This is a genomic window from Saccharopolyspora sp. NPDC047091, assembly GCF_040643635.1.
Classification (GTDB): domain Bacteria; phylum Actinomycetota; class Actinomycetes; order Mycobacteriales; family Pseudonocardiaceae; genus Saccharopolyspora_C.
On the sequence record NZ_JBEYUS010000036.1, the window covers coordinates 1 to 56073 of the forward strand.

Sequence of the window (56073 nt, forward strand, 5' to 3'; positions counted from 1 at the left end):
GGAGCCACTTGGGAAAAAGATCCCGCAGCGAGAATCCCGCTGAGGTTCCGCCACCCCACCTCGGAGCAAGACGAGCCGAGAGCCGGAAAGAGGTTCAGCGCTTGGCGGGGCTGGGGTAGGGGAGCAGCGCCATCTCGCGCGCGTTCTTGATCGCGTTGGCGACTTCGCGCTGCTCCTGCACGGTCAACCCGGTCACGCGGCGGGAGCGGATCTTGCCGCGGTCGGAGAGGAACTTGCGCAGCAGCGCGGTGTCCTTCCAGTCCACGGTGACGACGCGTTCTTTGCGCAGCAGGTTCTGCTTGCGGCGGGGCGGCTTGCGTTCGACGGGCACGGGGATCACCAACTCGACTTGGTCACGCCGGGCAGTTCGCCGTTGTGCGCGAGCTGGCGCAGGCGCACGCGGGAGAGCCCGAACTTGCGGAAGTAGCCGCGCGGCCTGCCGTCGACGGTGTCGCGGTTGCGCACGCGGGTGGCGCTGGCGTCGCGGGGCTGCCGGGACAGCTCGGCGACGGCGTCGGCGCGCTCCTCGGGGGAGCTGCCGGGGGCGGAGATGATCCGCTTGAGCTCGGCGCGGCGTTCGGCGTGCCGGGCGACGAGCACCTTGCGCTGCTCGTTGCGGGCGATCTTGGACTTCTTGGCCACCGGGTCTTCTCCTCAGCGCTCTTCGCGGAACTCGACGTGCTTCTTGATCACCGGGTCGTACTTGCGCAGCCGCAGCCGGTCGGGGTTGTTGCGGCGGTTCTTCCTGGTGACGTAGGTGAAGCCGGTGCCCGCGGTGGACCGCATCTTGATCACGGGACGGATGTCGTTGCTCGCCATCAGATGCGCTCCCCGCGGGATCGGATGTCGGCGACGACGGACTCGATGCCGCGCTTGTCGATGGTCTTGATGCCCTTCGTGGACACCCGCAGGCGGATCCAGCGGTTCTCCGAGGGCAGCCAGTAGCGGCGCTGCTGCACGTTGGGCAGCCAGCGGCGGCTGGTGCGCACGTGCGAGTGCGACACCTGCTTGCCGTAGCCGGGTTCTCGCCCGGTCACTTGGCAGCGGATGGACACGAGGGCCTCCTGATAACGACAGTCATTTTCAACAAGGGTAGCGTGTCGGTTCGGCAGATGAAAACCGTTCCTGATTGGGGCTGCGAGTGGGCACCGAAACCGAACCGTCCGAAGCCGCCCGGGTGCCGCTGGTCGTGGTCGCCGGGCTGGACGGCGAGCACGTCGCCGACACCGCCGGAGCCGTCCGCGCGACCGATCCGCACGGCACCGCCGTCGTCCACCACGACCTGCGCGAAGTCACCTCCGGCGTGGTCCGCAGGTACCTGCGCCACGGCGACTCCGAGCAGCTCACCGTGCTCGAACTCGCCCACGGCTGCGTCTCCTGCACGCTGCGCGAGGACTTCCTGCCGCTGCTGCGCAGGCTCGCCGCCGCCCCCGACGTGCGGCGCATCGTGGTGCGCCTCGACTCCTCCCTCGAACCCGAGGCGATCTGCTGGGCCATCGAGCACGTCGTCGTCGACACCGCTCCCGTCGCCGAGGACGTCGAGGTCGAAGCCGTCCTCACCGCCGTCGACCTGCCCAGCTGGCTCGCCGACGTCAGCGGCGACGAACCCCTCTACGAACGCGGCCTCGCGGGCAGCCCCGACGACGAGCGCACCGTCGCCCAGGTCGGCGTCGGCCAGGTCGAGTTCGCCGACGCCGTCGTCCTCGCCGGGGATGCCGACCGCTGGCAGGCCGTGCGCACCGGGGCCGTCCTCGACCGGCTCACCCCCGCCGCGCCGCGCGCCGCGCTCACCGGCCTCGACGTGCCCGCGCTGCTCGCCCGCATCCCCGCGGGCGCCCGCCGCGGCGAGGTCGACGGCGCGCACGGACCGCTGCTGCGCGGCCAGCCGCCGCTCGACGAGGACGCGGGCGTGTCCGTCGTCCTGTTCGAACAGCGCCGTCCGTTCCACCCGGAACGGCTGCACGACGCGCTCGACGTGCTGCTCGACGGCGTCGTGCGCACCCGCGGCCGCGCCTGGGTCGCCAGCCAGCCGGACACCGCGCTCTGGCTCGAATCCGCAGGCGGCGGGCTGCGCGTCGGGCACGCCGGGCCGTGGCTCGTCACCCAGACCCCCGAGCAGTGGGCGCAGGTCGACCCCGAGCGCCAGGTGAAGGCCTCGCTGAACTGGGACGACTACTACGGCGACCGGATGCAGGAGCTCGTCGTCATCGCGCACGAAGCGGACCCGGGGGCCATCCGCGGCGCCCTGCACGAAGCACTGCTCACCGACGAGGAACTCGCGCTCGGCGAGACCGCGTGGCGCGAACTGCCCGACCCCTTCGGCGAATGGCACGAGGACCCGTGCGCCGACGACGAACCCCAGCAGGCGCCCGCATCCCGCGAAGGCGACCAGCGCGGGGCATGACCACCCCCGCCCGCCGGGTAACCCCGGCGGGCGACCGGAACGACCAGCACAGGAGGAGATCCGTGAAACCGAACATCCACCCCGAGTACGGCCCCGTCGTGTTCCAGGACCGCTCCACCGGCACCCGGTTCCTGACCCGCTCCACCGCCACCTCCGAGGACACCGTCACCTGGGAGGACGGTCGGAGCTACCCGCTGATCGTCGTCGACATCACCGCCGACTCGCACCCGTTCTGGACCGGCAACCAGCGGGTGCTCGACAGCGAAGGCCGCGTGGAGAAGTTCCGCCGCCGCTACGGCGACCGCCGCCGCTGAAGCCCAGCAGCACCGCACCGAGGAGGAAGCACCCGCATGGCCGTTCCCAAGCGCAAGATGTCCCGCAGCAACACCCGGCACCGCCGCTCCCAGTGGAAGGCGACCGCGCCCGAACTGGTGCCGGTGGTCATCGACGGGGAGAAGAAGCTGGTGCCCCGCAACCTGATCCCGTACTTCCAGCAGAAGTGACCGCACCCGGCCCGCCCCGAGCGGCGGGCCGGCCTGCGGAGACCCGAGGGCTTCCTCGCCCGGAGTGCGGCAGCGCCGCCTCGGCGGGGGAGCCCTCGCGCGCGTGCGGCGGGGCCGTCTCCGCGGGACCGGTCCTCGTCCCCACCCGGAAGCCCTCGCGCGTGCGCGGCGTGGGTCACATCGGAGCCGGTGGTCCCGGCGCGCCGGTGCGGGTTCTCAGGTTCGTCTCAGAACTTCGCGCAACACTGTCCGCATGCGCATCCTCGTCGTCGACGACGACCGAGCCGTGCGCGAGTCCCTGCGCCGCTCGTTGCAGTTCAACGGCTACCAGGTGGAGCTCGCCGCGGACGGTCAACAGGCCCTGGACCAGCTGGCCGACCAGCGGCCCGACGCGATGGTGCTCGACGTCATGATGCCCCGCCTGGACGGCCTGGAGGTGGCGCGCAGGTTGCGCAGCACCGGCGACGACCTGCCGATCCTGGTGCTCACCGCGCGGGACGCCGTGTCCGACCGGGTCGCCGGGCTGGACGCGGGCGCCGACGACTACCTGCCGAAACCGTTCGCGCTGGAAGAACTGCTCGCCCGGGTGCGCGCGCTGCTGCGCCGCGCCTCCCCGGCCACCGATGAGGGCGACGAACTGCCGCCCGCGCTGAGCTTCGCCGACCTCCAGCTCGACCCCGGGACCCGCGAGGTGCGCCGCGGCGACCGGCCGATCAGCCTCACCCGCACCGAGTTCGCGCTGCTCGAACTGCTCATGGCACACCCGAAGCAGGTCCTCACCCGCAGCAGGCTGCTGGAGGACGTGTGGGGCTACGACTTCCCGACCTCCGGCAACGCCCTCGAGGTCTACATCGGATACCTGCGCCGCAAGACCGAGACCGAAGGTGAATCCCGCTTGATCCACACCGTGCGCGGCGTCGGCTACGTGCTCCGGGAGACCCCGCCGTGACGACACCCGCCCCACCGCCGCCCGGCACCGACCTCGGCGGCCCGGGCGATCGCGGCCGGTTGCAGCGGATCTCGCTGCGCAACCGCGTGACGCTGCTCGCCGCGCTGTCCGTGGCGGGTGCCGTCGCCCTGGTGTCGCTCGGCGCGTTCTTCACCGTGCGCGACAGCCTCTACGAGCAGCTCGACGACAGCCTGCTGCGGCGCGCCGTCGAAGCCGAAGCCGGGCCGCTCATCGCGGAACCCGCGCGGCTGCAAGGGGTTCCGGTCGCGTTCTTCTCGGCGGCGAACCTCGAGATCAGCGTGCTCTACCCGAACGGGGAGGAGCTCGCGCCGAGCCAACGGCCGCCGTCCGGGCCGCTGGAACTGGCCGTGGCGCAGCGGAAGCTGCCCCGCTCCATCCGCACCGACGAGGCCAGCAACAGCCGCGTCGTCGCCGTGCCCGTCGACAACGGCGCGCTCGTCATGGCGCAATCGCTGGCCCCCACGAAGGCGACGCTCGCGCAGCTGAGCCTGGTGCTCGTCGTGATCGGCGGCGCGGGCATCCTGCTCGCCGCCGCCGCGGGCACCGCCGTGGCCAGCGCCGGGCTGCGGCCGGTGCAGCGGCTCAACGCCGCCACCGAACGCGTCGCGCTCACCGGTGACCTGCGGCCGATCCCGGTTTCCGGGGACGACGAGCTGGCCCGGCTCACCACCTCGTTCAACGGGATGCTCGGTGCGCTCGCCGAATCGCAGGAGCGGCAGCGGCGGCTCGTCGCCGACGCGGGCCACGAGCTGCGCACCCCGCTGACCTCGTTGCGCACCAACCTGGAACTGCTGATGGCCGCCGCCCAGCCGGGCGCTCCCGCGCTGTCCGACCAGGACCGCGAGGAGATGTTCGAGGACGTGCGCGGGCAGATCACCGAGCTCTCCGCGCTCGTCGGGGACCTGGTGGAACTGGCCAGGGAGGACGCGCCGCAGGCCGTGCACGAACCCGTCGAGCTCGTCGACGTGGTGGAGCGCGCGCTGAACCGGGCGCGCAGGCGCGCGGGCCCCGTCGAGTTCGACGTGCGGCTGCAGCCCTGGTCGATGATGGGCGACGCGACCGCGCTGGAGCGGGCCGTGCTGAACCTCCTGGACAACGCGGCCAAGTGGAGCCGCGACGGGGACACCGTGCGGGTCCAGCTCTACGACGACGGCGCCGGATCGGTGGTGCTGGAGGTCGCCGACGGCGGGCCGGGCATCGCGGAGGCGGACCGGCCGCACGTGTTCGAGCGGTTCTACCGGTCGTCGCTGGCGCGCACCCTGCCCGGCTCCGGGCTCGGGTTGTCCATCGTCAAGCAGGTCGCGGAACGGCACGGCGGCCGCGTGTGGGCGGGTGCCGCGCCGGAGGGCGGCGCGCTGCTGCGGATGATCCTGCCGGGGCACGTGGGCTGACCGGGGACGTCGGCCTGCTCCGCGGGTGGGCGGGTTCTGCGCGTGGGCGTGATCCGCGGGCGGGCCGGGTCCACCGGCGGATCTGATCCGCGGGTGAGCCGGTCCCGCGGGTGGGCCGGTCCCGCGGGCGGGCGAGGTCCGCGAGTGGACCGGATCCGCACGTCGGCCTGAGCCGCACATCGGCGTGATCCGCGGGCGGGCCGGGTCCGCGGGTCGGCCGAACGCGCGTGGCCGTTGGTCCGGTCGGTGGCGGTGCTGCGCGGATCGGGCGGACGCACCGTCCCCCGTTCCGCGGCGGGTGGTGCCGCCGTGTGACCCTCGTACCTCCCGGACGTGCTCATCCGGTGCACACGTGTCCGAAAATCCAACAGCATCGAACACCTTTGGTGGTCACTTTCGATCGATACCCGGATTTTTCGCGTGCGTCATCACGGGTAGTGTTGGTTCATGTTGACTTGACGCGTCAAGTTCAGCAGCATCCTCATGAACAGGACGCGCACCGACGCAGTGCCCGCCCGGGGATCAGCGCTCCGGGCCGGGCTGGATGGGACGGGTGGAGTGCTCGCACGCCAACGCCAGGAAGTGATCCTCGACGAGGTGCGGCGCACCGGAGCCGTGCAGGTCAGCGAGCTCGTGCTGCGCCTCGGCGTCTCCGACATGACCATCCGCCGCGACCTCGACGCGCTCGCCCGCCAAGGGCTCGTCGAGAAGGTCTACGGCGGCGCCACCTCCACCCTCGGCCGCAGCACCGACGAACCCGGCTTCGAAGCCAAGTCGGTCCGCCAGCTCGCGGAGAAGGAGGCCATCGCGCGGGAGGCCGCCGCGCTCGTCCGGCCCGGCACCGCCATCGGCCTGTCCGCGGGCACCACCACTTGGACCATGGCCCGGCACCTCGACGACATCCCCGACCTCACCGTCGTCACCAACTCGGTCCGCGTCGCCGATGTGCTGCAGCAGCGCGGGCGCACCGACCGCACCGTCGTGCTCACCGGTGGCGTCCGCACCCCCTCCGACGCGCTCGTCGGCCCCGTCGCCGTGCAGTCGCTGCGGTCCCTGCACCTGGACCTCGTCTTCCTCGGCGTGCACGGCATGGCGCCCCGTGCCGGGTTCACCACCCCCAACCTCAACGAGAGCGAGACCAACCGGGCGCTCGCCGAAGCCGCCAGCAGGCTCGTCGTCGTCGCCGACCACGCCAAGTGGTCCACCGTCGGCATCTCCACCATCGTCGACTTCGCCGAGGTCGACGTGCTCATCACCGACGACGGGCTGCCCGACGACGCCCGGCAGCTGCTCGCCGAGCAAGTGCACGAACTGGTGATCGCCGAAGCGGTGCTCACCGCCGATTCCGAACCCGACAAGTCCGGCCCCGACCGGGCCGGCAGCGATCAGGAGGCCGCGCGGTGAAGCGCACCGTCCGGGAACTGGCCGACGGCAGGCAGATCCACTACTTCGACACCGACCCGGCGCGGCAGCGCACGGCCGTGGACACCCGCGACCTGCCGCCGCGGCCCCCCGTCTCCGAGATGCGGCGCGACCCGCTGACCGGCGAATGGGTCGCGATGGCCGCGCACCGCCAGACCCGCACCTACAAGCCGCCGGCCGACCAGTGCCCGCTGTGCCCGAGCACGCCCGGGCGGCCCACCGAGATCCCCGAGGCCGACTACGAAGTCGCCGTCTTCGAGAACCAGTTCCCGTCCTTCGCGGCCGCCGAACCCGATCCGTCCACCGTGGACGGACTGCCGATGGTGCCGACCGCGCCGGCGCGCGGGCGCTGCGAAGTCGTGTGCTTCACCTCCGACCACGGCACGTCCTTCGGGCAGCTCAGCCCTGCGCAGGTCCGCACCGTCGTCGAGGCCTGGGCCGACCGCACCGCCGCACTCTCCGCCACTCCCGGCGTCGAGCAGGTCTTCTGCTTCGAGAACCGGGGCGAGGAGATCGGGGTGACGCTCCACCACCCGCACGGCCAGATCTACGGGTACCCGTTCGTCACGCCCAAGACCGAGCGGATGCTGCGCACCGCCGAGGACTACCTCGCCGAGCACGGCAGGCCCGTCCTCGGCGACGTGCTCGCCGCCGAACGCGCTTCCGGGCGCCGCGTCGTCGTCGACTCCGAGCACTGGACCGCGTACGTGCCCGCCGCCGCCCGCTGGCCCGTCGAGGTGCACGTGGTGCCGCACCGCCAGGTGCCCGACCTCGTCGCGCTGACCGACGCGGAGCGCGACGACTTCGCCACCACCTACCTGGAGGTGCTGCGACGGCTCGACGGGCTCTACGACCGGCCGCTGCCCTACATCGCCGCCTGGCACCAGGCCCCGGTGCGCACCGGGCGCGACCTGTCCTGGCTGCACCTGGAGCTGTTCTCCGTGCTGCGTTCCGCGGACAAGCTCAAGTACCTCGCCGGGTCCGAGTCGGGCATGGCGGTGTGGGTGAACGACGTGACGCCGGAGCAGATCGCCGACCGGCTCAAGGCGCTCTGACCGATCGCCGGTGGCTACGGCGGGTGATCGGAGGCCGGTTCTCCGATCTCCCGTTCGTGGGCTGTGACGTTCGGCACTGGCGCGGTTTCGTTCGGTACTCCACAGGCGGGTCTCAGGCGGTTCTCAGCTGAATGCCCCAAAGTGGGGAACATGAGCGACCAGCCCCAGCGAGGCTCGGGCGACCCGTCCGAAGACCCGCGACAGCAGGCAGACAGCAGCGGAACCGCCCACCTTCCGCAGGAGACCGGCGACACCCCGCCTGCCGGGGCGTTCGAGCAGCAGTCCGGCACCCAGCAGCAGTCCGGCACCCAGCAGCAGTCCGGCACCCAGCAGCAGCCGCACCCCGCGAACGAGGCGCACGCGCCCCGGCCCGACCAGGCCACCGATCCCGCGGCCACCCGGCAGCAGCCCGCGCCGTACGGCGCCTACGAGCAGCCCGGCATGGGCGGCGCTCCCGGCGGCCAGTACCCGCAGATCGGCGCACCGCACCAGCAGCAGGGCTGGTACCAGCAGCCGATGGGCGCGGTCCCCGTGCAGGAGCACCGCCCCGCCAAGCGCAACGGGCTCGTCGCCACCGCCCTCGTCGGGGCGCTCGCGATCGGCCTCGTCGGCGGCGGTGTCGGTGGCTTCGTGGGCTACCGCCTCGGTTCCTCCGGCGCCGAATCGCAGAGCACGAGCCTCGACCAGCAGCAGCCCGCGCGCAGCGCCAGCGTCGCGCCGAAGGGCTCGGTCCAGGGCGTCGCCGAGAAGGTGCTGCCCAGCGTGGTGCAGCTGCAGATGCAGACCGCGCAGGGGTCCGGCGAGGGCTCCGGGATCGTGCTGAGCCAGGACGGCTACATCCTCACCAATGCCCACGTCGCCGAAGGCGCCGGGCAGGGCAGGCTCACGGCGATGTTCCACGACAACCGGACCGCCTCGGTGCGGGTCGTCGGATCCGACCCGAAGTCCGACCTCGCCGTGGTGAAGGCCGACATCACCGGTCTGACCCCCGCCGAGCTCGGCCGCTCCGACGACCTGCCGGTCGGCGCCCCGGTGGTGGCGATCGGTTCGCCGTTCGGGCTCTCCGGCACCGTCACCAGCGGCATCATCAGCGCCAAGGACCGCCCGGTGCGCGCGGGCGGGCAGAGCGGCGCCCAGGACAGCGTGCTCAACGCGCTGCAGACCGACGCGGCGATCAACCCCGGCAACTCGGGCGGCCCGCTGGTCGACATGGACGGCCGCGTCGTCGGCATCAACTCGGCGATCTACAGCCCGGGGTCCGGGGAGCAGGAGCAGGGCGGCTCGGTCGGCCTCGGCTTCGCCATCCCGATCGACCAGGCGCAGCGGACGGCGAAGGAGCTGAAGGACACCGGCTCGGCCACCCAGACCACGCTCGGCGTGAGCATCCAGAGCGCGCCGCAGGGCGGTGCCGTGGTGCGCCAAGTGGTGCCGAACGGTCCCGCGCAGCAGGCCGGCATCCAGAACGACGAGCTGATCACCAAGTTCGACGGGCGCTTCATCGAGGACGCGGACGCCCTCGTCGCCTCCGTTCGCTCGCACCAGCCCGGGCAGAAGGTCCAGGTGACCGTGAGCGGCCCGAACGGTGCCGAGCGCACGGTGGACGTCGTGCTCGCCGGCCAGTAGAGGTCCCCACGACCCGGCCGCACCCGCGGCCATCCCCGCACGGCCCGGCCCGGGCCGCGGTGACAAGGAGAACGCGACAGATGTCCGAACGGAACGGCCACGTCATCCCGCACCGGAACCAGCAGCACCGCGCCCGGCTCGTCGAGCCCGGTGAGTCACTGGATCTCCCTCCGGAACTCCTTGCCACTACGGTGAACGGCATGGAACGCAGCGCGCAGCGGCTGGGACGCGCCCTGGTGGTCGTGGTCGACGACCGGGCCGCGCAGGGCGAGCAGGAGGACAGCATCGGTCCGCTGGTGACCGAACTGCTGGAGGAAGCCGGTTTCATCGTGGACGGGACCGTCGCGGTGGCCGGGGAGACGGTGGACATCCGCAACGCGCTGAACACGGCGGTGATCGGCGGCGTCGACGTGGTGATCACGGTCGGCGGCACCGGGGTCTCGCCCCGGGACGTCACGCCGGATGCCACGTCCGGGGTGCTGGACATGCCGGTGCCCGGCATCGCCGAGGCGTTGCGGGCGTCGGGTCTGGCCGCGGGAGCGGTCGACGCCGGGGTATCCCGCGGGCTCGCCGGGGTCTCCGGCAGCACGCTGGTGGTCAACCTGGCCGGGTCCCGGGCCGCGGTGCGGGACGGGATGGCCACGCTGTCGCCGTTGGTGACGCACGTGATCGAACAGCTGTCGGGCCTCGAACAGGCCTGACCCGGTAGCGGAACGACGGTGGCGGCACCCCGCGGGGTGCCGCCACCGTTTCGTTCGCGCTGCGGCCGTCGCCGGGGCGGCCGCAACGTCGTCCTCCAGCGCCGCCGGCTCAGGAAGACGAGGTTCCGCCGGGCTGCGCCGGGCCGTCGCCGTCGGGCTTGTGCGCCGTCTCGCCGGGCTGGCCGGTCGAACCCGGGCCGGTCGAACCCGGGCCGGTGGAGCCGGGGCCGGTCGAGCCCGAGCTGGTGGAGCCGCCGCCGGTCGAGCCGGAGTCGCCGGTGGACTGCTGCTTGTTGAGCACGCCCTCCACCTTGCTGCTCACGTTCTCGATCTGGTCGTGGTACTTGCCGCCGGTCGCCTTGTCCAGCTTCGTCTTGGCGGCGTCCAGACCCTTGGTGGCGTTCGGTCCCGCCTTCTCGGCGAGCTCGCCCGCCTTGTCCTTGGCCTGGTTGGCCAGGTCCTTCGCCTTGTCCAGGAAACTCATCCGTTGCCTCCAGGTGGCCGTGCCGCTGCGGGTGGCCGGGAGCGGGTGGCCGTGCCGGTCACGGCCGCGAAACCGGTGGGCACCGGCTGGTCCCGGCCGTCACCGGGAAGTCCCCGGGTGCTCGGTCATGGTCGCACCACGATCTTGGTGGAGGAAGCGGCCCACGGCATCCGGAGTCCGTGCATCCCCGGGATGGGGGACGATGGAGGCATGACGGAGACCGAACGGCAGCGCAGGCGCCGCCTCGCCGAGATCTTCGGCGAGGTGCTCCCGCAGACCACCTCGGACGAGCGTTCCGAGGGGCCGGACCGCCGGGAAGGTGATCAGCGGGAGACCGAGCGCTGGTACCGGGAGAACCGCCCGCCGCACCACGGCGGCTGACGGGAGCCCGAAACCGCTCGCGGGTCAGTTCTTGCTGGCGCCGCCGTTGCCGCTCTGCGCCGAGACCGAGGCGTTCGCGCCCACGGTCGTCTCGTCGTCGGAAGCGAGGCCCTTGACCGCGGGCAGGCCCTGGTCGCGGCGCAGCAGGTCGCGGATCTCCTGCAGCAGCTCCACGTCGGTCGGGTCGGCCGGGCCTTCTTCCTTGCCCTTCTTCCGGCGCTCCTGGATCTTCTGCATCGGCATCACGAACAGGAAGTAGACCACCGCGGCGGTGATCAGGAACGTGATGACCGAGTTGATCACCACGGCGAAGTCGATGACCGAGGCCTCGTTGCCGTCGATGATCTGGAACGACAGCCCGCGGACGTTCGCTCCGCCCGCTGCGGCGATCACGGGCTTGATGACGCTGGTCGTGACCGCGGTGACCAGCGCGGTGAACGCGCTGCCGACGACGACCGCGACCGCGAGGTCGATCACGTTGCCTCGCATCAAGAAGTCCTTGAAGCCCTTGAGCACGGCACACTCCTTCGTTGAACTGGTGAACTCGGCGTGCCCGGGTCGATCCCGGACGGGAGCGGAGCCGCGGGAGCTCGTCCCGGCGGCTGCTCAGCGGAGCGTAACGGTCACCGAATGGATCAGTGACGCTCCTGCCACCGTCGCAGCGCGCTGCTCCGGAACACCCACGACCAGGAGTCGTCCCTGGTCCGCCCCGCTTCCGGTGGGGCGGACCGCCAGCACCGGCACCTGCTCGGCGAGGACCGATCCGGGACCGGATCGTTCCTGGGGTGTGACCAGGTCCACTCGGAGTCCCGGGCGCAGCAGGTCGGCGACCCCGGGATCGGCGAGGCGCACCGGTACCGCGACCTGACCCGGCTCGGCTCCGGCGACGGGTGGTCGGTCGGCCGCGGTGGCCAGCCGGACGTCGGTGAGCGGCTCGCCGTCCCGCACCGCGCCGCCGAGCGTCCGGCCCACCGCGGCGGCCGGATCGCGCAGCGCCCCGGACGGCACCAGATCGGCGGGCACCGCGCGGTGCCGCAGGTCCGCGGAGTCCAGCGGCCTGCCGGGGGAGAGGTCGTGCGCCGCGACCACCACCCGCACCTGCCGTCCGGGGGCGGGCAGCAGCGCGAGCACGCCGGCCAGCGCGAACAGCGCGACGGCCGCGACGCGGCGGGCGAGCAGCAGCCCTGCGCCGCGCGGTACCGGAGCTCGCGGCAGCAGCGCGGCCATCCGCTCCCGCAAGGTCGGGCGCAGGTCGTGGTCCGGGCCGCGGTTCCGCCGTGGGCCGGCGCCGCGCGCGTGCTCGGCTCCGCCGCGCGGCCCGGGGGCGCCGGCGATGCCCGCACCGACCGGCGGCCGTCCGATGTCCCCCGCGCCGCTCGACGGTCGCCCGGCGTCCGGCGCGTTCCCGCCGCGCCGCAGGTTCCGGTCGTTCCCCGGCCGCCGACCACCTCGAAGGCTCGTACCGTCCCGAAGCCCGCCGTCCCGAAGCCCACTGCCGTCCCGAAGACCCCTGCCAGCCCGCAACCCCGTGCCGCCCCGCAGTCCCGTGCCCCCGGAATTCCCGCGCCCGCCGCTCATCGCCCCTCCTCGCCGTCGATCTCCTGATCTCGACGTTAGGAGAGCGCGGGGCCCGCGAACAGGGTCGATTCCCAAATCTGTGGATGGCTAGGCGGCCTGTGGACAACTCGGTCACCGATGGGTGAAAGCCCTTGCCTGCGCAGAAAAAATCGCCGACCGCGGCAGCGATCGGCGATCTCGGGTGCGGAGCGGATCAGGAAGCCGCCGCGGTCGTCGACGACGAGCTCGACGACGAAGACGACGAGCTCGACGAGGAAGAAGACGAGGACGACGAGTCCGAGGAGGAGCTCGACGAACCGGACTTCGACTCCCCGGACGACGACGTCGAAGAAGAGGACGATCCGGAGTTCGACCGGTTGTCGGTGCGGTAGAAGCCGCTGCCCTTGAACACGATGCCCACCGCGTTGAACAGCTTCCGCAGCCGACCGGTGCACTGCGGGCACTCGGTCAGCGAGTCCTCGCTGAAGGACTGCACCGTCTCGAAGCGGTGGTCGCATTCGGTGCAGGCGTACTGGTAGGTGGGCACAGCCGTCAACCTCCGGACTTCATCGTATTGGCACTCGAATGGACAGAGTGCCAACACGATGATGCGCCATCCGGGGTGCCCAGCGCAAACACGCTTAGGTCACACCGCGTGCCCGCGACCCCCGCCACCGACCGCGACGAGGCCTCGACCAGGAGTGATCACCGCGTGCATGCGGATGTCGTGTTCCTCACCGGGCAGCTCCGCCACGAACTCGGCGTCCCGCACCACCCCGATCAGCTGCGCCGCCGGATCCGCCAGCGGCAGCGAGCGGTCGTAGTGGCCGGCCCCGCGGCCCAGCCGGACCCCGCGCTCGTCCACCGCCAGCGCGGGCACCAGCACCGCATCGGCCGCCCCGAGCCCCGCCGCGCCCAGCCGCGGGCCGTTCGGTTCCAGCAACCCGTACCGGGCCCGGTCCAGGGACTCCGATCCCGCGTACTCGGCCCAGTCCAGCGGTGCCGCGCCGACCACGACCGGCAGCAGCACCCGGTGTCCCGCCGCCCGCAGCGCGTCCAGCAGCTCCGTCGACCCCGGCTCGCCGCGCACCGGCACGTACGCCGCCACCACCCGGGGGTTGCGCTGCCCGGCCCAGTCCAGCACCGCCGAACGAAGCGATGCCGTCTCCGCCGATCGAGTGGTCTCGTCGATGGTCCTTCTGCGTTCCTCGAGGACGCGCCGCCACCGCGACTTGGATTCCCGTAGTTCTCCCAGCGAGGTCACAGCTCCACCATAGGCGCGCCCGATAGGCTCCGGACCCATGAACAGCGCTGCCAGCACCCCCGCGAACGCTGCGTTCCGCACCGCCATCGTGCCCGCCGCGGGCTTGGGGACCCGGTTCCTGCCGACCACCAAGGCCGTGCCCAAGGAACTGCTGCCCGTCGTGGACACCCCGGGGATCCAACTGGTGGCGACCGAGGCCGCCGAAGCGGGCGCCGAACGCCTCGTGATCGTGACCTCCCCGGACAAGAAGGCCGTCACCGATTACTTCCAGCCCGCGCCCGAGCTGGAGAACACCCTCCGGGAGCGCGGCAAGGACGAGCTGCTCGCGAAGGTGCGCAAGGCACCCGAGCTGATCGCCGCCGAGACCGCGCTGCAGGAGGAGGCCCTCGGCCTCGGGCACGCGGTGAGCTGCGCGGAGCCGAACCTGACCGACGCCGACGACGCCGTCGCCGTGCTGCTGCCGGACGACCTCGTGCTGCCCGGCGGGGTCCTCGCCAAGATGGCCGAGACCCGCGCGCGCCACGGCGGCAGCGTGCTCTGCGCCTTCGACGTGCCCGACGACGAGGTCTCCTCGTACGGGGTCTTCGACGTCGCCGACACCGACGAGGACGACGTCAAGCAGGTGCGGGGCATGGTGGAGAAGCCCGCGCCGGAGGACGCCCCGTCCAGCTTCGCCGCCGCCGGCCGCTACCTCCTCGACCGGGCGGTCTTCGACGCCCTCAAGCGGATCGAACCCGGTGCCGGAGGTGAGCTGCAACTCACCGATGCCGTAGCGTTGCTGATCTCGGAGGGTCACCCGGTGCACGTGGTGGTGCACCGCGGCAAGCGACACGACTTGGGAAATCCTGGCGGTTTCCTCAAAGCTGCGGTGGACTTCGCCCTGGACGACCCCGAGTACGGGCCTGGTCTGCGGGACTGGCTCGGTGAACGACTGAACAGGAGCTGATGGCGGGCGGCCTCGGCTCCACCTGGAAGAGGTCGAGTGCCATGAGGTCAGTGGACGAACAGCTCGCGCGTGTCCTCACCGCCGCGGTGCGGCCCGCGCCGGTGCGGGTGGCGATCTCCGAAGCGCAGGGCCTGCTGTGCGCCGAGGAGATCGTGGCCGGTCAGGCGCTTCCCGGATTCGACCAGGCCGCGGTGGACGGCTACGCGGTGCGCAGCGTCGACGTGCACGTCGACGGGGACGAGGCGCCGGTGCTGCCGGTGGTCGGCGAGATCACCTCCGGCTCCCGGCAGCCCCGCAGGCTGCAGCCCGGCCAGGCGGTGCGGGTCACCGCGGGCGCTCCGCTGCCGACGCTGGCCGACGCGGTGGTGCCGCTGGAACAGACCGACGAGCACCCGGCGAAGGTCACCGTCCGCCAGGGCGTGCCGTCGGCGGCGTTCGTGCGGCGCGCGGGCGAGGACGTGCAGACCGGTGACCTCGCGGTCCGCCGGGGCTCCGCGATCGGGTCCGCGCAGGTGGGGCTGCTCGCGGCGGTCGGCAGGGACAAGGTGCTGGTGCACCCGCGGCCGCGGGTCTCGGTGCTGTCGCTGGGCGACGAGCTCGTCGACGTGGACCGGTCCCCGGGACAGGGCCAGGTCTACGACGTGAACTCCTACGCGCTGGCCGCGGCCGCCCGCGACGCGGGCGCGGAGGTCACCCGCGTGGGCATCGTCAGCACCGAACCGAAGCGGCTGCGCGAGGTCGTGGAGGGCCGGTTGCTGCTCTCCGAGATCGTGGTGATCTCCGGCGGGGTCGGCGGTGCGCTGGGCAACGAGGTCCGGTCGGCGCTGGGCGACCTGGGGGAGCTCGACTCGACGCGGGTCGCGATGCACCCGGGGTCCATGCAGGGCTTCGGCAGGCTCGGACCGGACGAGGTGCCGACCTTCCTGCTGCCGGGCAACGCGGTGAGCGCGCTGGTGGTCTTCGAGGTGCTGGTGCGGCCGCTGATCCGCGCCGCGCTGGGCCGCGGCAACCCGCACCGCCGCACCGTGACGGCGAACCTGCTCTCCCCGGTGACCTCGACCGCGGGCCGCCGCGGTTTCCTGCGCGGGCAGCTGCTGCGCGATCCGGAGACCGATTCCTACCTGGTGCAGCCGCTGGGCACCTCCGGCTCGCACCTGCTGGCGTCGCTGGCCGAGGCCAACTGCTTGATCCTGGTCGACGAGGACGTCACCGAGGTCGGTACCGGCGAGGACGTGCAGGTCCGGTTCCTGTCCCAGCGCGCGTGACCCGCTCGATGTCCGAGGACGCCGAGCCGCTGTTCCCGTCCCGGCACCCCGGCTGGCCGGCCCGTCCGGGGCCGCTGCTGGTGCCCGCGGGCGTGGTCGAGCTGCGGCCGCCGCGGCTGCGGGACGCGACGGCGTGGAGCGGGCTGCGGCTGCGGGACCGGGCGTACCTGCAGCGCTGGGAACCGACGACGGTCGGCGATTGGCGGGACCGCAACGCGGTGCTGGCCTGGCCCGCGCAGTGGAGCGCGCTGCGCGGGCTGGCGCGGCGCGGGCAGGCGCTGCCGTTCGCGATCGCGGTGGACGGCCGGTTCGCGGGGCAGCTGACCGTCGGCAACGTGGTGCGCGGTGCGCTGCGCTCGGCGTGGATCGGCTACTGGGTCGCGGCGGACGTGTCCGGGGGCGGGATCGCGACCGCGTCGGTGGCGCTGGCGGTGGACCACTGCTTCGGCCCGGCGGGCCTGCACCGGTTGGAGGCGACGGTCCGCCCGGAGAACTCGCCGAGCGTGCGGGTGCTGGAGAAGGCCGGGTTCCGCCGCGAGGGGCTGTTCGAGCGCTACCTCGACGTCGAGGGCGCGTGGCGGGACCACTACGTCTACGGGCTCACCGTCGAGGACCAGCCGGAGGGTGCCGCGGCCGCGCTGGTCCACAGCGGACGCGCCCGGTACGCCTGACCGGATCGGGAGATCTTCGCCGCACTCCAGGGGCCGCGGGATGCCCGCCGCAGCCGAGACCTCGATCACCGCGCTCCGGCACCCCGTCGCTCGTCCGAGTGTATTTCCGCTGTTCCCAGGCGTGCGGGTGCCGACACGCCGGGGCATCGCGTCCCGTCCCGCGCGCCGCCCGTGGGTTTTTCTGCCTTCAGGACGAAACGAAATCACAACGGCGTGGCTCAGAGACAGATGTGACAGAAGTGGCTAGCGTGGCGGTCGCAGCAGTGTGCGGCAGGCAGCCAGGGGGAGGTGGCGAGGCGTGCCCAGTTCTTTGATCTTCGCGGCGCTTGCGGCGGCGTGGTTGGTGGTGCTGGTACCGATGTTCGCCCGTCGCCGGCAGGAAGTGTCCAAGACGACGGACTCGGCACTGGCGGCGCGGGTGGTTCGCAGGGGTAGCGATCGGTCCGCGGCCGGTGCGACGGAGAGGGCGCAGGAGGCGTACGGCATGGCCGACACCGACCGGCACGAGGACGACGACCGCGACGAGATCGACGAGCAGGACGAGATCGACGACGTCGAGGAGCAGGACGACGACCAGCGGCGCCGCGTGTACAGCGACGACGTCCGCGCCGGGCGTCGTTACCGGCCCGGCCGAGGTGGCTACGACCCGGAGGCCGCGGCGCTCGCGGCCCGCACCAAGTACGCCCGCAGGCAGCGGATCACCATCGCGATGGTGCTCACCGCGATCGCCACCGCGCTGATCGCGGCGCTCGCGTCGCCGGTGGTGTGGTGGCTGCACGTGGCGGTGGACCTCGCCCTCGCCGGTTACCTCACCTACCTGCGCCGGCAGGTCCGCATCGAGGAGGACGTCCGGGAGCGCAGGCTCGCGCGGATGTCCGCGCTGCGGGAGGACGAGGACGAGGACGACGAGCTCGAGTACGGCGAGCCCGCGCTCGACGAGTACGACGAGCGGGACGAGTACGAGGCGCCCCGCGGTCCGGCTCCGCGCAACACCGGAGCGGTCGTCGTGGAGATCGACGACGAGGACCCGATGTTCGACGAGCTCGACGAGCGAACCTGGCAGCCGTACCGCCGTGCGGTGGGCGAATAGGTTCCGCGCTCCTCTTGGGAGGGGGGTGCGCGGAGTGCTGTTGGGGCCCTGCTAAGCTACAACAGCACTCAGGCAAGGGGCTGTAGCGCAGTTGGTAGCGCGTCTCGTTCGCATCGAGAAGGTCAGGGGTTCGATTCCCCTCAGCTCCACGGAAAAGTCCGGTCGACGCATTCGCGTCTTCCGGGCTTTTTTCGTTGGTACGGGGGCCGAGCCCCCGTAGGCCCCCGCGGTGCGGTGGTGAGCGGGTCGGTTCGTTCCGTTGGGGAGGGTTCCCCGCCTGCTCGCCCTGATCGGAGCCTGGTCGACGCTGGCGCGTCTTCCGGGCTCCTTTTCGTTCGTGCGGGGGTTTCTCGGCTGTTCGCCTCGGAGCCGGGGCGGCGCGTCTTCCGGGTTCCCGCTTGCTCCGCTTCCGCGGTGATCGTCCACTGTGGACTTGGTGGTCAGGGGTGAGCGCAGGCTGATCTTGCGAGGCTGTCGGCTGCTCGGTCGATCTCGGCGGGGGTGGTGCCGCGGCCCAGTGACAGGCGGAGGGCGCCCAGGGCGAGGTCCGCGTCCAGTCCGGTCGCGAGCAGCGCGGCCGAGGGCGTGCGGGTTCCGGCGTGGCAGGCGCTGCCGGTCGAGGCCGCGATCTCGGGTGCGCCGGTGAGCACGTCGGCGCCGATCCGGTCCGGGACGACGACCAGCAGCGTGTTCGGCAGCGCCTCCTCGCGCGGGCTGATCCGCAGCAGTCCGGGCAGCCGCGCGGCGAGCCGGTCCCACAACCGCTCCCGCAGTCCGATCTGGCGGGATCGCTCCGCGTCCAGCAGCGTCCCGGCCAGCTCGGCCGCGGCGCCCAGCGCGACGATCCCCGGCACGTTCTCGGTGCCCGGCCGCAGACCGCGCTCCTGCCCCGCGCCCAGCAGCACCGGGGCGATCGAGGTCCCGCGGCGCAGGTAGAGCGCGCCGATGCCCTTCGGTGCGCAGAACTTGTGCCCGGCGAGGCTGAGCAGGTCCACGCCGAGCTCGTCGACGGACACCGGGATCTTCCCGACCGCTTGGGCCGCGTCGGCGTGCACCAGCCCGCCGCGGGAGCGGACCGCCTCGGCGAAGCCGCGCACCGGTTGGACGGTGCCGGTCTCGTTGTGCGCCAGGATCAGCGTGCCCAGCCCGACCGGGCCGGACGGCATCCGGTCGAGGGCGGCGCGCGCGTGCGCGTCCACCGGCAGCTGGTCCACCCGCCAGCCGCGGTGCCCGCGCAGGTGGGCCAGCGGTGCGGTGGTGGCGGGGTGCTCGACGGCGGAGGTCATCGCGACCGCCGTGGCCGCCACGGCCGCGGCGCCCCGGATCGCGAGGTTGTTCGCCTCGGTGCCGCCGGAGGTGAACACGATCTCGTCCGGGTGCGCGCCGAGGAGCGCGGCGAGCTGTTCCCGCGCGTGCTCGACGGCGCGCCGCGCCCGTCCGCCTTGCCCGGTCGTGCTGGACGGGTTGCCGAACACCTCGGTGAGGTGCGGCCACATCGCCTCGGCGACCTCGCGCGCGATCGGCGTCGTGGCGTTGTGGTCCAGGTAGATCACGTCGTCGGTCATCCGCCCTCCCGGTGCTCGCGCCACGATCCTTCGCCGTGGCGCCCGGGTCCGCAGCCCGCGGGTCAGGCGCTCTCGGCCGCCGCGGCGCGTCCGGCCTGCCTCCCGGAGAACAGGCAGCCGCCGAGGAACGTGCCCTCCAGCGCCCGGTAGCCGTGCACGCCACCGCCGCCGAACCCGGAGACCTCGCCCGCCGCGTACAGCCCGGGGATCGGAGCTCCGGAGGCGTCGAGGACGCGGCCGGACAGGTCGGTCTGCAACCCGCCGAGGGTCTTGCGGGTGAGGATGTTCATCCGGATCGCGACCAGCGGTCCCGCCGCCGGATCGAGGATCTTGTGCAGCGGGGTGGTGCGCACCAGGCTGTCGCCGACGTAGGCCAGCGAGTTCCGCACGCCCATGATCTGCAGGTCCTTGGTGAACGGGTTGTCCACCTGCCGGTCCCGCAGCTCGACCTGCGCGCGCAGCTCCGCCGCGTCGATCAGGTCCGCCCCGGCGAGCCGGTTCATGCCGGTGACCAGTTCGTCGAGGTCGTCGGCGACGACGAAGTCCTCGCCGTGGTCCAGGAACGCCTTGACCGGCGGCGGGGTGTCGTGGAACAGGCGGCTCGCCAGGTAGGCGGCGAGGTCCTTGCGGGTGAGCTCCGGGTTCTGCTCGGAGCCGGACAGCACGAACTCCTTGTCGATGATCCGCTTGTTGAGCACGAACCAGGAGTGCTCGTGCCCGCCGCGCCGGATCAGTTCGAGGGTGCCGAGGGTGTCGTAGCTGGGCACGCCCGGGTTCGGGAAGCGGCGGCCGTTCGCGTCGAACCACAGCGAGGACGGGGCGGCGAGGACGCGGATGCCGTGGCCGGGCCAGATCGGGCTGTGGTTGATCATGCCCTCGGTGTAGTGCCACATCCGGTCCCGGTTGACCAGCCGGGCACCCGCGGCCTCGGAGATGGCGAGCATCCGGCCGTCGACGTGCGCGGGAACCCCGGTGATCAGGCGTTCGGGCGGGGTGCCGAGCCGGGACGGCCAGTTCGCGCGGATCAGGTCGTGGTTCGCGCCGATGCCGCCGGAGGTGACGATCACGATGGGGGCGCGCAGCTCGAACCGCCCGACCTCGGTGCGGGAGCTGGGGGTGCCGCGCGGGGCGTCGCTGGGTTCGAGCACGCCGCCCCGCACGCCGTCCACGGCGCCACCGGTGGTGCTGAGCTCGTCGACGCGGTGCCGGAACCGGAAGGTGACCTTGCCGGCGGCAGCCGCGTCCCGCACCAGCTCCTCGAACGGTTCCACCACGCCGGGGCCGGTACCGAGGGTGAGGTGGAACCGCGGCACCGAGTTGCCGGGGCCGTCGGCGAGCTGCCCGCCGCGCTCGGCCCAGCCGACGATCGGCACCCAGGAGACGCCGAGGCCGGACAGCCAGGAGCGCTTCTCCTCGTGCGCGAACCGCAGGTAGGCCTCGGCCCATTGCGCCGCCCAGTGGTCCTCGCCCGCCGGGTCGTCGACGCCGCGGTCGAATCCGGCGGTGGAGAACCAGTCGGCGCGGGCGAGTTCGAAGGAGTCCTTGATGCCCGCGGCCCGCTGCTCGGGTGAGTCGACGAACAGCAGCCCGCCGAGCGACCAGAACGCCTGCCCGCCGAGGCTCGCTTCGGGTTCCTGGTCGACCAGCAGCACGTGGCGCCCGGCGGCGACCAGTTCGGAGGTGGCGACCAGCCCGGCGAGGCCGGCGCCGACGACGATCGCGTCCGCGTCGGTGGCCGGTGCCGCACCCGCGCGGCCGGGGGACAGCGCGGCGCCGGCCAGCGCGCCTCCCGCGGCGAGCGCACCGCCCGCGGCCAGGACGTCGCGGCGGGGGATTCCGCGGTCTGCTGACGAACTCATCGGCGAGTCCTCCACATCGAGGTCGGCGAACGGGTGATCTTCTCGAACCGGCCGGAGATTTTGTTACTTTCCAGTAGTCGAGAGCGAACCAGAAGCCCGCCCGGCGCCGGTAGAGGTGGCCGTCCAACCCCGGACGACCGCGTTGTGCCCCCGGCACAACGGGCACCACGACGTCTCGAAGGACTCATGGACGAGCGGATGACCGCGATCGCGCTGCGGGTGATGACCGCGCTGGCCGCCGACGAGGAGGTCGTGGCGCGGGTCGCCGCGGCCGCCCGGCTCGGCTCGCCGGACGTCGCGCGGCTGCCGGAGGAGGAGAACCGCAGGCACGTGGCGACCCTGCTCGCCGACGGCACCGCCCACCTGGAGCGGGGCGGGGAGCCGGACGGCGAGGTGTCGGTGGCCCGCGCGCTGGGCGCCGACCGGGCGCTGCAGGGGGTGCCGATCTCCTCGCTGCTGCGCGGGGTGCACGCCGGTCGCACCGAGCTGGTCCGCGCCGGGGTGGAGCTGGCGCGCGGGATGGGCGTGGCGGACGCGGTGATCCTGGAACTGGTGGTCGTCGTCGACCACTACGTCGCCACCGCCGAGCGGGACATCGTCGGTGGCTACCGAGCCGCCGAGCTGGACCTGTCCCGCACGGTCTGGGACCTGCACGCGCGGGTGCTGGGCGGGTTGTTCGGCGCCGGTGATCCGCCGGACCGGGCCGAGCTGGAGCGCGCCGGGTTGAGCCGCGCGGAGCGCTACCACTGCGTGGTCACCGAGATCACCGACCCGGTGCTGGCCAAGGGCGTGGAGCGCAGCCTCGACGGGGTGTTCGGCCTGGTGGAGGGCCGGTTGGCCGGGTTGGCGCGCCGGTTGTCCCCGCTGCCGGGGGAGGAGGCGCTGTTCGTGTGCTCCCCGGCGGTGCCGCTCGAAGCGGCGGTCCGGGCGTATCCGCTGTGCGTGCGGGCGCTGGGCGTGGCCACCGCCTCCGGCGACCGGGGCGTGCGGATGGTGGCGGACTTGGCGGTGGAGGCGGCGCTGGCCGCGCAGCCGGAGCTGGCGGGCACCGTGGCCGAGGACGTGCTGGGTGCGCTCGACCCGGGCAACGCGTTCCACCGGGAGCTGGCGGCGACGGCGCTGTGCTACCTGGACCGGGGCAGGCGGGTGCGGGCGGCGGCGGACGCCCTGCACGTGCACGTCAACACGGTGCGCTATCGGCTGGAACGGCTGGCGGAGCTCACCGGGATCGGGGTGAACGACGCGCCGGGGGCGGCGCGTTCGCACGTCGTGGACACCACCCGCACCTGGTGGGCGTTGCGCACCTGGCTCGGGCGGTGATCAGGCGCGGCGGGCGTCCAGCCGCGCGTAGGCCGCGTGCGCGGCGGTGAGCAGCGATTCGGTGGGCAGCAGCGCGGGCCGGATCTCCCCGGCGGCCTGCTCGTAGGCCTCGTGCAGTTCGACGAGGGCGCCGCGCAGCGCGGGTGGGTGGACGGGCTCGGCGGTGCTCAGCGCCCGCACCCGGGCCAGCGCGGTGTGCACCCGGGACAGCCAGGCGCGGTGCGGCAGCAGCCAGGCCGCGGCGACGGCGACCGCGGCGCCCAGCAGCGTCGTCCAGAACCGGTTCGCGGCGAGCGCGGCCGGATCGGCGGGAGTGCCGAGCGCGCTGACCAGCAGCGCCACCGGCGTCGCGAACAGCAGCCCGAGCCCGTAGTTGATCGTCACCGTCATCTCGGCGCCCCACTGCAGCAGCACCAGCACGACCAGCAGCACCCACACCGCGGGTTGTGCGCTGAGCACGGCGGCGCCGACGAGCACGCCGAAGACGGTGCCGGTGACGCGCTGCAGCATCCGCGGGACGGAGGTGGCGGTGCTGGTGGCCTGCAGCACCGACACCGCGGACACGGCAGCCCAGTAGGCGTGGCCGAAGCCGAGCAGGTCGGCTATCAGCCCGGCGACCAGCGCGGCGGTGAACACGCGGAGGCCGTACGAGAGCAGCCACGACCCGCCGAGGCGCGGCCGGAGGGCGGCGCGCAGCACGTCGCGGATGATCGGCCAGCGGGAGGCGGGCAGCGGGGCGAGGGCGCGCCCGCCCGCCGGGTGCAGTTCGGGCAGCGGTTCGCCCGCCCGGGCGGCCTCGGCGGCGGCCCGCAGCTCGGCGGGGGTGACCTCGGGTGCGCCGGGAGCGAGCAGCAGTTCGCAGGCGTGCACCGCGCGCACCAGGTCCCGGTGTTCGCCGGTGCCCCGGTGCCGTTCGCCGACGAGCGCGAGGCCGTGCCACGCCGCTTCGACTGCGACCGCGGCGCTGTGTCTAGCGGCGAGGTCGGGCCTAGCGGCGAGGTCGGGCGCGGTGAGGTCGGCCCGGGCGGCGAGGTCGGTGCGCGCCGCGAGCGCGTCGGCGGTGGCGTCCAGCGCGGCGGCCGCGGCCCTGCGCTGCGGGGTCAGCCCGATGGCGGCGGCTCCGGCGACGTTGACGGTCCAGGCGAACGCGGCGCACAGCACGGCCGCGGCGAGGTGCGGTCCGAGGTCGGCGGCGGTCAGCGGCAGGTGCGCGCAGGCGCCGGTGGCGAATGCGAAGATCAACCCGCCGGGCGGCCCGACCTTGACGGCCGCGCAGATCACGGTGGCCGCGGCTCCGACGAACGCGGTGGCCGCCAGCGCCACCACCTCGTGCGCCGGGGTGCCACCCGCGAACACCGCGATCAGCTCGCCCGCGGCGACGGCGAGCACCAGGCCCGCCGCCACCGCGCCGAGCGTCCTGGCGTGCCGGTAGTACGGCTCGGTGCGCCCGTAGACGCTGCTCAGCGCCCCGAACACGGCGGCGGGCAGCAGGTCGAGGCGGCCGGTGAGCAGCAGCAGGCCCAGCGGGACGGCCATCGCCAGCAGCGTGCGGGCGGCGGGCCAGTAGAACGGACCGTGCAACCGGAACCGGTACGCGTCGGGCAGGTTGCGGGTGAGCACGGTTCCGGCCATGCCACGAGTGTAGGAAAAGTAGTTTACTAGTGAAACGATGGGGAGATGAAGCGAACACCGGATCTCATCGACGCGGCCCGGTCGCAGTGGGCCGACCTGACCCCGGACGTCGACACCACCAGCATGGACGTGATCGGCCGGGTGCTGCGGGCGGCCGCGGTGCTGCGGCGCCGGTTGGACGTGACGATCGCCGAGGCGGGGCTCAACCGCGCCGAGTTCGACCTGCTGTGCGCGCTGCGCCGCGGCGGCGTGGCGGTGACGCCGGGACGGCTCAACGAGATCACCGTGTCCTCCGGGGCGGCGACCACCAAGCGGCTCCGCGAGCTCACCGACCGCGGCCTGCTGGAGCGCACCGCCGACCAGCGGGACCGGCGCAGCGCGCGGGTGCGCCTCACCGCCGCGGGCGAAGCCCTCGTCGACGAGGTGTTCCCGCAGGTCATGGCCGCGGAGCAGGCGCTGCTGTCCGGGCTGACCGCGCGGCAGCGGGAGTCGCTGGCCGGTGGGCTCGCGGACCTGCTGCGCACCGTGGAGGGCTGACCGCCGCGGGCCGGGACGGGAGCCCCGCTGCGAGCGAAAGAAAATCTTTCGTTAAGGGGTCGGATATCAAAATATTATTGTGATCTCGTCAGGATGCTGGTCATAATTTTCGTGATGAGTGACGGGCGCTACCGCGACCGCACGACGCACGAGGAGGCTGACATGACCGCACAGCAGGAAGCCGTTCTCGACCAGCCCACCACGACGATCGACGCTCGACAGGCGGTTCCGGCGCTGCGCGCGCAGGTCACCGGCGATCTGCTCGACATCGTCGTCGACCTCGACTCCGGGCACGGCTGCCGCCTGCGCGACCTGCGCGACGGCACCGAATACCTCGACATGACCATGTTCTTCAGCTCCGCCCCGCTCGGCCACGGCCACCCCGACCTGCGGGACCCCGAGTTCGAGGCGGCGCTGCTGCGGACCGCGCGGGTCAAGCCGGCCAACCCCGACTTCGCCACCGTCGAGCAGGCCCGCTTCGCCGAGACGTTCCGCCGCGTCGCGGGCGTGCCGGAGCTGCCGCTGCTGTTCCTCATCGAGGGCGGCACGCTCGCCGTGGAGAACGCGCTCAAGGTCGCCTTCGACTGGAAGACCAAGCACAACGCGAGCCGCGGCGTCGCCGTCCGCGGCAGCCGGGTGCTGCACCTGGAACGGGCGTTCCACGGCCGCAGCGGGTACACCCTGTCGCTCACCAACACCGACCCGGTCAAGATCCGCGACTACCCGATGTTCGACTGGCCGCGCATCCCCAGCCCCGCCATCGAGCCCGGGCCGCGCTGGGACGAGCCGGAACTGCTGCCGGAGGAGCGGACCGCGCTGGACGCCGCCGAGGCCGCGCTGCGCCGCTACGGCCACGAGATCGCCTGCTTCGTCTACGAACCCATCCAGGGCGAGGGCGGCGACCGGCACCTGCGGCCCCACTTCCTCACCGCGGTGCAGGAGCTGTGCGGCGAGCACGACGTGCTCACCGTCGCCGACGAAGTGCAGTGCGGCGGGCTGACCGGCTCGATCTGGGCGCACCAGGAACTCGGCCTGGCCCCGGACCTGGTGGCGTTCGGCAAGCGCATGCAGGTGTGCGGCGTGCTCGGCGGGCGCCGGGTGCTCGACGTCGCCGACAACGCCTTCCGCGAACCCAGCCGGATCAGCTCCACCTGGGGCGGATCGCTGGTCGACATGGTCCGGGCCACCAAGATCCTGGAGGTCGCCGAGCGGGACGGGCTGTTCGACCACGCCCGCCGGATGGGCGAGCTGCTGCTCGGCGAGCTGGGCGCGCTCGCCGCCGAGTTCCCGCAGCTGATCGGCTCCGCGCGCGGGCGCGGGCTGATGTGCGCGGTGAGCTTCCGCGACCCGGCGCTGCGCGACGCGGCGATCGCGACCGCCCGGGACCGGCACCGCACGCTGTTCCTGCCCTCCGGCCCGGACTCGCTGCGGTTCCGCCCGGCGCTGTCGGTGACCGCGGAGGAGATCAGCGAAGCGGTCGGCGCCCTGCGCAGCACCCTCGCCGAACTGGCCTGACCGGCTGGACGTCCCGCTCGACCGGGCGGGACGTCCACCGCGGCGCGGTCACCGCCAGGACGGCAGCCACAACTCGGCCTGCCAGTGCTCCTGCGTGATCGGCTCCCCGTTCAAGATCGGCCACAGCCACGCGAAGTTCGCGACCACCAGTCCCACGTACAGCGCCACCAGCAGCAGCCCCGTCTTGCGCCGCTCGGTGTGCTCCCGCGCCGAGCCGAGCACCTCGCCCAGCACCAGCACGATCCCCAGCACCAGGAACGGCGCCATCGGTGTGGCGTAGAAGTAGTACATCTGCCGGTCCAGGTTCACGAACCACGGCAGGTACCCGGCGGCGTAGCCCACCAGCACCGCGGTGTAGCGCCAGTCCAGCCGGCTCGCCGCCCGCCACACCGACCAGGCCGCCACCGGCAGCGCGAGCCACCACATCGCGGGCGTGCCCAGCAGCATCGTCGCCTGCACGCAGTTCGACCCGCCGCAGCCGGGCAGCCCGGACTCGTAGTAGTAGAGCATCGGCCGCATGCCCATCGGCCACGCCCACGGCTTCGACTCCCACGGGTGCGGGTGGTTCCCGGTGGTCAAGTGCGTGTGGAAGTCCAGCACGTTCAGCTGGTAGTACAGCAGCGACCGCAGCGGATCCGGCAGGAACCCCATCCCCACGTCCGAGGAGATGATCGCCGCGTTCCGGTCGGTCGCGGTCTCGCTCGCGAACCAGTTCGCCCAGGTCGCGAAGTACACCGCCAGCGGCAGCACCAGCAGCGAACCCAGCGCGGGCACCGTGTCCCGCACCAGCGCGCCCACCCACGGCCGCCGCACCCCCGCGGTCCGCCGCGCCAACGCGTCCCACAGCACGCTGAGCAGGCCGAACGCCATGATGTAGTAGATGCCGTTCCACTTCACCCCGCAGGTCAGCCCCAGCGAGACGCCCGCCGCGAACCGCCACCAGCGGAAGCCCATCCGCGGTCCCCACCGGCTGGCCCCGATGCGGCCTTCGGCGACGACCACCGCCAGCCGCTCCCGCATCTGATCGCGGTCCACCAGCAGCAGCGCGAACGCGGCCAGCACGAACAGCGCCTGGAAGATGTCCAGCATCCCGACCCGCGACTGCACGTGGCTGAGCCCGTCGCAGATCAGCAGGATCCCGGCGAGCGCACCGAGCAGCGTGGAACGGGTGAGCCTGCGGGCGATGCGCACCAGCAGCACCACCATGATCGTGCCTGCCACCGCCGCCGAGATCCGCCAGCTCCACGGGCTGTACCCGAACAGCCACTCGCCGATCGCGATCAGCTGCTTGCCGACCGGCGGGTGCGCCACGACCTCGTAGCCGGGGTTGTCCTCGTAGCCGCCGTTGCGCAGCATCTGCCACGCCTGGATCGCGTAGTACTTCTCGTCGAAGACCGGCGTCCCCTTGTCGGTGGCCCGGCCCAGGTCCCAGACCCGCACCACCCCGGCGATCAGCCCGATCACCAGCGTCACGATCCAGCCGCGCAGCCGGTCGGACGGCATCTTCGGTGCGAGCAGCGCCGCGGCGTCCCAGGAACCGGGTTCGGCGGCGGGCGGAGTCTGACCGGGTTCGACCATGTTCTCGGCCTGGCCGCCGGTGGAGTTCGGCACGAGCACGCTCACACCTGAATCGTAGGGTTGGGCTCATGGACCTCGAATCCGGATCGGGCACGTTGGTGCTCGCCGCGACCCCGCTCGGTGATGCCCGCGACGCGTCCGCCCGGTTGGTCGACGCGCTCGGCTCGGCCGCGATCATCGCCGCGGAGGACACCCGCCGGGTGCGTGCGCTGGCGACTTCGCTCGGCGTCGCCCCGGCCGGGAAGATCGTCAGCTACTACGAGGACGTGGAGGCGGCACGCACCCCGCGGCTGCTGGAATCGCTGCGGGACGGCCAGGACGTGCTGCTGGTGACCGACGCCGGGATGCCGAGCGTGTCCGACCCCGGCTACCGGCTGGTGTCGGCGTGCGCGGCCGAAGGGCTGCCGGTGACCTGCCTGCCGGGTCCGTCCGCGGTGACGACGGCGCTCGCCGTGTCCGGGCTGCCGTCGGACCGGTTCTGCTTCGAGGGGTTCCCGCCGCGCAAATCGGGGGAGCGGCGCCGCTGGTTCGGGCGGCTGTTCGCCGAACAGCGGACCTGCGTGTTCTTCGAATCGCCGCGGCGGCTCGCGGACACCCTCGCGGACGCCGTCGCGGTGCTCGGCCCCGACCGGGCGGCGGTGGTGTGCCGCGAGCTGACCAAGACCTACGAGGAGGTGCGCCGCGGCGACCTGGGCTCGCTCGCCGCGTGGGCGGGCGGCGAGGTGCGCGGCGAGATCACCGTGGTGATCGGGGGAGCGGCCCCGGTGTCCCAGGACCCGGCCGACCTCGTCCCGCAGGTCGAGGAGCGCGCCGCCGACGGCATGCGGCTCAAGGACGCCGTCGCCGAGGTCGCGGAGCTCAACGGGGCTCGCAAGAACGAGCTCTACACCGCGGTCCTCGCCGCCCGGCAGTGAGCCGGCGGCGCTCGGTGTCCTGATGCGAGGGGGACGGGCTGCGGAAACCGCAGCGCCCTCCTCGCCGCGGCGGCTCCGCCACCGGGGACGTCGCCGCCCTCGTGACGCGGACGGGTGGTCCGGTGGAGCAGGTGGTCGGCGGCTGAGCGGCTTCACCACCGGTGGAGAGGACGTGCCGGGGGCGTTCGGAGCGGGCGGCGGGACCGGGAGCGGCGCTACCGTGCGCCCATGGTGCGGGTGACCAGGACGACCAGGCTGGCGGCGATCACCGGCGCGGAGTCGGGGAACGCGGGTGCGGGCGTGCTGGCGACCGATCTCGGCGTGCTGTGGGACGACGGGCGCGGCGGGGTGCTGGCCGCGTTCGGCGACACCTACGGCGAGCGCTGGGGCGGCAACGGCGCCGGGCCGAAGCACGCGGACTGGCGGTGCAACGTGCTCGCCCGCAGCACCGGCACCGACCTCGACGCGGGCCTCGACCTGGACTGGGTGGTGCGCCGGGACGACGGGTGCGCGGCCCAGTTCCTGCCCGGCGACCGCACCGGCGTCCGCGAGCACACCGTGATCCCGACCGCGGGCATCGCCGTCGGCGGGCGGAACCACCTGCACTACATGTCGGTGCGACGCTGGGGAGTCCCCGGTTCGTGGCACACGAACTACGGGGCGCTGGCCTACTCCGACGACGGCGGCCGCACGTGGACGAAGTCGGAGACGGCGGTGTGGCGCAACGACCGGCAGCCGTTCCTGCGCCGGTTCCGCCGCCGCGACCAGGGCGGGCATCCGTTCCAGCAGCTCGCGTTCGCGGGCGTCGTCGACGGCCGGGTGCACCTGCTCGGCACGCCGAGCGGGCGGTTCGGCGCCGGGCACCTCGCGCGGGTCGGCCCGGACGACCTGCTCGACCCGGCCGCTTACCGGTACTGGACCGCGCGCGGCTGGGCCGCGGACCCGCGGGAGGCGCTGCCGGTGCTCGCCGCCCCCGTCGCCGAGCTGTCCGTGCAGTTCAACACGCACTTCGGCCAGTGGTTCGCGGTGCACCTCGACGAGCGGCGGGCCGCGATCGTGCTGCGCACCGCCGACCGGCTCACCGGACCGTGGTCGCCGGGACGGGTGCTGGCCGCGGGCTCCCGGTTCCCGGCGCTCTACGGCGGGTTCCAGCACCCGTGGGCCGCGGACCGGCCCGCGGTGTACTTCACGATGACGCAGTGGCGGCCGTACAACGTGTCCTTCCTGCGCGCCGACCTGGAATGACCCCGTCCGGTCGGGCCCCGCGCGAACCGTAGGCTCGCCGTGGCACGACCGACCGAGGGGTATGACGGTGAGCAAGAAGGACAAGAAGGAACGGCCGCCGATGCCGGAGGCGCTGCCCGCGCCCGCGGTGGACGCGCACACCCACCTCGACGCGTGCGGCGCGAAGACCGCCGAGGACGTGCGCGTCCTGGTCGACCGCGCCGAAGCCGCCGGGATCACCCGGGTGATCACCGTCGCCGACGACATCGAGGCCGCGCGCTGGGCCGCCGAGGCCGCGACCTGGGACGAGCGGGTGTTCGCCGCGGTCGCGCTGCACCCCACGCGGGCCAAGGACCTCACCGACGACGCCAGGGACGTGCTGGCGGAACTGGCGGAACGGCCGCGGGTCGTGGCGATCGGCGAGACCGGGCTCGACTACTACTGGGACTTCTCCCCGCCGGAAGCGCAGCACGAGGCGTTCCGCTGGCACATCGACCTGGCCAAGCGCACCGGCAAGCCGCTGATGATCCACGACCGGGACGCGCACGAGGACATCCTGCGCATCCTGACCGAGGAGGGCTCGCCGGAGGCGGTGGTCTTCCACTGCTTCTCCGGGGACGCCGAATTCGCCCGCGCCTGCGTGGACCGCGGCTACGTGCTCTCGTTCGCGGGCACCGCGACCTTCCGGAACGCCAACGCCGCCGGTCTGCGCGAAGCGGCCCGGCTGGTGCCGGTGGAGCAGATGCTGGTGGAGACGGACGCGCCGTTCCTCACCCCGCACCCGTTCCGCGGGCGGCCGAACGAGTCCTACTGCGCCAATTACACCCTTCGGGAGCTCGCCGAGCTGCGCGGAGCCGATCTGGCGGAACTCGCAGTGGCGACGACCGCCACTGCCGAGCGGATCTTCCGCCTCGATCAGGTTGAACGCGGCTGACCTGCGCTGACTGAGCGTGTCCCGCCGCCGAGCGGGGCGCCCGCACGGAGTTGCGACCGCGATCCGGCGACCTAGCGTCCACTGCGGAAGCCGGGGGCGGCCCCGCTCGGCGATCGGCCACAGTGGACTCGACAGGTCTGCGGCCTGCGCCGGGGCCGCTGCCCGGAGGTACGGCAGTCAGGACCTGTATGCGCATCCGTGGCATCACCAGGATCGGAATCGCCGCCGCGATCACGCTGTGCGGCGCGCCGCTCGCGACCGCGGCTCCCGCCCCCGAGCGGAGCGACGACGCCGGAGAAGCCCGCACCGGGCCGGTGTGGGACCGGCTGGCGCAGTGCGAATCCGGTGGCAACTGGGCCACCAACAGCGGGAACGGCTACTACGGCGGGCTCCAGTTCGACCGCAGCACCTGGGCGGCCTACGGCGGCGGCGACTACGCCCGCTACCCGCACCGCGCCTCGCGCGAGCAGCAGATCGCGGTGGCGAGCGCGCTGCGCGACGACCGGGGTGGATACGGAGCCTGGCCCTCCTGCGCCGGCAAGCTCGGCCTGCCGCGTTGACGTCTCGGCTCGTCGGCGAGGGGGAACCTCGGTGAACCCCTCGCCGCGGGGTCGCTGTCGCAGGCTGCCGCCGCCGTCCTCGCGGGGGAACCGCTGAGACCCCGCGGCGGTGCCGGTGGCTCGGGCGGTTCTCAGTTCATCGGCACCGCCGACCGCGGGAGGACGGACGAGATCCGCCGTGCGACTCCGGCGACCGGCGGTGCGTGGTACTGCTCTGAACGGTGCTGGGAACTGCGGCTGAACGGGGAGGTCCGCGGAGATCGCCCGAGAGTGTGAGGAAGTGGGGTTCCTCATCACCCAGCGCGTCCGACGGTCCGCCGTCGGCCTCGGCGCGGGCGGCGGGAGATGATCGCGCTCTCCCGTCGCCCGACCCCCACCCGCCGGTGCGGCGGGTGAACCGGAACCGCTGCTCCGCGGTTCGGTGATCCGCTCACCAGCGGCGATCACACCGTCCACAAGGGACATCCTGATCGATTTCGTCGAACGCCGGAGAAACCGCGGCGCGGCTGGAAAAATGAGGACCGGATCGCAGTGGATCGCCCGATCCGATCACGGACGGTGCGCGGTTGCGCGGCAAACCGGCGTAACCCAGCTCACACCGCCGGGTGGCCCCTTGGCGCGCCCGCTGGATCACGCTAGAGTCTCGGCCTCGTAACCGATGACAACGAAGTCACGGAAACGCCCGCTAGTCGCCGCCGGGTACGTCGGGGAAGTCGGTGCCACCGATCGAGCTGGGAACGAGACCGGTTCGCATCAGGTATCGGCTGAATGGCGCTTGGCTACGGGAGTCGGATACGGAAACGAAGCACGAAGTCGCGCAGCGGCAGGTGAAGGAGTTCGAACCGGACATGCTCGGCGAACTCCCCATGGTCACCGGCGCGCGGACGGCTTCTCGCTTTCGAGAGGTAGCGACCCTGTGAACGGACGCGGCATCCCCGGTGCCCACGCCAGCTCCACCCGCAGCGATGAGCAGCTGGGTGGCGCAGGCCGAGACCACGGCTATTGGGCCGATTCCTTCGAGCCCTCCACGGACTGGTTCAGCCCCGTGAGCCCGCAGCAGCAGACCGCGGTCGGTCTGCTCGATCGCGAGAGCGACGCGGAGATCACGGCGGAGCAGTCCTTCGCCCCCATCAGCGGCCGGTACCCGGCCCAGGACCACCCGAGCTTCCCGCCCGGCGCGTTGGAGATCACGCCGGACGACGTGCTCGAGGCGCTCGGCCCGCAGGCCGACGAGATGCTCGCGACGGCCGACATCGACGTCGACGAGCTCATCCGCCTCATCAACGCAGAGACCGTGGTCATGCCGCCGCTGGTCCTGCCCGAGGAGCTCGGCGAACCGCAGGCGCAGCCCTCCGCGGAGGTCGTCGAGGCGATCACCTCGTGGAAGCAGCGCTTCCTCAAGGGCGCGGTCGCCGCGGTCATCCTCACCCTGACCGGCACCGGCGGCGCCGCCGCCGCGATGGACAAGTCCGTCACCGTCGAGATCGACGGCAAGGAACGCCAGGTCAACACCTACGAGTCGACCGTCGGCGAGGTCCTCGAGGACGAGGGCATCAACATCGGCGAGCACGACGCGCTGAGCCCCTCCCCGCAGTCCAAGGTCGGGCACAACGACACGATCACCCTCGACCGCGGCCGGCTGCTGAAGATGACGGTCGACGGCGAGCAGCGCGAGGAATGGGTCCGGTCGGTGACCGTCGGCCAGGCGCTGCGCCAGCTCGGCGTCGTCGACGACGGCGCCTGGGTCTCCAGCGCGCGCAGCATGGCGGTGCCCGAGCAGGGCATGGACCTGGTGGTCAAGACCGCCAAGGACATCACGATCACCGACGGCGCGGGCGAGCCCCGGCAGCTGACGACGACCGCGGTGACCGTCGACGAGCTGGTCAAGGAGCAGAACCTCCAGCTCGGGCCGGAAGACCACATCACCCCCGGCGGCGACCAGAAGATCACCAGCGGTGCCACGGTGCAGATCGATCGCACCGGCAGCACCGTGGTCAACGTGACCGTGCCGATCGAGCCGCCGGTCAAGGAGATCGAAGACGACTCCATGCTCAAGGGCGAGGAGAAGGTCGAGAACCCGGGCACGCCCGGCGAGAAGATCGTCTTCACCCGGGTGAGCACTCGCAACGGCGAGGAGACCGGTCGCGAAGCGGTCGGCGAGAAGATCACCAAGGAGCCGACCGAGAAGGTCGTCCGCGTCGGCACCAAGCAGCCGCCGAACAGCGCCGTCTGGGACAAGTTGGTGCAGTGCGAGGCCGGCGGCAACTGGTCGATCAACAGCGGCAACGGCTACTACGGCGGCCTCCAGTTCGACAAGAGCACCTGGGACGCCTACGGCGGCGACCAGTACGCGGCCTACCCGCACCAGGCGAGCCGGGAGCAGCAGATCTCGGTGGCCACCAAGGTGCGCGACGCCCGCGGCGGCAGCTACGGCGCCTGGCCGGGTTGCTCCTCGAAGCTCGGCCTCGGCTGAGCGGCGACCTCCGCGTTCCCCGACCGGTCATCGGCCTCGTGCCGGTGACCGGTCGTTCGCGTTCGCGGCCCTGATCGGCGCGGCCCTGATCAGCGCGGGGGAGGGCGGGCGCGGTGCGGGAAGCGGGCGCGGGTAGCTTTGACCTCGTGGAACAGCACGCGAACCAGGCGCGGTTGCTCGGGCCGGCCGATGTTCGCCGGCTGGCGGGGGAACTCGGGATCCGGCCGACGAAACGGCTCGGCCAGAACTTCGTGCACGACTCGAACACGGTGCGCCGCATCGTCGGGGCGGCCGGTCTCACCGCGGAGGACGTGGTGCTGGAGGTCGGTCCCGGGCTGGGCTCGCTGACCTTGGCGCTGCTGCCGGAGTCCGCCGGAGTGGTGGCGGTGGAGATCGACCCGGTGCTCGCCGAGCGGTTGCCGCGCACCGCCGCCGAATTCGCCCCCGAACTGCGGGACCGGTTGCGGGTGCTGCCCGCCGACGCGCTGCGGGTGCGGGCCGCCGACTTCGCCGAGCCGCAGCCGACCGCGCTGGTCGCGAACCTGCCGTACAACGTGGCGGTGCCGGTGGTGCTGCACCTGCTGGCGGAGCTGCCGTCGCTGCGCACCGGTCTGGTGATGGTGCAGTCCGAGGTCGCCGACCGGCTGGCCGCGAAGCCGGGCGGCCGCACCTACGGGGTGCCGAGCGTGAAGGCCGCGTGGTTCGCCGACGTCCGGCGCGCGGGTCCGGTGCCGCGCAACGTGTTCTGGCCGGTGCCGAACGTGGATTCCGGGCTGGTGTCCTTCTCCCGGGTGGACCCGCCGTCGGCGGCGCCCCGGGCGCAGGTGTTCGCGGCGGTGGACGCGGCGTTCGCGCAGCGGCGCAAGACCTTGCGGGCGGCGCTGTCCGGCTGGGCCGGTTCGGCGGCGCGCGCCGAGGAGGTGCTGCGGGCGGCCGGGGTGGACCCGTCGGCGCGCGGCGAGCAGCTCACGGTGGCCGATTTCGCCCGGGTGGCCGAGGCGGGCGCGGGATCGGCGCGCTGACGTTCCGCTGCGTCGCACCCTCGGGGGTCGCGTTGCTCCGTCCAGGCGGAAAACCGTAGCGCTGCTCACATAAGGTCACTGGAATATTCACGACCAGACATGTCTCCTGCTCAGTAGGGGGATGTGATTTGTCAAACGATTCCACATAGTGACGGCTTTTGGCTTGCGCCTCCCGACGCCGCTGCGTTCTACTATTCGGGAAATCCATCCCGAGCGGCTGAGAGACCTGGCTCCACGACGCCGCAGCAACCACTCCACCGGAGCAGGTGCTAACGCCAGGGTCGATGGAGTTGTGGTGTCTGAAACTCTGCTCGCAGGTGAACGTGCGCCCCGGTCCAGCCGCAGGCGGGCCCGCGGTGGTCGCGCTCGCGTCGGCTCCGGTCCGCACGGGCTCGCGTTGACCCAGCGCCGGGTTATCGATCACGGACGCCGCACCACGACGGCCTGTCGCCTCGCCGGCTGACGGCCCCAGTCGTCACCGCCCCACCAGGCCCTTCTGTTCCTCCCCGCCCGGCCGCGGCATGTCCGCAGGTCGGCGTGAGCTGATGCGGAGCGCGATCGTGATCACAGTCGAGAACCTCACCAAGTCCTTCCGGCCCGACCAGTCCGACCGGTCCGACGTCGTCGCCCTCGACGACGTGTCGCTGGAGGTCCCGGCGGGCGCCGTGCTCGGCGTCGTCGGACCCAGCGGCGCGGGCAAGTCCACCCTCGCCCGGTGCATCGCCCTGCTGGAGAAGCCGGACCGCGGCGCCATCCGCGTCGACGGCACCGACCTCGTCTCCCTCGAAGGCGCCGCGCTGCGCGCCGCCCGCCGCCACATCGGCGTCGTTCCCCAGGGCGACTCGCTGCTGCGGCAGCGCACCGCCGCGGGCAACGTGGCGCTCCCGCTGGAAGCCGCCGGGATGCCCGCGCCGCAGCGCCGCAGCCGCGTCGCCGAACTGCTCGACCTGGTGGGGCTCACCGAGAAGGCGCCGATCTACCCGGACCGGCTCTCCGGCGGGCAGCGGCAGCGCATCGCGGTCGCCCGCGCGCTGGCCGCCAAGCCCTCGGTGCTGCTGGCCGACGAGCCGACCTCGGCGCTGGACCCGGGCACCACCGACTCGGTGCTCACCGTGCTGGACCGGGCCCGCTCCGAACTGGGCGTCACCGTTCTGGTGGTCACCCACGACATGGGCGTGGTGCGGCGCATCGCCGACGACGTGGCGGTGCTCGAAGGCGGCAAGCTCGTCGAGCACGGCAAGGTGCTCGACCTCGTCGCCGAACCCGGCAGCCGGGTCAGCACCAGCCTGCTGCCCGAGACCGACCAGGCACCGGTCGTGCCCGGGGTGCGCCACGACGTGGTCGCCGAAGTGGTCCTCGTCGGCTTCGCCGCCGTCGGCGCGCTGCTGCCCGAGGCCGCGAGCCGGTTCGGGGTGGAGCTGTCCATCCTCGGCGGCGGGCTCACCCGGCTCGGCGACACCCCGGTGGCGAAGTTCCGCATCGGACTCGCCGGTGAGCGGTCCGAGTCGGCCCTGAAGTGGATGGTCGACCGGGACGCGCACGTGCGGCGCACCCCGGTCAGTGTTGATGGAGTCGCGGCGTGAGTGATCCGACCCCTTGGGCGGAAGTAGCGGAGCTGCTCGGCGGTGCCACCGCCGAAACGCTCTACATGGTGCTGGTCTCGACGCTGCTGGCGGTCCTCGGTGGACTGCCGCTGGGCGTGTTCCTGCACCTGAGTTCTCCGGTCGGGCTCAGCCCGCGTCCGACGCTGCACCGGATCCTCGGTGTGGTCGTCGACGTGGTGCGGTCCGTGCCGTTCGTGGTGCTGCTGGTGGTGCTGGCCTCCTTCACCAGGTTGTTGGTGGGCACGTCCATCGGCAGCACCGCGGTGATCGTCCCGCTGGTCGTCGGCGCCGTGCCGTTCTTCGCGCGGTTGACGCAGAACGCGTTGCGGGAAGTGAGCTTCACCGTCGTCGAAGCCGCGATCACCACCGGTTCGAGCCGGTGGCGGATCGTGTGGACCGTGCTGCTCGGCGAGGCCCGCGCCGCGCTGGTCGGGGCCGTCGGCGTCACCGCCGTCGCGCTCATCGGCTACGCGGCGATGGCCGGCGCCATCGGCGGTGGCGGGCTGGGGACCACCGCCATCCAGGACGGCTACCAGGCGTACGACGAGCGCGTGCTGTACGGCTCGGTGGTGGTGCTGGCCGTGCTGGCCTTCGCCATGCAGCTGCTCACCGACATCACCGCCAAAGCAGTGGACCGCCGCCGCAGCGCGACCGGCTAGGCCCGCAGCTCACCAGGAACACTCCGACGGCGGGGACGTGCGATCCCCGCCGGCCGCCGGTGCACGTCACCGGTCGGCCCTCCAGAAAGGACGCGATCGATGCGTTTTCGCTCCCTGGCCGTGGTGCTCACCGCTGCGACGCTGGCACTGGCCGGTTGCGGCGCCTCCGGCACGCCCGCCGCGCAGGACCCCGAGGCCCCGCTGACCATCGGCGTCAGCCCGCAGCCGCACGGCGAGATCCTCCAGTTCGTCAAGGACCACCTCGCCGAGCAGGCCGGCATCGAGATCGAGATCGAGAAGTTCGACGACTACAACCGGCCCAACGAGGCCGTCGCCAACGGCGAGCTGGACGCGAACTACTACCAGCACAAGCCGTACCTGGCGGAGTACCAGGCGCAGCGCGGCGGTGAGTTCGAATGGGTGCAGACGGTGCACCTCGAACCGCTGTCGGTCTACTCCAAGAAGGTGAAGTCCCTCCAGGAGCTGCCGAACGGGGCGCGGATCGCGCTGCCCAACGACCCGTCGAACCAGACCCGCAGCCTGGAACTGCTGCAGAACAACGGAGTCATCAAGCTGAAGCCGGGCGCAGAGCAGGGCGCCGGGGTGCGCGACGTGGCGGAGAACCCGAAGAACATCCGGTTCCAGGAGCTCTCCAGCGACCAGCTGCCCCGCTCGGTCGACGACGTCGACGCGGCGATCGTGAACGGCAACTATGCGCTCAAGGCCGGGCTGAAGGACCCGATCGCGGTGGAGAGCGCGGAGAACAACCCGTACGCCAACGGCCTCGTCGCCTCGCCCGCGATGGCGAAGGACCCGCGGGTGCAGAAGCTGGCGGAGCTGCTGCGCTCCCCGGAGGTCAAGGACTTCATCACCAAGACCTACGGCGGCATCTCGGTGATCCCCGCTTCCTGATCGATCCCGGATCGGCGGCCCCCGCGCGGACGTGCGGGGGCCGCGGTGCGTCCGGGCCGGGGCAGATGAAGATCCACCTGGTGGCGGGGGCGTCGCCCGGCCGGGAGTTCCGGCCGGGTGCGCGGAGGTTCCGCTGTGAAGTCGGGTGCTGGGGCGGCACCGGGCTCGCGCGGACACGTACGCTCTAGGGGTGCTCTCCGTGGTACCCACCCCCATCACCGTGCGTGTCCCGGCCAAGGTGAACCTGCACCTGTCGGTCGGCGATACCCGCCCGGACGGCTACCACGAGCTGGTCACCGTCTTCCAAGCGCTCTCGCTCACCGACGAGGTGACGGTCCGCACCGCCGACGAACCCGGCATCGAGGTGCACGGCGAAGGCGCCGACTCGGTCCCGACCGGGCCGAGCAACCTCGCGTGGCGGGCCGTGCAGCTCCTCGCCGAGCACTCCGGGCGCGACCCGGAGGAACCGGGCGTGCAGCTGACCATCCGCAAAGGCATCCCGGTCGCGGGCGGCATGGCGGGCGGCAGTGCCGACGCGGCCGCCGCGCTGCTGGCGCTGAACACGCTGTGGCGGCTGGAGATCGGCCGGGACGACCTCGCCGACATCGCCGCGAAGATCGGCAGCGACGTGCCGTTCTCGCTGCTGGGCGGGACCGCGCTCGGCACCGGTCGCGGGGAGCGGCTGGTCCCGGTGCTGGCCAGGCACACCTTCCACTGGGTGATCGCGCTGGACCGGCGCGGCCTGGAGACCCCCGGCGTGTACGCCGAGCTGGACCGGCTGCGCGGCGACACCGGCCCGCACCGCGTCGGCGAAGTCGAACCGCTGCTGGAGGCGCTGGCCTCCGGCGATCCGCGGCAGCTGGCGCTGCTGCTGGGCAACGACCTGCAGTCCGCGGCCGTGTCGCTGCGGCCGAACCTGCGCCGCACGCTGCGCGCCGGCGTGGAGGCGGGCGCGCTCGCCGGGATCGTGTCCGGTTCCGGGCCGACCTGCGCGTTCCTGTGCACCGACAACGACGCGGCGGTCCGGGTGGCCGCCGAGCTGTCCGGCGCGGGCGTGTGCCGCACCGTGCGGGTCGCGCAGGGCCCGGTGCCCGGCGCGCGGGTCGTCGGCGACGACCGCGCCGACCGGCCCACCCCGCCGCAGGTCCACGCCTGACCCACCCCTCACGTTCCTCTGTTCCTCTGGAGATCCACACCCCCGATGGCGAACCTGATCAACCTCGAATCGGTGAGCAAGAGCTACGGAGTGCGACCGCTGCTGGACGGCGTGTCCCTCGGTGTCGGCGAAGGCGAACGCATCGGGGTCGTCGGCCTCAACGGCGGCGGCAAGACGACGCTGCTGGAAGTGCTGTCCGGCACCGAAGAGCCCGACTCCGGCCGCGTCAGCCAGTCCCGCGACCTGCGGATGGCCGTCGTCACCCAGCGCACCGAACTCCCGCCCGGGTCGACCGTGCGCAACGCCGTGCTCGACCCGCACGGGTTCACCGCCGAGCACGAGTGGGCCGCCGACGCGCGGGTCCGCTCGGTGCTCACCGGGCTCGGCATGACCCGGCTCGGCCTCGACACGCCCGTCGCCGACTTCTCCGGCGGGGAACGCCGCCGGGTCGCGCTGGCCGCCGCGCTGGTGCGCGACCTCGACCTGCTGGTGCTGGACGAGCCGACGAACCACCTCGACGTGGAAGGGGTGCGCTGGCTCGCCGACCACCTGCTGGCCCGCCGCTGCGCGCTCGTCATCGTCACGCACGACCGCTGGTTCCTGGACACCGTCTGCAACCGAACCTGGGAGGTCACCCAGGGCAAGGTGGAGCAGTACGAAGGCGGCTACGCCGACTGGATCTACGCCCGCGCCGAGCGCGGCAGGCTCGCCCAGCAGGCCGAGGAGAAGCGGCAGAACCTCGCCCGCAAGGAACTCGCCTGGCTGCAGCGCGGCGCGAAGGCCCGCACCTCCAAGCCCCGCTACCGGGTGGAGGCCGCCGAAGCGCTGATCTCCGACGTCCCGCCACCGCGCGACACCGTCGAACTGGTCAGCTTCGCGAAGCGGCGGCTCGGCAAGACGGTCGTCGAGCTGGAGGACGTGGACCTGCGGATCGGCGACCGCACCCTGCTGCACGACGTGACCTGGCAGGTCGGGCCCGGCGACCGGATCGGCGTCGTCGGCGTCAACGGCTCCGGCAAGACCACGCTGTTGCGGCTGATCGCGGGCGAACGCGAACCGGACGCGGGCACCCGCAAGGTCGGCGCGACCGTGCGGCTCGCCCACCTCACGCAGGAACTGCACGACCTGCCCGGCGACTGGCGGGTGCTCGAAGCCATCGAGGACGTGGCCGAACGCGTGCAGCTCGGCAAGTACGAGCTCACCGCCTCCCAGCTGGGGGAGCGCTTCGGGTTCGGCAAGGGGCGGCAGTGGACGCCCGTCGGCGACCTCTCCGGCGGGGAACGGCGCAGGCTCCAGCTCGCCCGGCTGCTGATGGGCGAGCCGAACGTGCTGGTGCTCGACGAACCCACGAACGACCTGGACATCGACACCCTGCAGCAGCTCGAGGACCTCCTCGACGGCTGGCCCGGCACGCTCGTCGTCGTCTCGCACGACCGGTACCTGGTGGAGCGGGTGTGCGACCGGGTCGTCGCCCTGTTCGGCGACGGGAAGCTCAGCGACCTCGTCGGCGGCATCGAGGAGTACCTGCGGCGGCGCAGCTCGCTGCTCGAAGCGGAGGAATCCGTCGGCAAGCAGGCCGTCGACTCCGCCGCCGCCAAGGAGCACAAGCTCTCCGGGGCGCAGGAGCGGGCCGCGCGCAAGGACCTCGCCAAGCTGGAGCGCCAGCTCGACAAGCTCGGCAAGAAGGAGCAGGACCTGCACGTCAAGCTCGCCGAAGCCGCCACCGAGCCGGATCGGCTGCAGGGGCTCAACGCGGAGCTGCGGGCGTTGTCGCAGGAGAAGGACGACGTCGAAGCCCGTTGGCTGGAACTGGCCGATCAGCTGGACTGAAATCTGGCGGCTCTCCTGTTGCTTGTTGCTCGGGTGGCGGAACCTCAGCGGCTTCCTCGCTGCGGGATCGTTTTCGCAGGTGGCTCCGCCACATGCGAAAACGCTGTCCTCGCGAGGAAGCCGCTGAGAACCCGCTGCGGTGCCGGTGGCGTGGGTGGTCGTCGGCTCAGCGGCTTCGCCGCTGACGGGCAACCGATGCGGCCTGAACCGGCGGGCTCGACGGTCGCGGGCGTGGGTGCGGGGTGGTGGGACCTTTCGCCGGGCCGGATTGGGCGGTGCGCCGGTTCCCCACACCTCGGAACGGCCGTAATGTGCGTCACATGAGCCGGTTCGTGGACGGGATCGTGGCCTCGGCGCTCGACGGCGGCGCGGCGGGGCGCGGGCTGGTCACCGGCGAACCGCGAGCACCCCGGCGCCGCACCTGGGCGGAGGTCCACGAGCAGGCGCGGCGCATCGCCGCCGCCCTCACCGCGGACGTCCGGCCCGGAGCCGCGGTCGCCGTGCTCGCCGCCGACCCCGGCCTGATCGCCCCGGCGGTGCAGGGCGGCTGGCTCGCCGGGTGCGGCGTCACGATGCTGCACCAGCCGACGCCGCGCGCCGACCTGGCCCGCTGGGCGCAGGACGCGGTGCGGGTGCTCGGCATGATCGACGCGGAGCTGGTGCTGCTCGGGCCGCCGTTCGAGCCGCTCGCCGACCTGCTCGACTCGCACCGCATCCGGTACCGCGACCTCGCAGGCCTCGCCGAGCACCCCGAAGCGCTGGCCGAACCGGTGCCGACCGCCGAAGACGCGACCGCCCTGCTCCAGCTGACCAGCGGCTCCACCGCTGACCCGAAGGCGGTGCGGATCACGCACGGCAACCTCGCCGCGAACACGGCGGCGATGGTGGAGATCGCGCGCCTGGACCCGGTGCGGGACGTGGCCGTGTCCTGGCTGCCGCTGTTCCACGACATGGGCCTGGTCGGCACGCTGACCGTGCCGATGGCGATCGGGATGGAGGCGGTGCAGGTGACGCCGGCCGACTTCCTCGCCGCGCCGCTGCTGTGGCCGAAGCTGATCGGCAAGTACGGCGGCACCGTGACCGCGGCCCCCAACTTCGCCTACGCCGTCGTGGCGCGCCGGATGCGCCGCGCCGAGGACGGCGAGTTCGACTTGTCCGGGCTGCGGTTCGCGCTCAACGGTGCCGAACCGATCGACGTGGCCGCGGTGCGCGCCTTCACCACCGCCGGGGCCCGGTTCGGGCTCGGCGAGTCGGCGGTGGTGTGCGCCTACGGGATGGCGGAGGCGACGCTGGCGGTGACCTTCGCCGAGCTCGACCGGCCGACGACGGTGGACGTGGTCTCCGCCGAAGCGCTGGAGGTGCGCGGCCGCGCCGAACCGGCCACCGGCGGCGGAACGCGCTCGTTCGCGCTGCTCGGGCCGCCGCTGCCCGGCCTGGAAGTGCAGGTCGTCGACGATGCGGGCGCCGAGCTGGGCGATCGCGCGGTGGGCCGGGTGCGGGTGCGCGGCGCCGCCGTCACGCCCGGTTACCGCACCGCGGACGGACCGGTGCCCGCGCAGGACGCGGACGGCTGGCTGGACACCGGCGACGACGGCTACCTCGTCGACGGCCAGGTCGTCATCTGCGGCAGGCGCAAGGACGTGATCATCATGGGCGGGCGCAACATCTACCCGGTGGACGTGGAGCGCGCCGCCGCCGAGGTCGACGGCGTGCGCGCGGGCAACGCGGCCGCGGTCCGGCTCGACGCGGGCAGCCGCCGGGAGCGGTTCGCGGTCGTCTGCGAATCGGCGTCCACCGGATCGGCGGAAGCGGAGCAGGCGCTGCGCAAGGAGATCACCAGCAGCGTGGTGCGGGCCGTCGGCGTCCGCCCGGCCGCGGTGGTGGTGCTGCCGCCCGGATCCCTGCCGAAGACCCCGTCCGGCAAGCTCAAGCGCGCCGCCACCGCGGCGCTCGTCGACGGCTGAAGCCCGGTCGACGACTGATCGTCCGGCGGATGAGCCCGGTGTTCGGCGACGGATGAGCCCGGTCGATCCGGCCTGAGCCCGGTCAGTGGAAGCGGTTCTGCGCGGCTTCCAGGCCGTCCGCGGCCAGCGCCTCGACGGCGTCCGCGCACAGGTCCACGAAGTAGCCGAGGTCCTTGCGCTCGGCGCCGGAGAAGTCCTTGAGCACGTAGTCCGCCGGATCCATCCGCCCCGGCGGGCGGTCCACGCCGAACCGCACCCGCAGGTAGTCCTTGGTGCCCAGCGACTTCGTGATGGATCGCAGCCCGTTGTGCCCGTTCTCGCCGCCGCCGCGCTTGAGCCGGACGGTGCCGTACGGCAGGTCCAGCTCGTCGTGCACCACGATCAGCGTCTCGGGGGTGGCTTTGAAGAACTTCGACGCGCCCGACACGGGCCCGCCGGAGAGGTTCATGAACGACCGGGGTTTCGCCAGCACCGCGCGGTGGGCGCCCAACCGGCCTTCGACGACGTCCGCGCCGCACTTGTGCGCCTTGAACTTGCCGCCGACGCGGGCGGCGAGCTCGTCGGCGACGAGGAAGCCGACGTTGTGCCGGTTGCCCTCGTAGCGCGGTCCCGGATTGCCGAGTCCCACGATCAGGACGGGCGAGTCAGGAGTGGTCACCAGGCTGCGTCCTCGGATGGGGGTCGCGGCCGATCAGCGGCGACCTCGGGGTGGCCGACCTCGTGCCGAGGCGGCCGCACGGTGGTCGGCCCGTGCGGGCCGGAGCCGCTGCGGCCGGGGCGCGGTTCACCGCACCCCGGCCGCAGGCCCGACGTCGTGGGCTCAGGACTCCGCGGAGGTGGCGTCCTCGGGCTCGTCCTCGACGACGCCCGCACCCTCGGTGTCGATCTCGGACTCCATGTCCGCGGCGGTGGGGGCCTCGCTGATGCTGACGACCAGGCCCTCGGGGGCGGAGGTCAGGGTGACGCCCTTCGGCAGCTGCACGTCGGAGGCGTGGATCTGGGTGCCGTCCTCGGCGCCGTCCACGGAGACCTCGAACTGCTCGGGGATGTGCAGCGCCTCGGCCTCGACCTCGAGCTCGTTGAGGTCCTGGGTGACCAGGGTGCCCGGGGCGGCGTCGCCGACCAGCACGACCGGCACGTTCACGGTGACCTTCTCGCCGCGCTTGACCAGCAGCAGGTCGACGTGCTCGATGTAGTTCTTGATCGGGTGCGCGGTGATCGTCTTGGTCAGCGCGAGCTCGTTGGCCGAACCGGCGACCTCGAGGGTCAGCACCGCGTTCTGGCCGTTGTCGCGGACGGCGCGGGCGAACTCGACCGCGGGCAGCGACAGGTGCTTCGGGTCGGAGCCGTGGCCGTAGAGGACCGCGGGGATCTTGCCGGAGCGGCGGGTGCGACGGGCGGCGCCTTTGCCGAACTCGGTGCGCGGTTCGACGGAAATACGTACCTCGGACACGGTGGTGCACTCCTCGTGACGTCGGGCGGAACGGAACTGGTCGGCGGCCTGCGGCGGCGGGTGTACCACTTGCGTGGTCGGCGCGTACCGGACGGGGCGGCACCTTGTGCGGGCGGCGCCGGCGGTCCTTCGCGTCCACGAGGGCGAACACCGAGCCGCCGCGTCGATCACGCCGGGTGGAAGAACCCGGCCTCGCCGAGGCAACCCGAACAGTTTAGAGCCTGCGTGGGAGCGACGCGCCGCCCGGGTGGGTGCACGGGTGTCAGCGGTCCTCGCGGCCCGCGTCGTAGGCGGCCCGGGCGGCTTCGACGTCGACCACGTGGGCCTCCGCCCAGTCGGTGATGGCCTGGATCGGGGCGCGCAGCGACCGGCCGAGCTCGGTCAGCTCGTAGTCCACCCGCGGTGGAACTTCCGCGTGCACGGTGCGGCTGAGCAGGCCGTCGCGCTCCATCGCGCGCAAGGTCTGGGTGAGCACCTTCGGCGCCACACCGCCCACGGCCGAGCGCAGCCGGGTGAACCGCATCGGACCGTCCAGCAGGGTCAGCACGACCAGCGACGTCCAGCGATCCCCGATGCGGTCGAGCACCACGCGGGTGGGGCAGGCGGGGTTGCGCACGTCCGGGACCAGGTTGGTAACCATCAGGTACTTATAGCACTTTGAAGTCACTGGTTACCAATGGTTACCGTCGGATCGAGTCGACATACTGGAGGAGATCTCCCATGCGGATCGTTCTGTTCGGCGCCACCGGGTACGCGGGCGGCCGGATCGCGAAGGAAGCGCTGTCCCGCGGCCACGAGGTGGTCGGCGTGGCCCGCGACGTCAGCGGACTGCCCGAAGCCGACGGCCTCAGCGGGCGCCAGGGCACCATGCACGACCCGGAGTTCGTGCTCGACGTGACCAAGGGCGCCGACGCGGTGCTCATCGCCACCCCGGGCCGCCCGGCGTCCGACGGCAAGAAGCTGCTCGACGCGGTGCCGACGCTGCTCGACGCCGCGCGGACCAACGGCTTCCGGCTCGGCGTCGTCGGCGGGGCGGGCAGCCTGCGCGTCGCCGAAGGCGGCCCCCGCGTCATCGACACCCCGGAGTTCCCGGAGGAGTTCAAGGTCGAGGCGGGCTCGCACTCCGAGGTGCTGGACGCGCTGCGCGAAGCCCCCGCCGACGTCGACTGGTTCTACGTGAGCCCGCCCGCCGTGTTCGGCTCCTACGCACCGGGGGAGCGGACCGGGCACTACCGGGTCGGCGGCGACCTGCTGCTGTCCGACGAAGCGGGGAGCTCGACGATCGGCGGGGACGACTTCGCCCTGGCCTTCGTCGACGAGCTCGACCGACCAGCGCACCACCGCACCCGCTTCACCGTCGCTTACTGATTTTCGGATCTCGTCTTGCGGGAGGGGCGGGTGGCGGAACCTCAGCGCCCTCCTCGCTGCGGGATCGTTTTCTCAGGTGGCTCCGCCACATGAGAAAACGCTGTCCTCGCGAGGAGGCCGCTGAGAACCCGCTGCGGTGCGAGTTGCTCGGGTGGTCGTCGGCTCAGCGGCTTCGCCGCTGACGGAAGTGCTGCTGACGGGAGAACTGCGGTGCCGACGGGCTCTGGCGTCACGGTTTGGTCGCTTGTGGATGACCGGTACCACGTGCGGCGATAGTTTGACGCGCATGTCCGCAGACACGAGCTCCGATCCGGGCGCCGAGCACGGCAGCGCGCCGCAACTCCCGGCCACGGGCTGGGCGCGGTTCAAGCAGATCGGGCCCGGCATCATGGCCGCCGCCACCGGGGTCGGCGCGGGCGACCTGGTCGCGACGATGGTCGCCGGTGCCCGCTACGGGTACACGCTGTTCTGGGCGGTGCTGGTGGGCACGCTGTTCAAGCTGGCTCTCGGCGAGGCGGTGGGGCGCTGGCACCTCGGCGGCGAGCGCACCATGCTCTCCGGTTGGCGCTCCCTCGGCCGGTGGGCCACCTCCTACTTCGGCGTCTACATCGTCATCTGGGGCTTCGTGTACGGCGCCACCGCGATGTCCGCCTCGGCGCTGCCGCTGAACGCGCTGTTCCCGGTGCTGCCGGTCGGCGGCTGGGCGGCGCTGTGCGGGCTGCTCGGGCTGGCGCTGGTGTGGTTCGGGCGCTACGCGGTGCTGGAGAAGATCATGACGGTGCTGGTCGGGGTCATGTTCGTGACCGTCGTCGGCACCGCGTTCCTCGTCGGGCCGAACCTGCTGGAGCTCGGCGAAGGCCTGGTGCCGCGGCTGCCCGCGGGCTCGGTCGCCTACGTGCTCGGCCTGATGGGCGGTGTCGGCGGCACCATCACGATGGCCGCCTACGGCTACTGGACGTTCGCGAAGGGCTGGCGGACGCCGAAGTGGCTGCCGATCATGCGGATGGACAACGCCGTCGGCTACCTCACCACCGGCATCTTCGTGGTGGCGATGCTGGTGGTGGGCGCGGAGATCCTGCTCGGCCAGGACCTGACCGAGAGCGACAAGGGACTGCTCAACCTCGGCGACGTGCTCGCCGCCGACTACGGGGAATGGGCGCGGATCCCGTTCCTGGTCGGCTTCTTCGCGGTCGCGTTCAGCTCGGTGATCGGCGTGTGGAACGGGGTGAGCCTGCTGTTCGCCGACTGGTGGCGGACCTGGCGGCTGCCGAAGGAAGCGCCGGTCGAGACCGCCGCCGCCTACGACCACAAGGCCGGCATGCACAGCACGCCCTACCGGATCTACCTGCTGTGGCTGACGTTCCCGCCGATGCTGCTGCTGCTGTTCAGCAAGCCGTTCCAGCTCACGCTGGTGTACGGGGTGCTGGGGGCGCTGTTCATGCCGTTCCTGGCGGGCACGCTGCTGGTGCTGCTGAACTCGCGGTCGATGATGCCCGCCGAGCACCGCTCCCGGTGGCTGTCGAACACGCTGCTGGGGCTGTGCCTGCTCCTCTTCGTAGGAGTCGCGATCAACGAACTGGTCGGCCTGTTCTGACGACCGGGGGGAGTCCGGTTCGCCCGATCAGCGGGTGCGGTGGGCGTGACGCGCGCCGCACCGCGGAATGGTGGAAGCTTCAAGCACGTTGCTCCGAGAAACCGCGAGCAAGGAAGTGATCATGACCTCGACCGATTCCACGACCGGCCTGCAGCTGTCCGAAGAAGCCCAGGACCTGCTGTTCCGCAACGCCCGCACGGCCAATACGTTCAGCTCCGACGAGGTCACCGACGAGCAGCTGCGCGCGATCCACGACCTGGTCAAGTGGGGTCCGACCTCGATGAACCAGCAGCCGCTGCGCATCGTCCTGATCCGCTCCGACGAAGGCAAGCAGCGCCTGCTGCCGCACCTGGGCGGCGGCAACCGGGCCAAGACCGAGAGCGCGCCGGTCGTCGCGGTGCTCGCGGCCGACACCGACTTCCACGAGAACCTGCCGCGGATGTTCCCGCACGCCCCCAACGCCAAGGACATGTGGGCGGACGACGACTTCCGCACCGAGCACGCCAGGCTCAACGCGAGCCTGCAGGTCGCCTACTTCATCCTCGGCGTCCGCGCCGCGGGCCTGGCCGCCGGTCCGATGACCGGCTTCGACCCGGCGGGCATCAACGCCGAGTTCTTCCCGGACGGCAAGCAGCAGGTGCTCGTCGTGGTCAACATCGGCAAGCCCGGCGAGGACCCCTGGTTCGACCGCCTGCCGCGCCACGACTACGACGAGGTCGTCACGACGATCTGAGGTCGGGACCGGCCCGCGCGGCCGAGCACCGAGAACGCGGAACGGCCCGGCCCCGAGGGGGGACCGGGCCGTTCCGCGTTTCGGGCTCCGCTCAGGCGTGGCCGTCGAACAGGCTGGTGACCGAGCCGTCCTCGAACACCTGGTGGATCGCCTCGGCGACCAGCGGTGCGATCGAGAGCACCCGCAGCGTGTCGAAGTGGTGGTCCTCCGGGATCGGCAGCGTGTTCGTCAGCACGACCTCTTTCGCCCCGCAGGACGACAGCCGCTCCACGGCCGGGCCGGAGAGCACGCCGTGGGTCGCCGCGATGATGACGTCCTTCGCGCCGGACTCCAGCAGCTGCTCGGTGGCCTTGGTGATCGTGCCACCGGTGTCGATCATGTCGTCGACCAGCACGCACAGCCGGCCTTCGACGTCACCGACGACGCGGTTCGCGACGACCTGGTTCGGCTTCGTGGGGTCCCTGGTCTTGTGGATGAACGCCAGCGGAGTCCCGCCGAGGTTGTCCGCCCACTTCTCCGCGACCCGCACCCGGCCGGAGTCCGGCGAGACCACGGTGATCTTCTCGTCGACGTAGGTCTGCCGGATGTAGTCCGACAGCACCGTCTGCGCCAGCAGGTGGTCCACCGGCCCGTCGAAGAAGCCCTGGATCTGGTCGGTGTGCAGGTCCACCGTCATGATCCGGTCGGCGCCCGCGGTCTTGAACAGGTCCGCCATCAGGCGGGCCGAGATCGGCTCGCGGCCCTTGTGCTTCTTGTCCTGCCGCGCGTAGCCGTAGAACGGCATGACCACGGTGATGCGCTTGGCGCTGGCGCGCTTCAGCGCGTCCACCATGATCAGCTGTTCCATGATGGCGTCGTTGAGCGGTGTGCAGTGCGACTGGATCACGAAGGCGTCGCAGCCGCGGACCGACTCGTCGTAGCGGACGAAGATCTCGCCGTTGGCGAACTTGTAGGCCGACTGGGGCGTGACCGTCACGTCGAGTTGCTTGGCCACCTCCTCGGCAAGTTCCGGATGGCTGCTCCCGGAGAAGAGCTTGAGGCTCTTCTTCGGGGTCGCAGACATGGCACTCACGGTCATCGTCCCTCCCCGTTGACGCCCATCATCGGGTGTCACTCGTCGGATTGGTGGTCAGGTCGTCAGATCCCGACCGCTGCTGAGCCTGTCGGGAGGCTCGATCGGCGGCGGTGTCCGGGCGGCGGCGAGCCACCCAGCCTTCGATGTTGCGCTGCCTCCCGCGGGCGACCGCCATGGCGCCCGGGGGGACATCTTGGGTGATGACCGAGCCGGCGGCCGTGTAGGCGCCGTCCCCCACCTCGACCGGGGCGACGAACATGTTGTCCGCACCCGTCCGCGCGTGGGAACCGATCACGGTGCGGTGCTTGGCGACGCCGTCGTAGTTCACGAAGACGCTCGCCGCACCGATGTTGCTGCCCTCGCCGATCTCGGCGTCGCCGACGTAGGTGAGGTGCGGGATCTTGCTGCCGGTGCCGATCTCGGCGTTCTTGACCTCGACGAAGGTGCCGATCTTGCCCTTCTCGCCGAGCCGCGCGCCGGGGCGCAGGTAGGCGAACGGCCCGACCGAGGCGCCGGGTCCGACCTCGGCGCCTTCGCCGTGGGTGCGCACCACCGAGGCGCCCGCGTGCACGGTGCAGCCGGTCAGCGTGGTGTCCGGGCCGATCAGCGCGCCCTCGCCGACGGTGGTGCCCGCGCGCAGCTGCACGCCCGGCTCCACGGTCACGTCGCGGTCCAGCCGCACGTCGCAGTCCAGCCACACCGAGGCCGGATCGGTGACGGTGACGCCCTCGCGCATCCAGCCGAGCACCAGCCTGCGGTTGAGCTCGGCGCCGAGCCGGGCCAGCTGCACCCGGTCGTTGACGCCCTCCACCAGCCAGGTGTCGGCGCACACCAGCGCACCCACCGGGTGACCGTCGGTGCGGGCGATGGACAGCACGTCGGTCAGGTACAGCTCGCCCTGCGCGTTGTCGGTGGACAGCCGGTCCAGCGCGTCGGAGAGCACCGCCGCGTCGAACGCGTACACCCCGGAGTTGATCTCCCCGATGGCGGCCTGCTCGGCGGTGGCGTCCTTCTGCTCGACGATGCCGGTGACGTTCCCGGCGGCGTCGCGGACCAGCCTGCCGTAGCCGGTGGGGTCGTCGACCACCGCGGACAGCACGGTGACGGCGTTGCCGCGTTCGTGGTGCTCGGCGAGCAGCGCGTCGAGCGTCGCGGTGTCCAGCAGCGGGACGTCGCCGTAGCTGACCAGCACGGTGCCGTGCCGCTGGTCGGCCAGCGCCTGCATGCCGCAGGCGACCGCGTGCCCGGTGCCGAGCTGCCGGTCCTGGACGACGGTGTGCACCTTGCGGCCGAGGTCGTCGGCGACCTGCCCGAGGTGCTCGCCGACGGCGTCCCGACCGTGGCCGATCACGACCACCAGGTCGTCCGGGCCGGTCCCGGCCGCCGCCCGCACCGCGTGCTCGACCAGCGGCCGACCGGCGATCGGGTGCAGCACCTTCGGCGTCGCGGAGCGCATCCGGGTCCCCTCGCCCGCGGCGAGCACGATGGTGCTGACCGCGGAGCCCGCGGTGCCGAGTGCGGAGGGGGAACTGGAGGAAGCCGCGCCGGACGTGCTGGGGGCGGGCCGGGCGTTCTCGCCCTGAGGCATCAACGCACTCCCTTGGGTCTCAAGCGGGTTCGACGCCGACACGCCGGAGTCGCCCTGGTCGGTGTGGTCACGGTGAGCAGTCTCGCCGCGAACCGGCTGCTGGTGGCGTCCAAGCGGGTGAAGGGTAACCGGGGCGTGCCGTGCCCGCGCCGGTGGCCCTTCCCGCTTGTCCGGCGGAAGCCGATGCTACCTGCCCGGTCCACCCCGACCAGGACGTCACGGCCGTCCCGAACTGCTGCTTTGTGATCAATCGGGCGGGCCGGTGGCGGGTTGTCGCCAGCGCCGCGGCGCACCGCGGGCGGCCGGGTGCCGACCGCCCGGCCCGGCGACGGGCTGTTCACGGAGAGTGCGCGCGCAAGCAGCTGCGGCGCCGGTCCGGGTGAACCGGTCAGCGGGGCTGCGGCGGGATCCAGGTCTCCTCGTCGTCCCCGCCGGAGGACTCCACGGCGAACGTGGCCACCTGGTTCCCGCCGTTCCGCTTGGCCTGGTACATCGCCGCGTCCGCCCGGGTCTGCACCTGCGCCCCGGACTCCTGCGGGCGCCGCGCGACCACGCCGATCGACAGCGTCACCCCGCGGGACAGCGCCTTCGGCAGCCGCGCGATCGCCTGCACGGTCCGCTGCAGCGCCGACTCGGCCGCGCCCAGCGTCACGCCCGGCAGCAGCACCACGAACTCGTCGCCGCCGTAGCGGGCCACGAAGTCGTCCACCCGCAGGGTGTCCCGCAGCGTGCTCGCCACGACCCGCAGCACGTCGTCGCCCTCGGCGTGCGAGCAGCGGTCGTTGACCTCCTTGAAGCCGTCCAGGTCGACCAGCGCCACCGACAGCGGCTGCGCCTCCGCCGAGTCCAGCAGCGCGTCGAGCCGCTCGTCCAGCGCGCGCCGGTTGGACAGCCCGGTCAGCGGGTCCTGCAGGGCCTGCTGGGTGATCGCGTCGTGGCGCAGGTTCAGCCGGGAGTTCTCCAGCCGGGTGCTCAGCGTCAGGTAGCGGCCCTCCCGCATCGCCCACAGCTCGTTCTCCAGGTCCAGCACGTAGTCGTGCACCGCGTCGCTGGTCGGCCGGTCCTGGTCGAGTTCGGTGAGCTGCGCGTACTCGCGGGCCAGCGAGATCCGCAGCGTCGGGTCGGCGGCGTCGCTGGTGACCTTGGAGCGGGTGTCGGAGAGCATCCGCACCGCGTCCGAGCGCCGCCCGGCTCCGGTCAGGCAGCGGGACAGCGCGATCGCCACGATGATCTTCTCGCGCGGGTGGATGGCCCGGTCCAGCGAGCGCAGCCGCTGCAGCCGTTCGATGTGTTCCGCGCCGGGCTGGGCGAGCGCGTGCGCGGCGCCGAGCACCGGGATCTGGTCCGCTGCGGAGCGGTCCGCGAGCCGGGGGAACAGCGATTCCCGCCACGGCACCTCGACGCCCAGCGCGAGCCCGGAGGCGGTGGCGAACCGCTCGCCCGCCGCGTCCTGCTGGCCGATGCGCTCCAGGCGCAGTCCCCAGCCGAGGAACATGCGGCAGCGGTTCATCATGTGCAGCGCGATCTCGTGCGGGCCGCCGCTCTCCCGGATGCGGTGCAGCGCGCGGGCCATCACCTCGTCGGCGGTCTCGTACACGCCGAGCTGGGTGAGCACCGAGCCCAGGTCGATCAGCGCGGTCGCCAGCAGCCGGTCCCAGGAGCGCCTGCCCAGCGCGGTGTCCGGGACGGGTTCGTCCTCCAGCATGGCGAGCCCGCTGGCGACCTCGGTGATCGCGTTGTCCTCGCTGCCGGTGAGCAGCGCCCGCCTGCCGCGCAGCGCGTAGGCGTCCGCTTCCAGCACGGTCAGGCCGTGCCTGCGGCTGTGCGTGAGCAGTTCGTCCAGCAGCGGTTCGGCGCCGTGCGCGAGCCCGGAGGAGGACAGCCGCATCGCGGCGCAGTGCCGCAGCAGCTGGGCGACGATGCGGGGTTCGCCGCGCCGCTGCGCCTCGGCGAGCAGGCCGTCGGCTTCGCGGATGGTGCCGCGCTGGCCCAGTGCGTCGCTGTTCTGGCCGACGGCGTTGAGTTCGCGAGCGCGACCGACCAACCACGCGTCGCTGACCTCGCTCAGCGCGGTTGCCGCATCGTCGCGCACGTCCGTCGTGTCCTCGCGCAGCGGCGCACACCCCCTGCTGGCATCCAAGCCCGGCCGGGGCCGGGGAGGTCGACGATCGACCACGGTTCCCGTCGGGACATCGCACGGCGTCGCGGGGACCGCTGCTCCGCCGCCAGGACTCGAACCTGGACCATCAGAACCAAAATCTGAGGTGCTGCCTTTACACCACGGCGGATCGGGCGATGTGGTCCGGCGCTCGAGCCTACCGCCACGCCGACCGACCGCGGTCGCCCAGTCGACATCGTGGCATGCCCGTCCAGGGTGATCGTTCTCACGGGTGCACGAACGATCAGGTCCGGCGGCCGGGACACGCCCGGGCGGTCACGACACGCCGTATTTCCGTCGCCGGGGGGTGACGATTGTGCATCCACCAACTTACGCTGGCGTAGGTTACGGTCCCGTAGGATCTGCGGGGTCGAGCCGGCGTTCCGGCGCTGACGACCGTTCTTTCCACCACCTGACCCAGTTGAGGTAGTGAGTATGACCGCAGCAACCGACGTTGCTCCCGAGGCTTCCGGGGCCGAATCCGGGCCCAAACCGCTCACCGCGGGAACCCGCCCCAGACTCGCCCAGTTCTTCGTCTACGCGTTCGTCCTGATCCCGTGCGTCGCGCTCGTCGCCGCGATCCCGTTCGCCTGGGGCTGGGGCCTCGGCTGGGTCGACGTCGGCCTCGCGGTCTTCTTCTACGTGTTCAGCGGGCTCGGCGTCACCGTCGGGTTCCACCGGCTGTTCACGCACGGCTCGTTCAAGTCCAACTGGCCGGTGCGCGCCACCCTCGCGATCGCGGGCATGACCTCGCTGCAGGGCCCGGTGATCACCTGGGTCGCCGACCACCGGCGGCACCACGCCTACTCGGACCGCGACGGCGACCCGCACTCGCCGTGGCGCTTCGGCAGCACCCCGGGCGCGCTGGCCAAGGGCTTCTGGCACGCGCACATGGGCTGGCTGTTCGACCGGAACATGACCAACGAGGAGCGCTTCGCGCCCGACCTCCACAAGGAGGAGCGGCTGGTCAAGCTGAACAACCTGTTCGTGCTGTGGACCGCGCTGAGCCTGGTGCTGCCCGCGGTGCTCGGCGGCCTGCTCACCTGGTCCTGGTGGGGCGCGCTGACCGGCTTCTTCTGGGCCGGGCTGGTGCGGGTCTCGCTGCTGCACCACATCACGTGGTCGGTGAACTCGATCTGCCACATGATCGGCGAGCGCCCGTTCAAGAGCCGCGACAAGGCGGCGAACTTCTGGCCGCTGGCGATCGTGTCGTTCGGCGAGTCCTGGCACAACTCGCACCACGCCGACCCGACCTGCGCCCGGCACGGGGTGCTGCGCGGGCAGCTGGACATCTCGGCGCGGGTGATCTGGTTCTTCGAGAAGGTCGGCTGGGCCTGGAAGGTCCGCTGGCCGAACGAGAAGCGGCTGGCCCGGATCGCGGTCACCGACTACAAGGGCTGACCGACCCCTCCGGCGGTCGCGGTGGTGGAACCTCGCCGGGCCCGATCCTCCCCACGGGATCGGTGCCCCAGCGGGGGTGCCGCCGGACCGGCCTCCCCGACGCGCGGCAGCCTTCCCCGCAGGGGAACGCCGCGCGCTGCCGGGGAGGTGCGCACCTCGGAGGATCTCGACGGATAGGGTGACCTGCGTGGCAGCAGGACGGCGCAAGCGGAACTCGCCGGATTCGGAGACCAGGCGGCGTTCGGCCCGCACCACCCGAGTCCGGATGACCGGTGAGGAACGACGTCAGCAGCTGCTCGACGTGGCCCGCGCCCTGTTCGCGGAGAAGGGCTTCGAAGCCGCCTCCATCGAGGAGATCGCGCACCGGGCCGGCGTGTCCAAACCGGTCGTCTACGAGCACTTCGGCGGCAAGGAGGGCATCTACGCGGTGGTCGTGGACCGCGAGATGCGCGCGCTGCTGGACCAGATCGTCTCCGCCCTCTCGGCCGGGCACCCCCGCGCGCTGCTGGAGCAGGCGGCGGGCGCGCTGCTCGAGTACATCGACACCTGCACGGACGGGTTCCGCATCCTCGTCCGCGATTCGCCGGTGGCCTCCACCACCGGCACGTTCTCCTCGCTGCTCAACGACATCGCGAGCCAGGTCGAGCACATCCTCGGCCTGCAGTTCAGCGCGAAGGGCTACGACGCGAAGCTCGCCCCGCTCTACAGCCAGGCGCTGGTGGGCATGGTGGCGCTCGTCGGCCAGTGGTGGCTCGAGGCGCGCAAGCCGAAGAAGGACGACGTGGCCGCGCACCTGGTGAACATCGCCTGGAACGGCCTCTCCAACCTGGAGCACAAGCCCAAGCTCGGCACCTGGCGCTGACCCGGGGCGGCGCGTTCCGCCGCGGGCCGGTCGAACGACCGGGACGAGGGCGGCCGGACGTCGTCGGTGCGGAGTCGTAGGCTGGACGGCGACTCCCGCCACCCGGCACCGGTCCGCTGGGAGAGCCGGTTCCGGCTCAGCCGTCGCGACGCCGACGCCCGCGCACCGGACTCGGACGCAGTCGTCCCGGGGACGGGTCTGCGCGCATGTCCGTTCTCGGTGCGAGGGATTCCGATGACCCAGGCTGGTCCTGCCACTCCGATCGACGCGGCCCCGGCCGCGCTGCACGGGCTGCTCGACGCGCTGCTGCGGGAGGCGAGCTTCCGCGACGTGGTGTCCGCGGCGGGCCGCCCGCGCCTGGTGCTGGAAGGCCCGGTCGCCGCCCGCCCGCTGGCCGCGGCGGCGCTGGCCGCCGAAGCAGGCGCGGCCGCCCCGGTGCTGCTGGTGACCGCGACCGGCCGGGAGGCCGAGGAGACCGCGTCGGCGCTGGAGGACCTGCTGGGCGCGGACGGCATCGCGGTGCTCCCGTCCTGGGAGACGCTGCCGCACGAGCGGTTGTCCCCGCGCGCCGACACCGTGGGGCGCAGGCTCGCGGTGCTGCGCAGGCTCGCGCACCCCGAGGAGCACGCCGAAGGCCCGGTTCGGGTGCTGGTGACCACGGTCCGCAGCCTCATCCAGCCGATCGCGCCCGGCCTCGGCGAACTCGCGCCGGTGCGGCTGCGGCTCGGCGACGAGCACGACTTCGAAGACCTGGTGGAACGCCTCGCCGGACTCGCCTACTCCCGCGTGGACATGGTGGAGAAGCGCGGCGAGTTCGCGGTGCGCGGCGGCATCGTGGACGTGTTCCCGCCGACCG

53 protein-coding genes, 2 tRNA genes, 1 pseudogene and 1 riboswitch (1 of these 57 only partly in view) are annotated in these 56073 nt (G+C 72.5%); of the genes and pseudogenes, 36 read left to right on the top strand and 20 right to left on the bottom strand.

What is annotated here, in order from left to right:
- Positions 1–94 precede the first annotated feature (94 nt).
- From rpsR to rpmB, 4 genes are read right to left on the bottom strand one after another with little or no spacing between them, the layout of a single operon-like run.
- Positions 95–331, bottom strand: a complete 237-nt coding sequence (gene rpsR, locus ABZ805_RS16985) for a 30S ribosomal protein S18 (RefSeq protein WP_358440720.1) — start codon at positions 329–331, stop codon at positions 95–97.
- A gap of 5 nt (positions 332–336) precedes the next feature.
- Positions 337–642: a 30S ribosomal protein S14 gene (gene rpsN, locus ABZ805_RS16990; protein ID WP_224963104.1), complete on the bottom strand. Its 306-nt coding sequence runs from the start codon at positions 640–642 to the stop codon at positions 337–339.
- A gap of 12 nt (positions 643–654) precedes the next feature.
- On the bottom strand, positions 655–819 hold the full coding sequence (rpmG, locus tag ABZ805_RS16995) for a 50S ribosomal protein L33 (RefSeq protein ID WP_358440724.1): 165 nt from the start codon (positions 817–819) through the stop codon (positions 655–657).
- Entirely contained in the window at positions 819–1055 is a 237-nt protein-coding gene (rpmB, locus tag ABZ805_RS17000; RefSeq protein ID WP_358440727.1) for a 50S ribosomal protein L28, read from the bottom strand. The genes rpmG and rpmB overlap by 1 nt, the downstream gene beginning before the upstream one ends.
- A gap of 86 nt (positions 1056–1141) precedes the next feature.
- On the opposite strand from rpmB, the gene ABZ805_RS17005 reads away from it, so the two are divergent.
- The 9 genes from ABZ805_RS17005 to ABZ805_RS17045 all read left to right on the top strand — a co-directional run bounded on the left by ABZ805_RS17005 (position 1142) and on the right by ABZ805_RS17045 (position 10069).
- Positions 1142–2404, top strand: a complete 1263-nt coding sequence (locus tag ABZ805_RS17005; RefSeq protein WP_358440729.1) for a GTP-binding protein — start codon at positions 1142–1144, stop codon at positions 2402–2404.
- A 62-nt stretch (positions 2405–2466) separates the two neighbouring features.
- The gene (locus tag ABZ805_RS17010; protein WP_358440732.1) at positions 2467–2718 is read left to right on the top strand and encodes a type B 50S ribosomal protein L31; all 252 of its coding nucleotides are present in this window, start codon (positions 2467–2469) and stop codon (positions 2716–2718) included.
- A 36-nt stretch (positions 2719–2754) separates the two neighbouring features.
- Positions 2755–2907, top strand: a complete 153-nt coding sequence (gene rpmF, locus ABZ805_RS17015; protein WP_224967884.1) for a 50S ribosomal protein L32 — start codon at positions 2755–2757, stop codon at positions 2905–2907.
- Positions 2908–3160: 253 nt separating this feature from the next.
- Positions 3161–3856, top strand: coding sequence for a response regulator transcription factor (locus ABZ805_RS17020; protein ID WP_358440735.1), 696 nt, complete (start codon positions 3161–3163; stop codon positions 3854–3856).
- Complete coding sequence (locus tag ABZ805_RS17025) at positions 3853–5268, top strand: HAMP domain-containing sensor histidine kinase (RefSeq protein ID WP_358440737.1); 1416 nt, start codon at positions 3853–3855, stop codon at positions 5266–5268. The genes ABZ805_RS17020 and ABZ805_RS17025 overlap by 4 nt, the downstream gene beginning before the upstream one ends.
- Before the next feature lie 558 nt (positions 5269–5826).
- Complete coding sequence (locus tag ABZ805_RS17030) at positions 5827–6672, top strand: DeoR/GlpR family DNA-binding transcription regulator (protein ID WP_358440740.1); 846 nt, start codon at positions 5827–5829, stop codon at positions 6670–6672.
- The gene (gene galT, locus ABZ805_RS17035; protein ID WP_358440743.1) at positions 6669–7745 is read left to right on the top strand and encodes a galactose-1-phosphate uridylyltransferase; all 1077 of its coding nucleotides are present in this window, start codon (positions 6669–6671) and stop codon (positions 7743–7745) included. Before ABZ805_RS17030 ends, galT begins: the two co-directional genes overlap by 4 nt.
- 150 nt (positions 7746–7895) lie before the next feature.
- Entirely contained in the window at positions 7896–9368 is a 1473-nt protein-coding gene (locus ABZ805_RS17040) for a trypsin-like peptidase domain-containing protein (RefSeq protein WP_358440746.1), read from the top strand.
- 200 nt (positions 9369–9568) lie between these two features.
- Complete coding sequence (locus ABZ805_RS17045; RefSeq protein ID WP_184476585.1) at positions 9569–10069, top strand: molybdenum cofactor biosynthesis protein B; 501 nt, start codon at positions 9569–9571, stop codon at positions 10067–10069.
- Positions 10070–10178: 109 nt separating this feature from the next.
- Here ABZ805_RS17045 and ABZ805_RS17050 read toward each other — a convergent pair whose 3' ends face one another.
- Positions 10179–10553 carry an antitoxin gene (locus ABZ805_RS17050; protein ID WP_358440748.1) on the bottom strand — a complete coding sequence of 125 codons (375 nt, stop codon included), beginning with the start codon at positions 10551–10553 and terminating at the stop codon, positions 10179–10181.
- 210 nt (positions 10554–10763) lie between these two features.
- Here ABZ805_RS17050 and ABZ805_RS17055 point away from each other — a divergent pair, with 210 nt between their 5' ends.
- Positions 10764–10934 (top strand): hypothetical protein, encoded by a 171-nt coding sequence (locus ABZ805_RS17055; protein ID WP_224960228.1) that lies wholly within the window; start codon positions 10764–10766, stop codon positions 10932–10934.
- A 24-nt stretch (positions 10935–10958) separates the two neighbouring features.
- Here ABZ805_RS17055 and mscL read toward each other — a convergent pair whose 3' ends face one another.
- The 4 genes from mscL to ABZ805_RS17075 form a co-directional block, all read right to left on the bottom strand.
- The gene (mscL, locus tag ABZ805_RS17060; protein ID WP_358440751.1) at positions 10959–11450 is read right to left on the bottom strand and encodes a large conductance mechanosensitive channel protein MscL; all 492 of its coding nucleotides are present in this window, start codon (positions 11448–11450) and stop codon (positions 10959–10961) included.
- 90 nt (positions 11451–11540) lie between these two features.
- Positions 11541–12161: an SAF domain-containing protein gene (locus tag ABZ805_RS17065; protein ID WP_358440754.1), complete on the bottom strand. Its 621-nt coding sequence runs from the start codon at positions 12159–12161 to the stop codon at positions 11541–11543.
- 544 nt (positions 12162–12705) lie between these two features.
- Positions 12706–13038 (bottom strand): FmdB family zinc ribbon protein, encoded by a 333-nt coding sequence (locus ABZ805_RS17070; RefSeq protein ID WP_358440757.1) that lies wholly within the window; start codon positions 13036–13038, stop codon positions 12706–12708.
- 99 nt (positions 13039–13137) lie between these two features.
- Positions 13138–13755: a 5-formyltetrahydrofolate cyclo-ligase gene (locus tag ABZ805_RS17075; RefSeq protein WP_358440760.1), complete on the bottom strand. Its 618-nt coding sequence runs from the start codon at positions 13753–13755 to the stop codon at positions 13138–13140.
- Between the two features lie 37 nt (positions 13756–13792).
- Here ABZ805_RS17075 and ABZ805_RS17080 point away from each other — a divergent pair, with 37 nt between their 5' ends.
- The 5 genes from ABZ805_RS17080 (at position 13793) to ABZ805_RS17100 (ending at position 17876) form a co-directional block, all read left to right on the top strand.
- Entirely contained in the window at positions 13793–14701 is a 909-nt protein-coding gene (locus ABZ805_RS17080) for a UTP--glucose-1-phosphate uridylyltransferase (protein ID WP_358440762.1), read from the top strand.
- A gap of 41 nt (positions 14702–14742) precedes the next feature.
- Positions 14743–15966 (top strand): gephyrin-like molybdotransferase Glp, encoded by a 1224-nt coding sequence (gene glp, locus ABZ805_RS17085; protein ID WP_358440764.1) that lies wholly within the window; start codon positions 14743–14745, stop codon positions 15964–15966.
- Positions 15967–15974: 8 nt separating this feature from the next.
- Positions 15975–16637, top strand: a complete 663-nt coding sequence (locus tag ABZ805_RS17090) for a GNAT family protein (RefSeq protein WP_358440834.1) — start codon at positions 15975–15977, stop codon at positions 16635–16637.
- Positions 16638–16995: 358 nt separating this feature from the next.
- Positions 16996–17727 (top strand): gephyrin-like molybdotransferase receptor GlpR, encoded by a 732-nt coding sequence (glpR, locus tag ABZ805_RS17095; protein WP_358440837.1) that lies wholly within the window; start codon positions 16996–16998, stop codon positions 17725–17727.
- Positions 17728–17803: 76 nt separating this feature from the next.
- A tRNA-Ala gene (locus tag ABZ805_RS17100) sits at positions 17804–17876 on the top strand.
- Positions 17877–18167: 291 nt separating this feature from the next.
- Here the strand turns inward: ABZ805_RS17100 and ABZ805_RS17105 are convergent.
- Positions 18168–19292: a cysteine desulfurase family protein gene (locus tag ABZ805_RS17105; RefSeq protein WP_358440767.1), complete on the bottom strand. Its 1125-nt coding sequence runs from the start codon at positions 19290–19292 to the stop codon at positions 18168–18170.
- A gap of 62 nt (positions 19293–19354) precedes the next feature.
- The gene (locus ABZ805_RS17110) at positions 19355–21151 is read right to left on the bottom strand and encodes an FAD-binding dehydrogenase (RefSeq protein ID WP_358440770.1); all 1797 of its coding nucleotides are present in this window, start codon (positions 21149–21151) and stop codon (positions 19355–19357) included.
- A gap of 186 nt (positions 21152–21337) precedes the next feature.
- On the opposite strand from ABZ805_RS17110, the gene ABZ805_RS17115 reads away from it, so the two are divergent.
- Positions 21338–22471: a helix-turn-helix domain-containing protein gene (locus tag ABZ805_RS17115; RefSeq protein WP_358440772.1), complete on the top strand. Its 1134-nt coding sequence runs from the start codon at positions 21338–21340 to the stop codon at positions 22469–22471.
- Here ABZ805_RS17115 and ABZ805_RS17120 read toward each other — a convergent pair whose 3' ends face one another.
- The gene (locus ABZ805_RS17120) at positions 22472–24103 is read right to left on the bottom strand and encodes an FUSC family protein (protein ID WP_358440775.1); all 1632 of its coding nucleotides are present in this window, start codon (positions 24101–24103) and stop codon (positions 22472–22474) included.
- 45 nt (positions 24104–24148) lie between these two features.
- Between ABZ805_RS17120 and ABZ805_RS17125 the strand changes: the two genes are divergently transcribed.
- Both ABZ805_RS17125 and lat read left to right on the top strand, forming a co-directional pair.
- A complete protein-coding gene (locus ABZ805_RS17125; RefSeq protein ID WP_358440778.1) occupies positions 24149–24640 on the top strand; it encodes a MarR family transcriptional regulator in 492 nt (163 codons plus the stop codon).
- 162 nt (positions 24641–24802) lie between these two features.
- Positions 24803–26155, top strand: a complete 1353-nt coding sequence (gene lat, locus ABZ805_RS17130) for an L-lysine 6-transaminase (RefSeq protein ID WP_358440781.1) — start codon at positions 24803–24805, stop codon at positions 26153–26155.
- 48 nt (positions 26156–26203) lie between these two features.
- Here the strand turns inward: lat and ABZ805_RS17135 are convergent, their stop codons facing one another.
- Positions 26204–27658 (bottom strand): phospholipid carrier-dependent glycosyltransferase, encoded by a 1455-nt coding sequence (locus tag ABZ805_RS17135; RefSeq protein ID WP_358440840.1) that lies wholly within the window; start codon positions 27656–27658, stop codon positions 26204–26206.
- Positions 27659–27801: 143 nt separating this feature from the next.
- Between ABZ805_RS17135 and rsmI the strand changes: the two genes are divergently transcribed.
- From rsmI to ABZ805_RS17195, 12 genes and pseudogenes are all read left to right on the top strand, one after another.
- On the top strand, positions 27802–28647 hold the full coding sequence (gene rsmI / locus ABZ805_RS17140; protein ID WP_358440784.1) for a 16S rRNA (cytidine(1402)-2'-O)-methyltransferase: 846 nt from the start codon (positions 27802–27804) through the stop codon (positions 28645–28647).
- A 228-nt stretch (positions 28648–28875) separates the two neighbouring features.
- Positions 28876–29892, top strand: coding sequence for a DUF4185 domain-containing protein (locus ABZ805_RS17145; RefSeq protein WP_358440786.1), 1017 nt, complete (start codon positions 28876–28878; stop codon positions 29890–29892).
- A 100-nt stretch (positions 29893–29992) separates the two neighbouring features.
- Positions 29993–30805, top strand: a complete 813-nt coding sequence (locus tag ABZ805_RS17150) for a TatD family hydrolase (RefSeq protein ID WP_358440842.1) — start codon at positions 29993–29995, stop codon at positions 30803–30805.
- 314 nt (positions 30806–31119) lie between these two features.
- Positions 31120–31365 (top strand): annotated as a pseudogene (locus tag ABZ805_RS17155) (transglycosylase family protein); the annotation flags it as partial.
- 1045 nt (positions 31366–32410) lie between these two features.
- Positions 32411–33838, top strand: coding sequence for a transglycosylase family protein (locus ABZ805_RS17160; RefSeq protein WP_358440789.1), 1428 nt, complete (start codon positions 32411–32413; stop codon positions 33836–33838).
- Between the two features lie 146 nt (positions 33839–33984).
- Positions 33985–34860 (top strand): 16S rRNA (adenine(1518)-N(6)/adenine(1519)-N(6))-dimethyltransferase RsmA, encoded by an 876-nt coding sequence (gene rsmA, locus ABZ805_RS17165; protein ID WP_358440791.1) that lies wholly within the window; start codon positions 33985–33987, stop codon positions 34858–34860.
- A gap of 201 nt (positions 34861–35061) precedes the next feature.
- Positions 35062–35151: riboswitch (SAM riboswitch) on the top strand.
- Positions 35152–35420: 269 nt separating this feature from the next.
- Positions 35421–36443 carry a methionine ABC transporter ATP-binding protein gene (locus tag ABZ805_RS17170; protein ID WP_358440794.1) on the top strand — a complete coding sequence of 341 codons (1023 nt, stop codon included), beginning with the start codon at positions 35421–35423 and terminating at the stop codon, positions 36441–36443.
- Positions 36440–37123 carry an ABC transporter permease subunit gene (locus ABZ805_RS17175; RefSeq protein WP_358440796.1) on the top strand — a complete coding sequence of 228 codons (684 nt, stop codon included), beginning with the start codon at positions 36440–36442 and terminating at the stop codon, positions 37121–37123. Before ABZ805_RS17170 ends, ABZ805_RS17175 begins: the two co-directional genes overlap by 4 nt.
- A gap of 99 nt (positions 37124–37222) precedes the next feature.
- The gene (locus ABZ805_RS17180; protein ID WP_358440799.1) at positions 37223–38035 is read left to right on the top strand and encodes a MetQ/NlpA family ABC transporter substrate-binding protein; all 813 of its coding nucleotides are present in this window, start codon (positions 37223–37225) and stop codon (positions 38033–38035) included.
- Between the two features lie 199 nt (positions 38036–38234).
- Positions 38235–39191, top strand: coding sequence for a 4-(cytidine 5'-diphospho)-2-C-methyl-D-erythritol kinase (locus ABZ805_RS17185; protein WP_358440845.1), 957 nt, complete (start codon positions 38235–38237; stop codon positions 39189–39191).
- Positions 39192–39236: 45 nt separating this feature from the next.
- Positions 39237–41021: an ABC-F family ATP-binding cassette domain-containing protein gene (locus ABZ805_RS17190; RefSeq protein WP_358440802.1), complete on the top strand. Its 1785-nt coding sequence runs from the start codon at positions 39237–39239 to the stop codon at positions 41019–41021.
- Between the two features lie 320 nt (positions 41022–41341).
- Positions 41342–42985 carry a fatty acyl-AMP ligase gene (locus tag ABZ805_RS17195; protein WP_358440804.1) on the top strand — a complete coding sequence of 548 codons (1644 nt, stop codon included), beginning with the start codon at positions 41342–41344 and terminating at the stop codon, positions 42983–42985.
- An 82-nt stretch (positions 42986–43067) separates the two neighbouring features.
- Here the strand turns inward: ABZ805_RS17195 and pth are convergent, their stop codons facing one another.
- The 3 genes from pth to ABZ805_RS17210 all read right to left on the bottom strand — a co-directional run bounded on the left by pth (position 43068) and on the right by ABZ805_RS17210 (position 45078).
- Positions 43068–43643, bottom strand: coding sequence for an aminoacyl-tRNA hydrolase (gene pth / locus ABZ805_RS17200; protein WP_358440806.1), 576 nt, complete (start codon positions 43641–43643; stop codon positions 43068–43070).
- A 162-nt stretch (positions 43644–43805) separates the two neighbouring features.
- A complete protein-coding gene (locus ABZ805_RS17205; RefSeq protein WP_358440809.1) occupies positions 43806–44438 on the bottom strand; it encodes a 50S ribosomal protein L25/general stress protein Ctc in 633 nt (210 codons plus the stop codon).
- A 262-nt stretch (positions 44439–44700) separates the two neighbouring features.
- Complete coding sequence (locus tag ABZ805_RS17210; RefSeq protein WP_358440811.1) at positions 44701–45078, bottom strand: helix-turn-helix domain-containing protein; 378 nt, start codon at positions 45076–45078, stop codon at positions 44701–44703.
- Between the two features lie 80 nt (positions 45079–45158).
- Here ABZ805_RS17210 and ABZ805_RS17215 point away from each other — a divergent pair, with 80 nt between their 5' ends.
- From ABZ805_RS17215 to ABZ805_RS17225, 3 genes are all read left to right on the top strand, one after another.
- Complete coding sequence (locus tag ABZ805_RS17215; protein ID WP_358440814.1) at positions 45159–45806, top strand: NAD(P)H-binding protein; 648 nt, start codon at positions 45159–45161, stop codon at positions 45804–45806.
- A 286-nt stretch (positions 45807–46092) separates the two neighbouring features.
- A complete protein-coding gene (locus tag ABZ805_RS17220; protein ID WP_358440816.1) occupies positions 46093–47400 on the top strand; it encodes an Nramp family divalent metal transporter in 1308 nt (435 codons plus the stop codon).
- Between the two features lie 121 nt (positions 47401–47521).
- A complete protein-coding gene (locus ABZ805_RS17225) occupies positions 47522–48133 on the top strand; it encodes a malonic semialdehyde reductase (RefSeq protein WP_258343339.1) in 612 nt (203 codons plus the stop codon).
- A 91-nt stretch (positions 48134–48224) separates the two neighbouring features.
- Here ABZ805_RS17225 and ABZ805_RS17230 read toward each other — a convergent pair whose 3' ends face one another.
- The 4 genes from ABZ805_RS17230 to ABZ805_RS17245 form a co-directional block, all read right to left on the bottom strand.
- Positions 48225–49196 carry a ribose-phosphate diphosphokinase gene (locus tag ABZ805_RS17230; RefSeq protein ID WP_358440820.1) on the bottom strand — a complete coding sequence of 324 codons (972 nt, stop codon included), beginning with the start codon at positions 49194–49196 and terminating at the stop codon, positions 48225–48227.
- Between the two features lie 37 nt (positions 49197–49233).
- The gene (gene glmU / locus ABZ805_RS17235; RefSeq protein WP_358440823.1) at positions 49234–50796 is read right to left on the bottom strand and encodes a bifunctional UDP-N-acetylglucosamine diphosphorylase/glucosamine-1-phosphate N-acetyltransferase GlmU; all 1563 of its coding nucleotides are present in this window, start codon (positions 50794–50796) and stop codon (positions 49234–49236) included.
- A 388-nt stretch (positions 50797–51184) separates the two neighbouring features.
- Positions 51185–52888, bottom strand: coding sequence for a GGDEF domain-containing protein (locus ABZ805_RS17240; protein ID WP_358440825.1), 1704 nt, complete (start codon positions 52886–52888; stop codon positions 51185–51187).
- A 125-nt stretch (positions 52889–53013) separates the two neighbouring features.
- Positions 53014–53084: transfer RNA gene (locus tag ABZ805_RS17245), tRNA-Gln, on the bottom strand.
- Positions 53085–53389: 305 nt separating this feature from the next.
- On the opposite strand from ABZ805_RS17245, the gene ABZ805_RS17250 reads away from it, so the two are divergent.
- The 3 genes from ABZ805_RS17250 to mfd form a co-directional block, all read left to right on the top strand.
- Entirely contained in the window at positions 53390–54355 is a 966-nt protein-coding gene (locus ABZ805_RS17250) for an acyl-CoA desaturase (protein WP_358440828.1), read from the top strand.
- A 265-nt stretch (positions 54356–54620) separates the two neighbouring features.
- On the top strand, positions 54621–55217 hold the full coding sequence (locus tag ABZ805_RS17255; protein ID WP_358440847.1) for a TetR/AcrR family transcriptional regulator: 597 nt from the start codon (positions 54621–54623) through the stop codon (positions 55215–55217).
- A 234-nt stretch (positions 55218–55451) separates the two neighbouring features.
- Positions 55452–56073 carry the start of a transcription-repair coupling factor gene (mfd, locus tag ABZ805_RS17260; protein ID WP_358440831.1) on the top strand. It continues 2999 nt past the right edge of the window, so the window shows 622 of its 3621 coding nt (coding positions 1–622); the start codon lies at positions 55452–55454; its stop codon lies beyond the right edge, outside the window.

What these genes read in the sequence shown, in the direction of transcription:
- rpmG (WP_358440724.1), bottom strand. Translation starts at nt 819, where the DNA reads ATGGCGAGCAACGACATCCGTCCCGTGATCAAGATGCGGTCCACCGCG.
- rpmF (WP_224967884.1), top strand. Translation starts at nt 2,755, where the DNA reads ATGGCCGTTCCCAAGCGCAAGATGTCCCGCAGCAACACCCGGCACCGC.
- ABZ805_RS17020 (WP_358440735.1), top strand. Translation starts at nt 3,161, where the DNA reads ATGCGCATCCTCGTCGTCGACGACGACCGAGCCGTGCGCGAGTCCCTG.
- ABZ805_RS17040 (WP_358440746.1), top strand. Translation starts at nt 7,896, where the DNA reads ATGAGCGACCAGCCCCAGCGAGGCTCGGGCGACCCGTCCGAAGACCCG.
- ABZ805_RS17045 (WP_184476585.1), top strand. Translation starts at nt 9,569, where the DNA reads ATGGAACGCAGCGCGCAGCGGCTGGGACGCGCCCTGGTGGTCGTGGTC.
- ABZ805_RS17050 (WP_358440748.1), bottom strand. Translation starts at nt 10,553, where the DNA reads ATGAGTTTCCTGGACAAGGCGAAGGACCTGGCCAACCAGGCCAAGGAC.
- ABZ805_RS17055 (WP_224960228.1), top strand. Translation starts at nt 10,764, where the DNA reads ATGACGGAGACCGAACGGCAGCGCAGGCGCCGCCTCGCCGAGATCTTC.
- ABZ805_RS17065 (WP_358440754.1), bottom strand. Translation starts at nt 12,161, where the DNA reads ATGGCCGCGCTGCTGCCGCGAGCTCCGGTACCGCGCGGCGCAGGGCTG.
- ABZ805_RS17080 (WP_358440762.1), top strand. Translation starts at nt 13,793, where the DNA reads ATGAACAGCGCTGCCAGCACCCCCGCGAACGCTGCGTTCCGCACCGCC.
- glp (WP_358440764.1), top strand. Translation starts at nt 14,743, where the DNA reads ATGAGGTCAGTGGACGAACAGCTCGCGCGTGTCCTCACCGCCGCGGTG.
- ABZ805_RS17090 (WP_358440834.1), top strand. Translation starts at nt 15,975, where the DNA reads ATGTCCGAGGACGCCGAGCCGCTGTTCCCGTCCCGGCACCCCGGCTGG.
- glpR (WP_358440837.1), top strand. Translation starts at nt 16,996, where the DNA reads ATGTTCGCCCGTCGCCGGCAGGAAGTGTCCAAGACGACGGACTCGGCA.
- ABZ805_RS17105 (WP_358440767.1), bottom strand. Translation starts at nt 19,292, where the DNA reads ATGACCGACGACGTGATCTACCTGGACCACAACGCCACGACGCCGATC.
- ABZ805_RS17110 (WP_358440770.1), bottom strand. Translation starts at nt 21,151, where the DNA reads ATGAGTTCGTCAGCAGACCGCGGAATCCCCCGCCGCGACGTCCTGGCC.
- ABZ805_RS17115 (WP_358440772.1), top strand. Translation starts at nt 21,338, where the DNA reads ATGGACGAGCGGATGACCGCGATCGCGCTGCGGGTGATGACCGCGCTG.
- ABZ805_RS17120 (WP_358440775.1), bottom strand. Translation starts at nt 24,103, where the DNA reads ATGGCCGGAACCGTGCTCACCCGCAACCTGCCCGACGCGTACCGGTTC.
- ABZ805_RS17125 (WP_358440778.1), top strand. Translation starts at nt 24,149, where the DNA reads ATGAAGCGAACACCGGATCTCATCGACGCGGCCCGGTCGCAGTGGGCC.
- lat (WP_358440781.1), top strand. Translation starts at nt 24,803, where the DNA reads ATGACCGCACAGCAGGAAGCCGTTCTCGACCAGCCCACCACGACGATC.
- ABZ805_RS17135 (WP_358440840.1), bottom strand. Translation starts at nt 27,658, where the DNA reads ATGCCGTCCGACCGGCTGCGCGGCTGGATCGTGACGCTGGTGATCGGG.
- rsmI (WP_358440784.1), top strand. Translation starts at nt 27,802, where the DNA reads ATGGACCTCGAATCCGGATCGGGCACGTTGGTGCTCGCCGCGACCCCG.
- ABZ805_RS17145 (WP_358440786.1), top strand. Translation starts at nt 28,876, where the DNA reads ATGGTGCGGGTGACCAGGACGACCAGGCTGGCGGCGATCACCGGCGCG.
- ABZ805_RS17150 (WP_358440842.1), top strand. Translation starts at nt 29,993, where the DNA reads ATGCCGGAGGCGCTGCCCGCGCCCGCGGTGGACGCGCACACCCACCTC.
- ABZ805_RS17180 (WP_358440799.1), top strand. Translation starts at nt 37,223, where the DNA reads ATGCGTTTTCGCTCCCTGGCCGTGGTGCTCACCGCTGCGACGCTGGCA.
- ABZ805_RS17190 (WP_358440802.1), top strand. Translation starts at nt 39,237, where the DNA reads ATGGCGAACCTGATCAACCTCGAATCGGTGAGCAAGAGCTACGGAGTG.
- ABZ805_RS17195 (WP_358440804.1), top strand. Translation starts at nt 41,342, where the DNA reads ATGAGCCGGTTCGTGGACGGGATCGTGGCCTCGGCGCTCGACGGCGGC.
- ABZ805_RS17210 (WP_358440811.1), bottom strand. Translation starts at nt 45,078, where the DNA reads ATGGTTACCAACCTGGTCCCGGACGTGCGCAACCCCGCCTGCCCCACC.
- ABZ805_RS17215 (WP_358440814.1), top strand. Translation starts at nt 45,159, where the DNA reads ATGCGGATCGTTCTGTTCGGCGCCACCGGGTACGCGGGCGGCCGGATC.
- ABZ805_RS17220 (WP_358440816.1), top strand. Translation starts at nt 46,093, where the DNA reads ATGTCCGCAGACACGAGCTCCGATCCGGGCGCCGAGCACGGCAGCGCG.
- ABZ805_RS17225 (WP_258343339.1), top strand. Translation starts at nt 47,522, where the DNA reads ATGACCTCGACCGATTCCACGACCGGCCTGCAGCTGTCCGAAGAAGCC.
- ABZ805_RS17230 (WP_358440820.1), bottom strand. Translation starts at nt 49,196, where the DNA reads ATGTCTGCGACCCCGAAGAAGAGCCTCAAGCTCTTCTCCGGGAGCAGC.
- glmU (WP_358440823.1), bottom strand. Translation starts at nt 50,796, where the DNA reads ATGCCTCAGGGCGAGAACGCCCGGCCCGCCCCCAGCACGTCCGGCGCG.
- ABZ805_RS17250 (WP_358440828.1), top strand. Translation starts at nt 53,390, where the DNA reads ATGACCGCAGCAACCGACGTTGCTCCCGAGGCTTCCGGGGCCGAATCC.
- ABZ805_RS17255 (WP_358440847.1), top strand. Translation starts at nt 54,621, where the DNA reads ATGACCGGTGAGGAACGACGTCAGCAGCTGCTCGACGTGGCCCGCGCC.